The sequence below is a fragment of the Stutzerimonas sp. FeSN7 genome (assembly GCF_030263795.1).
GTDB classification, from domain to species: Bacteria; Pseudomonadota; Gammaproteobacteria; order Pseudomonadales; family Pseudomonadaceae; genus Stutzerimonas; species Stutzerimonas stutzeri.
The window spans coordinates 3,766,561-3,818,820 of the sequence record NZ_JARPMN010000001.1 but is presented as its reverse complement, the minus strand read 5'-3'; the positions used below and the strand labels follow the sequence as shown (position 1 = coordinate 3,818,820).

Here is a 52,260-nt window from a genome sequence, read left to right as displayed (position 1 = left end):
GCCCAGAAGCGTGCGGCACTGAAAGCGATCATCGCTAGCCCGGAGTCCACTCCGGAGGCGCGTTGGGAAGCTCAGGTGGCCCTGCAGAAGCAGCCGCGTGATGCAAGCGCTTCGCGCCTGCGTAACCGCTGCCGTCTGACTGGCCGTCCGCACGGCGTCTATCGCAAGTTCGGCCTCGCGCGCAACATGCTGCGCCAGGCCGCCATGCGCGGTGACGTACCGGGCCTGGTCAAAGCCAGCTGGTAAGAATCAAACAGGGCCTTCGGGCCCTGTTTGTTTTCGGTCGAGCCCCTTTCGGGGCTTGATTCGTTTCTGGTGAGCGCCTAGAATGCCCGGCTCGCCTGAGCCTCGCATTTTTGTAGGGTTCGCCCGTTGGCGACACGAGCCGTCCAAGGCTTATTTTTTTGTTTTAGGAGCTAAGAGCCCATGAGTATGCAGGACCCGTTAGCGGACATGCTAACTCGTATCCGTAATGCCCAGATGGCCGAAAAGTCCGTCGTAAGCATGCCGTCTTCCACGCTGAAGGTGGCTGTAGCCAACGTTCTTCAAGGTGAAGGCTATATCGCGGGATACCAGGTCAGTGGCGACGTCAAGCCGCAGCTGTCCATCGAGCTTAAGTATTTCGAAGGCCGTCCGGTCATCGAGGAACTGAAGCGCGTAAGTCGTCCTGGCCTGCGCCAGTACAAATCCGTTGACCAGTTGCCGAAAGTTCGCGGTGGCCTGGGTGTCTCGATCGTCTCCACCAACAAGGGTGTGATGACTGATCGTGCTGCTCGCGCTGCTGGTGTCGGCGGCGAAGTGCTTTGCACTGTGTTCTAAGGGGGGATAAGCATGTCTCGCGTTGCTAAGAACCCCGTCAAGCTGCCCGCTGGCGTTGAAATCAAAATGTCCGGCCAGCAGCTTTCGGTGAAGGGTGCAAAAGGCGCTCTGGAGCTGAACGTTCATCCTTCCGTTGAGGTTATCCAGGAAGGTGGTGAGCTGCGTTTCGCCGGTCGTAACGGTGATCAGCAGACTCGCGCCATGGCCGGTACTACCCGCGCTCTGGTCAACAACATGGTGATCGGTGTCAGTCAGGGCTTCGAGCGCAAGCTCCAGTTGGTCGGCGTCGGTTACAAGGCGCAAGCCAAAGGTCAAGTGCTGTCCCTGGCTCTCGGTTTCTCGCATCCGGTGGATTATGAGCTGCCGCAAGGCGTCACCGCCGAGACCCCCAGCCAGACCGATATCCTGATCAAGGGTGTCGACAAGCAACTGGTCGGTCAGGTGGCTGCTGAAATTCGTGATTTCCGTCGTCCGGAGCCTTACAAGGGCAAAGGCGTGCGGTACTCGGATGAAGTAGTCCGTCGCAAAGAAGCTAAGAAGAAGTAGGGCATAGCAAATGAGCGTAAAGAAAGAAACTCGTCTGCGTCGCGCTCGCAAAGCGCGCCTGAAGATGCGCGAGCTGGAAGCCGTACGCCTCTGCGTGCACCGCTCTTCCCAGCACATCTACGCCCAGGTCCTTTCGGCCGACGGCGGCAAGGTCCTGGCAAGCGCCTCGACTCTGGACAAAGAACTGCGTGACGGTGCCACCGGCAACGTTGACGCTGCCAAGAAAGTCGGTCAACTGGTCGCTGAGCGCGCGAAAGCCGCAGGCGTCACTCAGGTGGCGTTCGACCGTTCTGGCTTCAAGTACCACGGTCGTGTGAAGGCACTGGCTGATGCTGCTCGTGAAGGCGGGCTGGAGTTCTAAGTTATGGCAAATAACGAGCAAAAGCGCGACGAAGGCTACATCGAGAAGCTGGTTCAAGTTAACCGCGTCGCAAAAACCGTGAAGGGTGGTCGTATCTTCACCTTCACCGCGCTGACTGTAGTTGGTGATGGTAAGGGTCGTGTTGGTTTCGGTCGCGGCAAGTCCCGCGAAGTGCCGGCTGCCATTCAGAAGGCCATGGAAGCGGCGCGCCGCAACATGATCCAGGTCGACTTGAACGGCACTACGCTTCAGTACGCCACCAAGGCGGCTCACGGCGCATCCAAGATCTACATGCAGCCTGCCTCCGAAGGTACCGGTGTTATCGCTGGTGGTGCCATGCGCGCCATTCTTGAAGTGGCCGGTGTGCACAACGTCCTGGCCAAGTGCTACGGCTCTACCAACCCGGTCAACGTGGTGCATGCCACCTTCAAGGGTCTGAAGGCGATGCAGTCGCCTGAGTCGATTGCTGCCAAGCGCGGCAAGAGCGTCGAGGAGATTTCCTGATCATGGCTAACACCGTCAAGGTTACGCTGATCAAGAGCGTCAGCGGTCGTATCCCCAATCACAAGCTGTGCGTCAAGGGCCTGGGCCTGCGTCGCATTGGTCACACCGTAGAAGTTCAGGATACTCCTGAGAACCGCGGCATGATCAACAAGGCTTACTACATGCTCCGTGTGGAGGGCTAAGCCATGCAACTGAACGATCTGCGTTCTGCGCCGGGTGCCCGTCGCGAAAAGCTGCGTCCGGGTCGTGGTATCGGCAGCGGTCTGGGTAAGACCGGTGGCCGTGGCCACAAAGGTCAGACTTCCCGCTCCGGCGGCAAGATCGCTCCGGGCTTCGAGGGTGGTCAGCAGCCGCTGCACCGCCGTCTGCCGAAGTTCGGCTTCGTTTCGCTGAAGGCCATGGATCGCGCAGAAGTGCGCACTTCCGAACTGGCTAAGGTGGAAGGCGACGTTGTTACCGTACAGAGCCTGAAAGACGCCAACGTCATCAACCAGAACGTGCAGCGTGTGAAAGTCATGCTGTCCGGTGAGGTTGGGCGTGCGGTCACTCTAAAGGGCATCGCAGCCACCAAGGGTGCGCGTGCGGCTATCGAAGCAGCTGGCGGCAAGTTCGAGGAATAAATGGCTAAGCAAGGTGCTCTCTCCGCGCTGAGTAATGGTGGTCTGTCCGAACTCTGGGCTCGTCTGCGCTTTCTGTTCATGGCGATCATCGTCTACCGGATTGGCGCACACATTCCAGTACCCGGGATCAATCCCGATCGGCTGGCCGAGCTGTTCCGTCAGAACGAGGGGACCATCCTTAGCTTGTTCAACATGTTTTCCGGCGGTGCGCTGGAGCGCATGAGCATCTTTGCGCTGGGGATCATGCCGTACATCTCGGCATCGATCATCATGCAGCTCATGACCGCTGTCAGTCCGCAGCTGGAGCAGTTGAAGAAAGAAGGCGAAGCCGGTCGTCGCAAGATCAGCCAGTACACGCGTTACGGAACGCTGGTTCTGGCAATCGTGCAGGCCGTCGGCATGTCGGTCGGACTGGCGGGGCAGGGTGTCGCGTTCAGTAACGACTTCGGCTTCTACTTCGTGGCCATCACGACCTTCGTGTCTGGTGCGATGTTCATGATGTGGCTGGGCGAGCAGATCACCGAGCGTGGGGTTGGCAACGGAATCTCGATGCTGATCTTCGCTGGGATCGTCGCCGGATTGCCGGGCGCGCTCGGGCAGTCGTTCGAGTCCGCTCGCCAAGGCGATATCAACATCATCGCTTTGCTGGCCGTGGGGCTGCTGGCGGTTGCGATCATCGGTTTCGTGGTGTTCATCGAGCGTGGGCAGCGTCGCATTGCGGTGCACTACGCCAAGCGTCAGCAAGGTCGTAAGGTCTTCGCTGCGCAGACCAGCCACCTGCCGTTGAAAGTCAACATGGCGGGCGTTATCCCGGCCATCTTCGCCAGCAGCATCCTGCTGTTCCCGGCTTCGCTGGGGCAGTGGTTCGGCCAGTCCGAAAACATGGGTTGGTTGGCTGATATCTCTCAGGCGATCGCGCCCGGGCAGCCGTTGAACATCCTGCTGTTCAGTGCTGGGATCATTTTCTTCTGCTTCTTCTATACGGCATTGATGTTCAATCCGAAGGACGTGGCAGAGAACCTGAAGAAGTCCGGTGCGTTTATTCCCGGGATTCGTCCTGGTGAGCAGTCGGCTCGCTATATCGATGGCGTGTTGACCCGCTTGACCATGTTCGGCGCCCTGTACATGACGGCTGTCTGCCTGCTGCCGCAGTTCCTTGTGGTTGCAGCCAACGTGCCGTTCTACCTTGGTGGGACCTCGTTGCTGATCGTGGTTGTGGTTGTCATGGACTTCATGTCCCAAGTGCAATCGCACCTCATGTCGCACCAGTACGATTCCCTGATGAAGAAAGCCAACCTGAAGGGCTACGGCAGCGGAATGCTCCGCTGAAGTGGTTCGTAAGGTTCTAGGAGTTGGTGATGAAAGTTCGTGCATCGGTTAAAAAGCTGTGCCGTAACTGCAAGATCATCCGTCGCGACGGTGTCGTGCGCGTGATCTGCAGCGCAGAACCGCGTCACAAGCAGCGCCAAGGCTGATTGTGTAAGGCGTTATAACCCGGCAGCTAGTGCGCTGCCGGGTTGAATATTTGTTATTACAGCGTTAATATCTCGCGCCCTTTTCTTGGCTTCCGGGGCGTAGGTAGCTGTCAATTGGAGTTTCACTGAATGGCCCGTATTGCAGGCGTCAACATTCCGGATAACAAGCACACTGTTATCTCGCTGACCTACATCTACGGTGTTGGTCGCACCCGTGCGCAGGAAATCTGTGCCGCTACCGGTGTGAATCCGGCAGCAAAGATCAAGGATCTTTCCGACGAGCAGGTCGAACTGCTGCGTGGCGAAGTCGGCAAGTTCATCGTTGAGGGCGACCTGCGTCGCGACGTCAACATGAAAATCAAGCGCTTGATGGACCTGGGTTGCTATCGCGGCCTGCGCCATCGTCGTGGTCTTCCGGTTCGCGGTCAGCGCACCAAGACCAACGCACGTACCCGTAAGGGCCCGCGCAAGCCGATCCGCAAGTAATCGCGTTAGCGAATCGACAGGAATCTAGTCATGGCAAAACCTGCTGCTCGTCCTCGTAAAAAAGTCAAAAAGACAGTGGTTGATGGCATCGCCCACATCCACGCTTCTTTCAACAACACCATCGTGACCATCACCGATCGTCAGGGCAATGCGCTGTCCTGGGCTACCTCGGGTGGTTCCGGTTTCCGCGGCTCGCGTAAGAGCACTCCGTTCGCTGCCCAGATCGCTGCAGAGCGCGCTGGCCAGGCTGCTCTGGAGTACGGCCTGAAGAACCTCGACGTCAACGTCAAGGGCCCGGGCCCGGGTCGTGAGTCCGCCGTGCGTGCTTTGAACGCATGTGGTTATAAAATCGCCAGCATCACCGACGTGACGCCGATCCCGCACAACGGGTGCCGTCCGCCGAAGAAGCGCCGCGTGTAATCAGGAGACAGTAAAGAATGGCTCGTTATATTGGTCCCAAGTGCAAACTGTCTCGTCGTGAAGGCACTGATCTCTTCCTGAAGAGTGGTGCGCGCGCGCTCGAATCCAAGTGCAACATTGAAACTCCGCCAGGTGTGCACGGCCAGCGTCGTGGCCGCCTGTCCGACTACGGCACCCAGCTGCGCGAGAAGCAGAAAGTGCGCCGTATCTACGGTGTGCTGGAGCGTCAGTTCAGCGGTTACTACAAGGAAGCTGCCAGCCGCAAGGGCGCTACCGGCGAGAACCTGCTGCAGCTGCTCGAGTGCCGTCTGGACAACGTCGTGTATCGCATGGGCTTCGGCTCCACTCGTGCCGAATCGCGCCAGCTGGTCTCGCACAAGTCGATCACCGTCAACGGTCAGACCGTGAACATCCCGTCGTACCAGGTCAAGGCCGGTGACGTGGTTGCTGTTCGCGAGAAGTGCCGTAACCAGCTGCGTATCGCCCAGGCCCTCGAACTGTGCGCTCAGCGCGGTCGCGTTGAATGGGTCGAAGTAGACGCCGACAAGAAATCCGGTGTTTTCAAGAATGTTCCGGCTCGCAGCGATCTGTCCGCCGACATCAACGAAAACCTGATTGTCGAGCTCTACTCCAAGTAAGGGCTAGAAAATAGGTGTATCCATGCAGAGTTCGGTAAATGAGTTCCTGACCCCCCGCCATATCGATGTGCAGGTGGTCAGTCCGACCCGTGCCAAGATCACTCTCGAGCCCCTCGAGCGTGGTTTTGGCCACACCCTGGGCAACGCGCTGCGTCGTATTCTGTTGTCCTCCATGCCCGGCTGCGCTGTGGTCGAGGCTGAGATCGACGGTGTGCTCCACGAGTACAGCGCCATCGAGGGCGTGCAGGAAGATGTAATCGAAATCCTGCTCAACCTCAAAGGTATCGCCATCAAGCTGCACGGCCGTGATGAAGTGACCTTGAGCCTGGTGAAGAAGGGCGCGGGCGCTGTTACCGCTGCCGATATCCAGCTGGATCACGATGTTGAAATCGTCAATGGCGATCACCTGATCGCCAATCTGGCGGCCAACGGCTCGCTCAACATGAAGCTCAAGGTCGCTCGCGGCCGTGGTTACGAGCCTGCTGATGCGCGTCAGAGCGACGAAGATGAAAGCCGTAGCATCGGTCGTCTTCAGCTCGACGCCACCTTCAGCCCGGTTCGTCGCGTGGCTTATGTGGTCGAGAATGCTCGTGTCGAGCAGCGCACCAACCTGGACAAGCTGGTCATTGACCTGGAAACCAACGGCACCCTGGATCCCGAAGAGGCGATCCGTCGTGCAGCGACCATCCTGCAACAGCAGCTGGCTGCGTTCGTCGACCTGAAGGGCGACAGCGAGCCGGTGGTTGTCGAGCAGGAAGACGAGATCGATCCGATCCTGTTGCGTCCGGTGGATGACCTGGAACTGACCGTACGTTCGGCCAACTGCCTCAAGGCAGAGAACATCTACTACATTGGTGATCTGATTCAGCGCACCGAAGTAGAGCTGTTGAAAACGCCGAACCTGGGCAAGAAGTCCCTGACCGAGATCAAGGACGTTCTGGCTTCGCGTGGTTTGTCCCTCGGTATGCGCCTGGATAACTGGCCGCCGGCAAGTCTCAAGAAGGACGATAAGGCCACTGCCTGATCGCCCCCAGTAACCGAACTGAACGTTTGGTAAGGAATTTCAATCATGCGTCATCGTAAAAGTGGCCGTCATCTGAGCCGCACCAGCGCCCACCGCAAGGCCATGTTCCAGAACATGGCGGTGTCGCTGTTCGAGCACGAACTGATCAAGACCACCCTGCCCAAGGCCAAAGAACTGCGTCGCGTTGCCGAGCCGCTGATCACCCTGGCCAAGGAAGACAGCGTTGCCAACCGCCGCCTGGCTTTCGACCGTACCCGTTCGAAAGCTGCTGTAGGCAAGCTGTTCAACGATCTGGGCAAGCGCTACGCCACCCGTCAGGGCGGCTATCTGCGCATCCTCAAGTGCGGTTTCCGCGCAGGGGACAACGCACCTATGGCTTACGTCGAGCTGGTTGACCGTCCGGTCGCTGGTGAGGTTGAAGCCGCAGCCGAGTAATCGGCCGCTGTATGAAGAACCGGGCCTAGGCCCGGTTTTTTATTGTCTGAACGATGGTGCTGCTCTATCAGCTTGGTTCGTTTAATAAATTAGTTCTTTATTGGCGTCTCGTTAGAATTCTCCTCAAGCCGACTTAACCGGTATGTACAAGGAGATACAGCATGAGCCAAGGCAAGACCCTCACCACCGCTGGTGGCGCCCCCGTTGCCGACAATCAGAATTCTCGTTCAGCCGGGCCTCGTGGCCCTTTGTTGCTGGATGACTTCCACTTGGTCGAAAAGCTCGCCCATTTCAACCGCGAAGTCATTCCGGAGCGTCGTGTGCACGCCAAGGGCTCCGGGGCCTATGGCACGTTTACCGTGACCGCAGACATAACTCACCTCACCCGTGCCAAGCTGTTCGAGTCCGTTGGCAAGCAAACGCCCCTGTTCCTGCGCTTTTCCACGGTAGGGGGTGAGCGCGGCTCGGCGGATACCGAGCGTGATCCTCGCGGCTTCGCGGTGAAGTTCTATACCGAGGAAGGCAATTGGGACGTCGTGGGTAACAACACGCCGGTCTTCTTCATCCGCGATCCGCTGAAATTTCCGGATTTCATCCATACGCAAAAGCGTGACCCATGGAGCAATCTGAAGAGCCCGCAGATGATGTGGGATTTCTGGTCGCACTCGCCCGAGGCGTTGCATCAGGTCACCATCCTGTTTTCCGATCGTGGCATCCCCGATGGTTATCGGTTCATGCACGGCTTCGGCAGCCACACCTTCAGCCTGGTTAATAGTGAAGGCGAGCGGCACTGGGTGAAGTTCCACTTCAAGAGCATGCAAGGGATCAGAAACCTGCATCCGAGCGAGGCAGCACGCCTTGCCGGCAGCGATCCCGATTATGCGCAGCGGGATCTTTTCCACGCGATCGAGCGGAGCGAGTTTCCCAGGTGGAAGCTCTGCATCCAGGCGATGAGCGAGGCGGAGGCGGCCAACCGTGCCGAAAATCCTTTCGACGTCACCAAGGTCTGGTCGCAGAAGGAGTTTCCGCTGATCGAAGTGGGGGTAGTCGAGCTGAATCGCAATCCGCAGAACTATTTCGCCGAGGTCGAACAGGCTGCCTTTGCCCCGAGCAACGTCGTCCCGGGTATCGGCCTGTCGCCGGATCGCATGCTTCAGGGGCGGGTATTCGCTTACGCCGATGCCCATCGCTACCGCGTCGGCACCAACCATCAGCAGCTTCCGGTCAATGCGCCGCGTTGCCCGGTCCACAACTATCAGCGTGATGGCGCGATGCGTTTTGATGGCAACGGTGGTTCGGCGCCCAACTACGAGCCGAACAGCTACAGCGACGCCCCTAAGCAGGCAGCGCAGTACGCCGAACCGGCGCTTGCGCTCTCCGGTACGGCTGACCGATATGACCACAGGGCCGATGAAGACTATTTCAGTCAGGCGGGAGCTCTGTTCCGTCTGATGACAGCTGAGCAGCAGAATCTGCTGATCGGCAATATCGTCGGTGCGATGGCAGGCGTTTCGCGAGACGTGCAGTTGCGTCAGCTGGGGCACTTCTTCAAGGCCGACCCGGCATACGGGGCGGGTATCGCCCGGGGACTGGGTATCGATCCGAACGAAGTCGCCTAAGCCTAAGCTGTACCGAGCCGTAGAGCGCAGAAGCCGGGCCCCGGAAGAGCCCGGCTTTTTTGCGGCTGGTCGTCAGTGACGGTCGCGCTCCAGCAGCGGTTTGAGGAAATGCCCGGTGTGCGACTGTGACATTTCCGCGACCTCCTCCGGTGTGCCGCTGGCGATGATCTGGCCGCCCTTGGAGCCGCCTTCCGGGCCGAGGTCCACCAGCCAGTCAGCGGTTTTGATCACGTCCAGATTGTGCTCGATGACCACCACCGTGTTGCCGTGGTCACGCAGGCGATGCAGCACGTCGAGTAGCTGCTGGATGTCGGCGAAGTGCAGGCCGGTGGTGGGCTCGTCGAGGATGTACAGGGTCTTGCCGGTGTCGCGTTTGGACAGCTCGCGGGACAGCTTCACCCGTTGCGCTTCGCCCCCCGACAGCGTGGTCGCGCTCTGCCCCAGCTTGATGTACGACAGCCCGACGTCCATCAGGGTTTGCAGCTTGCGTGCAACTGCCGGCACCGGATCGAAGAATTCGCGAGCTTCCTCGATCGTCATGTCCAGTACCTCGGTGATGCTCTTGCCCTTGTACTTCACCTCCAGTGTCTCGCGGTTGTAGCGCTTGCCCTTGCACACGTCGCAGGGGACGTAGATGTCCGGTAGAAAATGCATTTCCACCTTGATCACACCGTCGCCCTGGCAGGCTTCGCAGCGGCCGCCCTTTACATTGAAGGAGAAGCGTCCCGGCCCGTAACCGCGCGAGCGGGCCTCCGGTACCCCGGCAAAGAGTTCGCGGATGGGCGTGAACAGGCCGGTGTAGGTCGCCGGGTTGGAACGTGGGGTGCGGCCGATGGGGCTCTGGTCGATGTCGACGACCTTGTCGAGGTGCTGCAGGCCGTCGAAGCTGTCGTAGGGCGCCACCTCCAGGGTGGACGCGCCATTGAGCGCCGTGGCAGTGATCGGAAACAGCGTGTTGTTGATCAGCGTCGACTTGCCCGAGCCGGATACGCCGGTGATGCAGGTCAGCAGCCCCACCGGGATCTCCAGATCGACGTTACGCAGGTTGTTGCCGCGGGCGCCCTTGAGCTTGAGCAGCTTTTTCGGGTCGCGACGGGTGCGTTCCGGTGGGTAATTGATCGTCACCCGGCCGGAGAGGTACTTGCCGGTCAGGGAGTCCGGGTGCGCCATCACCTCGTCGGGGGTACCCTCGGCGACGATGCGGCCACCGTGCACCCCGGCCCCCGGGCCGATGTCCACCACGTAGTCGGCAAGGCGGATGGCGTCCTCGTCATGCTCGACCACGATCACCGTGTTGCCGATGTCGCGCAGGTGACGAAGGGTGCCCAGCAGGCGCTCGTTGTCGCGCTGGTGCAGGCCGATCGAGGGCTCATCGAGGATGTACATCACACCGACCAGGCCGGCGCCGATCTGGCTCGCCAGTCGGATGCGCTGGGCCTCGCCGCCGGACAGCGTGTCCGCACTGCGGTCGAGGGTCAGGTAATCGAGGCCGACATTGACCAGGAACTGCAGACGCTCGCGGATCTCCTTGAGGATCTTGTCGGCGATTTCGCCGCGACGACCGCTGAGCGAGAGTCCGCCGAAATAATCGGTGGCGTCGCCGATGGGCAGTGCCGTGACCGCCGGCAGTGTCTTGTCCCCAACCCACACGTGGCGAGCCTCGCGGCGCAGGCGGGTGCCGCGGCATTCCGGGCAGGGCTGAGTGCTGAGGTACTTCGCCAGCTCTTCGCGCACCGAAGTGGACTCGGTCTCGCGGTAGCGGCGTTCGAGGTTGGGGATGATGCCTTCGAACGGATGCGAGCGCCTGACGATGTCCCCACGGTCATTGAGGTAACGGAACTCGACGTTCTCCCGGCCGCTTCCGCGCAGGATGAACTTCTGGTGCTCGGCGGCCAGTGAGTCGAAGGGCTCGTCCAGACTGAACCCGTAATGCGAGGACAGCGAGCCGAGCATCTGGAAGTAATAGACGTTGCGCCGGTCCCAGCCGCGGATCGCGCCTTCGGCCAGGGTGAGTTCGCCGTTGACCAGGCGCTTGGCATCGAAGAACTGCTTCACGCCCAGGCCATCGCAGGTCGGGCAGGCACCTGCCGGGTTGTTGAAGGAGAACAGCTTGGGTTCCAGCTCGCTGATGGAGTGACCGCAGATCGGGCAGGCGAAGCGTGCCGAGAAGATCATCTCCTCGCTTTCTTCGTCCTCGTCCATGGGTGCGACCAGCGCGATGCCGTCCGCCAGTTTCAGCGCCGTCTCGAAGGATTCGGCCAGACGCTGCTGCAGGTCGCCGCGAACCTTGAAGCGATCCACCACGACATCGATGGAGTGCTTCTTCTGTTTGTCCAGCTTGGGCAGTTCGTCCAGTTCGTAGAGGCGGCCGTTGACGCGGGAGCGAACGAAGCCCTGGGCCCGCAACTCGTCGAACACGGCCAGGTGCTCGCCCTTGCGCTCGCGAATGACGGGTGCCAGCAGCATCAGCTTGCGCCCTTCTGGCAGCGCCAGGACCTGGTCGACCATCTGACTGACGGTTTGCGCTTCCAGCGGCGCGTCATGGTCCGGGCAGCGTGGTGTGCCGACCCGCGCGTAGAGCAGGCGCAGGTAATCGTAGATCTCGGTGATGGTGCCGACGGTGGAGCGCGGGTTGTGTGATGTCGACTTTTGTTCGATCGAAATGGCCGGGGAAAGCCCTTCGATGGTGTCCACGTCGGGCTTTTCCATCATCGAAAGGAACTGCCGGGCATAGGCCGAGAGCGATTCGACATAGCGGCGCTGGCCTTCGGCATAAAGCGTGTCGAACGCCAGCGAAGACTTGCCGGAGCCGGAGAGGCCGGTGATGACGATCAGCTTGTCGCGTGGCAGGGTGAGGTCGATGTTCTTCAGGTTGTGGGTGCGAGCCCCACGAATCAGAATCTTGTCCAAAACAGCCTCGCGTGGCGGGCGGAAACCCGAAAGTATACGGCCGGGGTGATAGTCGCGGCAAAACCGCGCGCCTGTGCCGAGCGGGGGAGGGCTGCTAGAATCGCCGCCGGTTCATACAAGCGAGACCCTCCATGCAGGACCCCTACAGCGAGCGCATGAGCGCCAGCGAAAAACGCGCAGCTTCCGGGCTGGCGCTGGTGTTCGCTTTTCGCATGCTCGGCATGTTCATGGTTTTGCCCGTGCTGGCAACCTACGGCATGGACCTGGAAGGCGCTACGCCGACCCTGATCGGCCTTGCCATCGGTGCCTATGGTTTGACCCAGGCGCTGCTGCAAATTCCCTTCGGCATTCTCTCTGACCGCATCGGGCGCCTGCCGATCATCTATTTCGGTCTGGCGATCTTCGCCGCCGGCGCGGTTCTGGCGGCGATGTCCGACAGCATCTGGGGTGTGGTCGCGGGGCGGGTGCTGCAGGGCGCCGGCGCGATCTCCGCCGCGGTGATGGCGTTGCTGTCCGACCTGACCCGCGAGCAACACCGGACCAAGGCGATGGCGCTGATCGGGGTGAGCATCGGCTTCTCCTTTGCCGTGGCCATGATCATCGGCCCCCTGTTGACGCGTGCCTTCGGTCTTTCCGGGTTGTTCTGGGTGACGGCGGCGATGGCAGTGGTTGGCGGGCTCATCGTTGCGCTGCTGCCCAAGGCCCAGGCCCATGTCCGTCATCGGGAATCCGGGGTCGCCCGGCAGGCGCTGGGTCTGACGTTGCGTCATCCAGACCTGCTGCGGCTGGATTTCAGCATCCTGGCGTTACACGCGATTCTCATGGCGAGCTTCGTCGCGCTGCCGCTGGCGCTGGTGGAGCAGGGCGCATTGCCCAAGGACGAGCATTGGTGGGTCTACCTGACCGCGCTGCTGATCGGCTTCTTCGGCATGATTCCGTTCATCATCTATGGCGAGAAGAAGCGCCAGATGCGCCGCGTGCTGCTCGGTGCCGTCTGTGCGCTGCTGCTGTGCGAGCTGTTCTTCTGGTGGTTCGGCAACGGCCTGTGGATGCTGGTGGTGGGCATGGTTGCCTTCTTCGTCGCCTTCAATCTGCTTGAGGCGTCGTTGCCGTCGCTGATCAGCAAGGTGGCGCCGGCAGGTGGCAAGGGCACCGCCATGGGGGTCTACTCCACCAGTCAGTTCCTCGGTGCCGGGCTGGGCGGCGTCCTGGGCGGCATGCTCTATCAGCAGGGCGGGCTGGCCCTGGTGTTCGCTGGCTGCGCGGCACTCTGCGCACTGTGGTTCGTGATCGCCTTCAGCATGCGCGAGCCTCCCTATGTCACCAGCCTGCGCCTGCCGCTTTCGGCCGGCGCGCTGAGCAACACCCGGCTCGAGACCGACCTGCTGCACGTGCCCGGCGTGAGCGATGTGCTGATCGTGCTCGACGAGGCGGCGGCCTATGTGAAGGTCGATACCCTGGTGCTGGATCGCGACGCGCTGGATCGTTTGGTTGCCTGACCAACACGACGCTCGTCGCGGCCGTGGTGCTGCGCACGGCGACGCAACTTGCTGGCGCGTTGGTTGGTTGTCAGGGGTGGCTGAGGTAAGATTCGCGGTCATCGGGTCTCCTGGTAGCAGGATCGCCATCGGTGAGCCCACTTAAATTCAATGTTCCAAGAGGAGTTACCCATGGCCAGAGGGGTGAACAAAGTCATCTTGATCGGCAATGTCGGCGGCGACCCGGAAACCCGCTACATGCCCAATGGCAATGCGGTGACCAACATCACGCTGGCAACCACCGACAGCTGGAAGGACAAGCAGACCGGTCAGCTTCAGGAGCGCACCGAGTGGCACCGTGTGGTGCTGTTCGGCAAGGTCGCCGAGATCGCCGGCGAGTACCTGCGCAAGGGTTCGCAGTGCTACATCGAAGGCCGCCTGCAGACTCGCGAGTGGGAGAAGGATGGCGTCAAGCGCTACACCACCGAAATCGTCGTCGACATGAATGGCACCATGCAGCTGCTCGGCGGCCGTGGCGGCAGTTCCGATGACGCGCCACGTCAGCCGCGCCCGCAGCGCGAGCCGCAACAGGCTCCGCGTCAGCAGGCTCAGCCGCAGCAGCCGGCCGCACGGCAGCAGCCGGCGCCGGACTATGACAGCTTCGATGACGACATCCCCTTCTAGAGTTTCCTGAATGCGAATGCGCCTGATGCTGTTGGGCGGCGGCAATGCCCTGGGCCAGGCGCTCATCCGCCTCGGCGCCGAGGAAGACATCGGTTTTCTCGCGCCGCGCCCGCCCGCCCAGGGCTGGGATGCCGCCAGTCTTACCCAGTTGCTCGACGACAACCGTCCGGATGTCGTCATCAACCTCGCCTACTACTACGACTGGTTCCAGAGCGGGCAGCCCAACGAACCGGCGCTCGCGGCTCAGGAGCGCGCTGTGGAGCGGCTTGCCGAGCTGTGCCAGCACCACGATTTCGTTCTCCTGCAGCCTTCGAGCTACCGCGTGTTCGATGGCGCGCGCACCACTGCCTACAGCGAAAAGGATGAGGTCGCGCCGCTGGATGCCCGGGGGCAGGCGCTCTGGCGCATCGAGCAGAGCGTGCGGGCGCTGTGCCCGCGTCATGTGCTGTTGCGTTTCGGCTGGCTGCTCGACGACAGTCGTGACGGTGTGCTGGGGCGTGTTCTGCAACGGCTGGAGCAGAGCGAGGCGATCCTGCTGGCGGACGATCGCCGTGGCAATCCGACGCCGGTGGATGACGCCGCGAGAGTCATTCTTGCAGTGCTCAAGCAGCTCGATTGCCAGGCCCCGTTGTGGGGCACCTACCATTACGGCTGCCACGAAGCTTCGACGCCGCTGCTGGTCGCGCAGGCGCTGCTTGGCGAGGCCGCCAAGTATCGCGATGTGACGACCGCCAAGCTGACGCCGGTCGCGCACGCCGACTGTTCGGATGCCGCGGCTGAGCCGCAGCACGGCGTGCTGGCCTGCAAGAAGATATTCACCACCTTCGGTATCAAGCCGCGTGCCTGGCGCACCGGCCTGCCGAGCCTGCTGGAGCGTTATTACCGCCATGGCTGATGCCCCGATCCTGATCACTGGTGGCGCCGGCTTCATCGGCTCCAACCTGGTCGATGCACTGCTGGCACGAGGTTACGCCGTTCGGGTGCTGGACAATCTGTCCACTGGCAAGCGTGAGAACCTGCCACAGGATGAGCGCGTCGAGCTGATCGTTGGTGATGTCGCCGATGCCGAATGCGTGCGTCGCTCGGTGCAGGGTTGTCGCGCCGTGGTGCATCTGGCCGCGGTGGCCTCGGTGCAAGCGTCGGTGGACGATCCGCTCGGTACGCATCAGAGCAACCTGATAGGCACGCTCAATCTGTGCGAAGCCATGCGTGAGGCAGGCGTGAAGCGAGTTTTGTTTGCCTCGAGCGCGGCGGTCTATGGCAACAACGGGGAAGGCCAGGCCATCGATGAAGCCACCGCGAAGGCGCCGCTTACCCCCTACGCCGCGGACAAGCTGGCCAGTGAGCACTATCTGGATTTCTATCGGCGCCAGCATGGTCTGGAGCCGGTGGTGTTCCGCTTCTTCAATGTTTACGGCCCTCGGCAGGATCCGTCGTCGCCCTATTCCGGGGTGATCAGCATCTTCACCGAGCGGGCGCAGAAGGGGCTGCCGATTGCGGTGTTCGGCGATGGCGAGCAGACGCGGGATTTCATCTATGTAGGGGATCTGGTCGAGGTGCTGGTGCAGGCACTCGAAGCTCCGGATGCGCCGGAAGGGGCGGTGAACGTTGGGCTCAACAAGGCGACATCGTTGAACCAGCTGCTCGACGCGATTGGCGATGTGCTGGGGGATCTGCCCGAGGTGAGCTATCAGGCGGCGCGTTCGGGAGACATCCGTCATTCGCGGGCGAACAATGCGCGACTGGTTCAGCGCTACCGCGTGCCAGAACCGCCGACCAGCATGCGCGAAGGGCTGGCCCGTTTATTGGGCAAGTAAGCGAAACCGGAAAAGACAAAAGGCGCCACTGGCGCCTTTTGTCTGTCTGAGACTCGGTCGGGCCGATTCGTCAGAACTTGTAGCCGAGGCCGACCATGTAGACGAAGGGGTCGACGTCTACGTCGACTTTGATCTTAGTGTCGCCAGAATAGGTCGTGCCAGTGGTGTCGATGTCGATATAGCGAACCTGGGCGTTGAGCATGATGTTGTCGGTCAGCATGTAGTCCATGCCAACTTGAGCAGCCAGGCCCCAAGAATCTTTCATATCGAGACCGCGGAGCTGCAGGGCTGAATTCTCGGCCTCACTGGTCAGCTTGTCATCGAAGAACCAAGTGTAGTTGATGCCGGCCCCAACGTAAGGCTGGAACGCAGAGGTTTTCTCGAGCGGGTAGTAAACGACGCTCAGGGTCGGGGGCAGGTGTTTTACTTCACCCAGCTTAAGGCCTCCCAGGCCCTTAGTACCCACATCGTGGCTGAATGGGGTGGCAGCCAGTAGTTCGATACCGACCTTGTCCGTCACCATGTAAGCGAAGTTCAGCCCCAGCTGGGTATCGCTATTCAGGGTTGCGCCAGTACCAGGCAGTGCTGCGCCGCCAGCTTTGATGTTACCGCTATCCTCACGCGGATCAACGGTAACCGCACCGGCGCGAACGATGATGTCCCCGGCTTCGAAAGCCTGGGCGAAGGGGGCGGCCAGCGCCAGGGCCAGCGCGGAAGCGGTGAACAGGGTCTTGCGCATGATGATGCTCCGTTTGTTGGAATGCGATTGGGGGCCATGGTAGGGAGTGGGCGCTTGGGCTTTTTGATCCAGCTCAATGAAAGCCGCGTCGTCAGCTGCGACGTAATGCCCGGGTTGCTTTGCGTCAATTCACAGATGATAATGTTTCTCTTTTGAGTTAACGACCGTCTGCAAGGACCCCTCCATGCCTTCCTTCATCCCCCGCCTGTTGGCGGTTGCCGTGCTGCCGTGCTGCCTGCACCTGTATGCCGGGTCGCTCTCCGCGGCCCCGCTGGACGCTGCGCTCGATGAGAGCGAGCGCCTGTCTGCCGAAGCCAAGGCTTCGCAGGCGCGGATCGATCAGCTCGACGACGCCACGCGCGAGATGCTCACCGAGTACCGCAACGCGCTGCAGCAGACCGAAGCCCTGAAGGCCTACAACAAGCAGCTGCAGGAATTGACCGCTGCGCAGCGCAAGGAACTGCTGGGCTTCCAGCGCCAGCTGGACAGCATCGAGCGCACCCAGGAAGCGGTAACGCCGCAGATGAGTCGCATGGTCGAGGTGCTCGGCGAGTTCATCGCAGCCGACTTGCCGTTCCTGCCCGAGGAGCGCGCTGATCGCCTGGCCGGCCTGCAGGACCTGCTGCCGCGTGCCGACGTCAGCCTGGCGGAGAAGTATCGGCGCATCCTCGAGGCCTATCAGATCGAAAGCGACTACGGCCGCACGCTGGAAGCGTGGCGCGGCGAACTGCCCGGCGATGGTGATTCGCGTAGCGTCGAGTTCCTCCGCCTGGGCCGGGTGATGCTCTATTACCAGACCCTCGATGCCCACGAGAGCGGCTGGTGGAACCCGCAGACGCGCAGCTGGGAAGTGCTCGATGGCAGCGCCCGGCGGCCGCTGACCCAGGCCATCGCCATTGCCCGCCAGCAGCAGGCGCCCGCATATCTGCAACTGCCCGTGAAGACCCTGGCCGAGGAGGCCGCGCAATGAGCCGTCTGTTTTCCCTGTTCCTTGTCGCGCTGCTGCCGCTCACCTCTCATGCGGCGGAGCCGCTCAGTCCCGACCAGCTGCTCGAGCGCATTCGCAGCGACCGCGCGGCCGAGGTCAGCGCCATGCAGACCCGCGAGCAGGCCTTCGTGCGTGACCGTGGCGAGCAGCAGCAACTGCTGTCACGCGCACGGGCTGCCCTCGCAGAGCAGAAGGCCGAGGCCGAGCGGCTGAAGGCTGAATTCGACCGCCAGGAAGCGGAGCTGGCCGAGCAGGAAAAGCTGCTGGCACAGCGTGTCGGTCATCTCGGCGAGCTGTTCGGCGTGGTGCGGCAGAGTGCCGGTGATATCGCCGGCCAGTGGCAGGATAGCCTGCTCAATGCCCAGTATCCCGAGCGGCTCAAGCAGCTGCGCAGCCTGGCCGAAAGTCGTGCCTTGCCATCAGCCGATGACCTCGATGCCTTCTGGATGACCCTCCTCGAAGACCTGGCGGCCAGCGGCCGCGTCGAGCGCGTGCAACTGCCGGTGGTGGGCACCGACGGTGCGCGCAGCGAGCAGCCGGTACTGCGTGTCGGCAGCTTCTCCGCCTTTACCAACGACGCCTTCCTGCGCTACGACGCTGATGCCGGGGAGCTGCTGGTGCCGCCGCGTCAGCCTTCCGGCACGGGCCTGATCGAGGATTACCTGAAAAGCTCCGATGCCCTGGCCACGCTGCCTGTCGACCCGAGCCGGGGTACCCTGCTGGCGCAGTTGCAGCGCCAGCCGGACCTGTGGGATCGCGTCAAGCAGGGCGGTCTGGTCGGTGGCGTGATCCTGGTGCTCGGCGCCATCGGTCTGCTGCTGGCGATCTGGCGCATGGTCTATCTCGGTGGCATTGGCCGCAAGGTTGGAAGTCAGATGCGCGAGCTCAATCATCCGCGCGACGACAACCCGCTCGGCCGCATCATCGGCGTGCTGGGGCCCAAGCCGCAGCTGTCGGACCTGGAGACGCTGGAGCTCAAGCTGGACGAAGCCATCCTGCAGGAAACCCCGCCGCTGGAGCGTGGCCAACCGCTGCTCAAGCTGCTCGCCGCCGTGGCGCCGCTGCTCGGCCTGCTGGGTACCGTGACCGGCATGATCATCACCTTCCAGGCCATCACCCAGAGTGGGGGCGGCGATTCGCGGCTGATGGCCGACGGCATTTCCCAGGCGCTGGTGACCACGGTGCTGGGCCTGGTGGTGGCGATTCCGCTGCTGTTCCTGCACAGCCTGTTGGCCAGCCGCAGCAAGGCGCTGATCCAACTGCTGGAACAGCAGAGCGCCGGGCTGATCGCGCTGCATCTGTCCGGAGCACCACGCCGTGACTGATCTGCGCGCTCACTGGCTGAGTGTCGTCGACAGCGGTCACGCGCTGCTCGACTTCATGACCGCGGGTGGGGTGGTGATGTGGGCATTGGCCGGCCTGTGCGTGCTGTATTGGACGCTGGTGTTCGAGCGCCTGTGGTTCATGCGTCGGGTCTTCCCGCATTGGGTCGAGTCGCGCCGGCAGGCCTGGGCACAGCTGGCCGATGAGCCCGGTAGCTGGCAGCGCGCCGTGCGCCTGGCCTGGCTGGCGCAGGCGCAGCAGCAGCTGTCCGGCCCGCTGCGGTTGAGCAAGACGCTGGTTGCGATGTATCCGCTGCTCGGCCTGCTGGGCACGGTCAGCGGCATGATCGCGGTTTTCGATGTGCTGGCGCTCAGCGGCACCGGCAACCCTCGCGGCATGGCTGCGGGCGTCTGGCAGGCGACCCTGCCGACCATGGCTGGCATGGTGCTGGCCATCACGGGATTGTTCAGTCTGGCGCGCCTCGAGCGAATCGCGCGCCAGTCTCTCGACCGGCTGGCCGACCAGCTGCGTCACGATTGAGGATTAGCGGGATGCGTATGCGTCGTCACCATTACCAGCAGGAAGAAGACACCGGCATCGATCTCACGCCGATGCTCGACGTGGTCTTCATCATGCTGATCTTCTTCATCGTCACCAGCTCCTTCATCAAGGAGTCGGGTGTCGAGGTCCAGCGCCCGCAGGCCGATACCGCGAGCACGCAGGACAAGGGCAACATCCTTATCGCCGTCACCGCCGATGGGCAGGTCTGGATCGACAAGCAGGCGGTGGACGTGCGCAGCGTCCGCGCCCATGTCGAGCGGATGCGGGTGGATCAGCCCGAGGGCGCGGTGGTTGTCCAGGCAGACCAGGATGCCCGCACCGGCCTTGTGGTGCAGGTGATGGACCAGGCGCGCCAGGCCGGCGTGCAGGACGTGGCGCTGGCTGCCAGCACGGGGTCGCGCTGATGCAACCGCGGCTGGTCCGTTTCAGTCTGGCTTTCGTCGCCGCCTGCGTGGTGGCGCTGCTGCTGTTCGCCCTGATGCTGAGCATGGTCAATCCACCGCGTAGCAAGATTCAGGAAGACCCGCTGGCCATCGCCAATTTCGTGCGTATGGATGGGCGCAACGAAGACAGCGCCACGCGCACTCGCCAGCAGGCGCCGCAACCGCCACAGCCGAAGACGCCGCAACCGCCGACGCCTCCGACGCCGAACATGGCCGCGCCGGATGCCAACCTGCCGAAGCTCGACCTCGATCTGCCGAGCATCGATGCGGGCATTTCGGTCGCGACCGCGCCGGCGCCCAGCCTGTCCGGCCTGACCGCTGCGCAGAGCACGCCTGCGGCCGCTCCGGCACCGGCTAGCGCGGCGGTCGAGGCGGCTGGCAAGCCGGGTGGCCCCGAGCAGGAAGTCATGCCGCTCAACGACGTGCGCCCGGAATATCCCTATCGCGCCCGGCAGCAGGGCATCGAGGGCCATATCAAGCTTGCCTTCACCATCAATCCCCAGGGGCGGGTGGAGAACATCCGCGTACTGGAGGCGTCACCACGCAACGTGTTCGATCGCGAGGCCCGGCGTGCCGCGGCCCGCTGGCGTTTCGCCCCGCGCACCGAGAACGGTGCGCCGGTATCCCGAGAAGCCGTTAAAACCCTGCACTTCCGCCTGCAAGGAGAACGCTGAAATGCTTCGTCTGCTGCTTGTGCTGACCCTTTCCCTCGCTGCTTCGGTCCAGGCTGCCCAGGCCATCGACCCGGCCGTGTTCATGGCGCTCGAGCGAGCGCAGACCGCGCAGAGCAAGGGCGACTATGCGGCTGCACGCAAGGCGCTGGACGGCGCGAGCGCCAAGCCGGGGAGCAACGAAGAGGCTTTGCTCTGGCGCAGCCGAGGCTATCTGGCCTGGGCCGAAGGCAACAACCGGCAGGCGCTGGAGTGGCTGGACAAGGCCGTGGCCAGCGGCAAGCTGGACGAGCAACTGCTGGCCGGCGAGCGCCTCAATCTGGCACGCCTGAACCTGGTCGAGGGGCTCTATGCCAAGGTCGTCAGCCTGCTGGGCTCGGCCAATCAGGCCGACGAGGAGATCCTGCAGATGCTGGTGCAGGCCTATCAGGGGCTCGGTCAGCATGCCAAGGCCCTGCCGCTGGCCGAGCGTTACGTGCAGGCCAATCCGAAAGCCGGCGACAACTGGCTGCAGTTCCTGGTCGCCGGCAATGCCGAACTCAAACGCTATCAGGCCGCCGAACGCTGGCAACAGAAACTCTTGCTGCGCCATCCCGATCAGGTCAAGGCCTGGCGGCAGCTCGCCGGTCTTCAGCAGCTGGCCGGTGCCGAGGATCGCGCGCTGGCTACCCTACGGGCGGCGCACACCAAGGGGCTGCGCTTCACTGAGGCCGAGCTGGACAACTTGGTCGCGCTGGCCAGTGCCGCCGGCCAGCCCTGGCAGGGCGCCAAGCTGTTGGAAGGCATGCTTGCCTCGCGCTTGCTGCCGAGCAATGCGCAACGTCAGGAACGCATGGGCATGCTCTGGTGGCAGGCACGTGAGCGTACCGAAGCCGCCAAGATCTATCGGCAGTTGGCGACCCAGACCGGCAGCGCCAAGTTCTGGATGAATGTCGCACAGCTCGAACTGGAACAGGCCCGCTGGCAGGCCGGGCTCGAAGCGCTGAAACAGGCGGAGCGAGCCGGAGCGGAGCGTCGCCGGGTGCGCGAATGGCGGGAGTGGGCTGAAGGTGAGCTCAGCTTCGAGCGCGAACGGCAGGTCGCCAGCGTCCGCTGATTGGCGTGGCGACCACGGCGATCGCTATCGCCGTCGTCCTGCGCCTGCTGGTCACTGCAACTCGTAGGGATAGATCTTCTGCGCCTGCATGCGGTAGCCGGCCTCTGCCAGCTCGCTGCTGGCATGCTCGACGCGCATGGGCCCTTCGATCCAGAACGGCTCGTACAGCGCTTCTACCCGCACGCCCAGTTCACTGGTGGCATGCACGATCTGGTTGGACGGCGGTGGTGGCACATGGATGCAGGCGCCGAAATAGGGCACCAGCAGGAACTCAATGAAGCGCCCTTCGTCGGTCATGTCCAGCGGCACGATATAGCCTGGCAACTTCACCATCTGCCCATCGAGCGCCTCGACCACCGGCGCGGCCGGCGACTGCTGTGCCGCGGCCGGGCCGGCCTCGGCGGCGAGCGCATCGGCCAGCTGCGACATGTCATGTATCGCCAGCGGCGGTGGCGGCGGAGGGGCTCCTTCCGGAATCAGCTCCGACCATTGCAGCAGACGGACTTCAGCCGCGTGCAGGGGCAGCGCGCAGGCCAGGAGCAGGGCGAACAGCAGGCGTGGCATGGGCTTCCTCATAGTCGGATCGACAGGCCATCGGCAAGCGATTGGCGATACGCCCGCCAGGCCGGCACGCTGCCCATCAGCAGCGCGGCCAGCAGAATAGCGCCAAGCAGGCTCCACTCATAGGCGTTCGGCCAGGCCAGCGGCAGATACAGGCCGTACAGGCTCTGCAGCGGCGCCTGTGCGATGGCGATTCCTGCATACAACAGGGCCAGCCCCAGCAGCGTGCCCGCCAGCGCCAGACCGAAGGCCTCGATGATCAACAGCGCGGCGATATGCCAGGGGCGAGCACCCACCGAGCGCAGGATCGCCATCTCCCGGCGACGTTCGTTGAGGCTGGTGAGGATCGCCGTCAGCATGCCGATCAGCCCGGTCAGCACGACGAATAGCGAGACCACGAACAGCGCCTTCTCGGCTGTGCCCATCAGGCTCCAGAGTTCCTGCAGGGCAACGCCGGGCAGGATCGCCAGCAGCGGTTCGCCGCGGTACTGGTTGATTTCCCGTTGCAGGGTGAACGTGGCGACCTTGCTGTTCAAGCCGAGCAGGAACGCCGTGATCTGCTGTGGCTGAAGATCTAGGCCACGCGCTTGCTCGGCGTCGATGCGTGCGGCGCCGCGCGCCGGCATGCCGTTCTGCCAGTCGATGTGCAGCGCTTCCATGCCGGCCAGGCTGATGTGCAGGGTGCGGTCGACAGGAGTGCCGGTGCGCTGCAGCACGCCAACCACGCGGAACGGCTTGTCGTCGTGCTGCACCAGGCTGACCCGGGCGATGCCATGGGCCAGCACGATACTGTCGTCGAGCCGGTAGCCCAGCGCGCTGGCCACTTCGGCGCCCAGCACCACCTCGAACGGGTCGCTTTCGAAGGCGCGGCCTTCGGCCAGCTGCAGCGGCTGCTTGCGGCCGTAGCGGTAATGCTCGAAATAAGCGCTGCTGGTGCCCATCACTCGATAACCGCGATGGGAATCGCCGAGGGAAATCGGGATTGCCCAGTCGACACGCGGGTGTTCGGCGAAGTGCTGGTAGCTTTCCCAGCGGATGTTGTTCGTCGCGTTACCGATGCGAAACACCGAATAGAGCAGCAGATTCACCGAGCCGGAGCGGGCGCCGACCACCAGATCGGTGCCGCTGATGGTGCTGGCGAAGCTGGCGCGGGTTTCGCTGCGTACCCGTTCGACGGCGAGCAGCAGGCACACTGACAGCGCGATGGCGAATACAGTCAGCAGGGCGGTAAAGCGGCGATTGTTCAGGCTCGCCAGGGCCAGGCGCAGTAGATACATCGCTCAGCACTCCGGCGCGCGTGCGGCGCGATTGAGATCGGCCAGCGACAGGCTGCGGTCGAACAGCGGTGCGAGGCTTTGATCATGGCTGACGAACAGCAGGCTGGCACCCGCCGCCCGGCACTCGGAAAACAGCAGTTGCAGGAAGGCTTCGCGGCTGTCCGCATCCAGTGCCGAGGTCGGCTCGTCGGCGATGACCAGCTCGGGCTGGCCGATCAGCGCTCGGGCGGCAGCCACGCGCTGCTGCTGGCCGATGGAGAGCGCATCGGCCCGCCGCTCGAACAGCTCCGGTGCCAGCCCCAGGTGCTCCAGCAGGCTGGCCGCGGCGGCGTCCGTGCTGCCGTGCCGCTTGCGCGCACGTTCGGCACGTAGCCGCGAAAAATGGCAGGGCAGACCGACGTTTTCACGCACCGAGAGAAAGGGCAGCAGGTTGAACTGCTGAAAGATGTAGCCGGTGTGATCGACCCGGAAGCGATCACGGGCGCCCGCCGACAGGCTGCCGAGGTCACGGTCGAGCAGGCGCACGCTGCCGCGCGCGGCCTTCTGCACGCCGCCGATCAGACCGAGCAGGGTGGTCTTGCCGCTGCCCGAGGGGCCTTTGAGAAACAGGCTCTCGCCGCGCTGGAGGCGAAAGCAGGGGATGTCCAGCAGCTCGGCCTGGCGTGGCCAGGCGAAGCCGAGGTTGTCGATTGCGAGAAGTGGAGCGGTCATCGATGTCCAGTGCCGGTTCAGAAAGGCAGCTGCGTGCGCGCCGGGGTCAGTTCCGCGCCCTGTTGGCCGTTGGGGCCGATCAGTTGTACCTGAATCTTCTCCGTGCCGGGGAATCGTTCGAACAGGCCCTTGAGATCCAGCGCCTGGAGCGACCCCGGATTGCTGCAATCGAACTGGTAGCTTGCCTCGATATCACTGTGGCCGCCGTGTTCGTCTGCGGCGGCATGGCTGTGTTCGTGCTGGTGGTCATCGTCCTGGTCGCGGCGCTGGTAACCGGCGTGGGCCGAACCGAGCAGTTCGCCATGCAGGTGCTGCTCGCTGACCGAGCAGCCGGCGGCCGTCGGCAGGCCGAACAACGCTGCCGGTTGCTCCAGCTGGCTCCGCGCCTCGGCGATCTTCGCTTCGTCCGCTGGCGTGGCAGGTGCGTGTTCGAAGCCGACCAGGTTCATGGCCGGGCTGATGAACTCAAGTTCTAGACGCTTGCCATCCAACGCGGCATTCAGGCGAGCCGCACCATGTTCGTGGGCGCCGAGGCTGGCAGCTTCTTCATGTTCGTGATGATGATCTGCATGTGCTTGGCTGTAGCTCAGGGGCAACAGAAGCACGGGTACGGCGAGCAGTAAGTGGCGCATGGTCAGCTCCATTGGCAAGGGTCCGTTACGTTATAACAACTTTGCCGCTTGGCTGGCCAGCGCGGCCCGTGCATGTGAGCATGAATGCATATTTCAGGAGGGACAGCATGATCCGAATCCGCGGACGCATAGGGGACTGGCCGGTCGATCTGGAAATCGAACTGGGCGAGCAGGACTGGTCGGGCCTGGCGCGTGGGCTGGGCGCCGTCGAGATCAGCTCGGCCGGGCGGCCTGCAACGGCGGCATCGCCGCCGGCCGATGCGCTCTGGCACAGCGCCCGGGAATGCCTGCGCAGTGCCGGGACGCTGGAAGGGCCGCAGTTGTTCGCCGAGCTGGAGGCGATCACCGGGAGCGCGCAGCTGGCCAAGCGGTTGCTGGTGCGGCTGCGTCATTGCGATGAGGTACGGGTCGAGCATGGTGCCGATTCGGCCTGCTATCACTGGATCGGCGAGCCCGCTGACGGACTCGCCACCAGCGGCGGCCGGGATCAGTAGATCGCCTGATAGAGCTTGCGGCGATACAGCGTCACCAGCGGATGGTCGTTGCCGAGCAGGTCGAAGACCTGCAGCAGGGTCTTGTGCGGCAGCCCGTCGGCATAGCTTCGGTTGCGCACGAACAGTCTGAGCAGCCCGTCCAGCGCCGCTTCATACTGCTGCCGCGCCAGCTGCTGGACGGCCAGCTGGTATGCCGCCTCGTCATCCTCGCCGTTCTGCGCCAGGCGGCTCTTCAGCGTGGCGGCATCGGGCAGGTCATTGGCCTGACGCAGGAACGTCAGTTGCGCGCGCGCGCCGGCCAGCGCCTGCTTGTGCTCATCGCCCTTCACGGCATTGAGCACGGTTTCCGCCTCGCCCAGCTCGCCCCGTTCGGCCAGGCAGCGCGCGTACAGAATCAGGCCGGCGGCGTTCTCGTTGTCCTCGCTGAGCAGCTGCTGCAGCTGCGCCTCTGCCTCGGCAAAACGGCCTTCGGCGAAGGCCGCCTCAGCGCTTTCCAGCAGATTGCCCTGCGGCGATGCCGGGGCCTGTACATGGGGCTCGAGCATGGCGCGAATCGCGGATTCCGGCTGCGCACCGGCGAAACCGTCCACCGGCTGGCCGTCCTTGAACAGCACCACGGTCGGCAGGCTGCGGATACCGAAGCGGGCAACGACCTCCTGCTCGATGTCGCAGTTGACCTTGGCCAGCAGCAACTCGCCCTGGTACTCCTCGGTGATCTTCGCCAGCAAGGGCATCAGCGCCTTGCATGGCGCGCACCATTCGGCCCAGAAATCCACCAGCACCGGCTTGTGGAACGAGTTCTCGAGCACCAGCTGTTCGAAACTGGCGGTGGTGACATCGAAGATATAGGGCGTCTGGCTCATCGGAATTCTCGTCGGCGACGGGTGACTGGGAAGCTGTGCATGGTAAGTGGGGGCGCGGCATGCAGGAAGCAAGGGCTCGCGCGACGGATGTCATTGGACTAAGGTTGCGCCGCCTTCGGCGTTACGGCAGCGATCCTGCCGCCGAGGCGAAACCCTTTTCCTAGACCGGTGCGGCGTTTGCAGTCGCGCGTCATAAGGAGCTTCACATGTCCGTTCTCTCCGATTTCCGGGAGCGCTATCTCGTGCGCTTCTGGTCGCCCCTGCCGGCGCTCGTCGCGCTGGGCGTCGCCTCCGCCTACTACTTCGCCATCACCGGAACCTTCTGGGCCGTCACCGGCGAATTCACCCGCTGGGGTGGGCACATCATTTCCTGGTTCGGCTACACCCCGCAGGAGTGGAGCTATTTCAAGCTGATCGGCCTGGCCGGTACGCCGCTCGATCGCATCGACGGCGTGATGATCATCGGCATGCTGCTTGGCGCGCTCTGTGCGGCGCTGTGGGCAAACAACGTCAGCCTGCGCTGGCCGACCAGCAGACGTCGCCTGCTGCAGGGCCTGATCGGCGGCATCATCGCCGGCTTCGGTGCGCGCCTGGCCATGGGCTGCAACCTGGCGGCCTTCTTCACCGGCATTCCAATGTTCTCGCTGCATGCGTGGGCCTTCATGCTGGCCACCGTGGGCGGCGCCTGGATCGGCGTGAAGATCTGCCTGCTGCCCTGGCTGCGCACGCCGCTGAAGGTCGGTAGCCAAGCCAGTTCGCTGTTCGGTGACGTGGAAGGCACGCGGCGGCGGGCCTCGTTGCAGGCGCGCCTCGGCACCGGGGTGGCGGTGCTGGCCATCGCATTCGCCGCCTGGCGCTTCGATACCTCGCTGGTGCTGGGCATGGCGGTGCTGTTCGGCTTGTTGTTCGGCGGGCTGATCGAGCGGGCGCAGATCTGCTTCACCAGTGCCGCCCGCGACCTCTGGACCACCGGCCGAACCCGCGCTGCCTACGGCATTCTGCTCGGCATGGCGGTGGCCTGCGTCGGTACGTTCGGCGCCATCGCGCTGGGGGCAAGCCCGAAGATTTTCTGGATGGGGCCGAACGCGATTCTCGGCGGCGTGCTGTTCGGCATTGGCATTGTCGTCGCCGGTGGCTGCGAAACCGGCTGGATGTATCGCGCCATGGAAGGGCAGGTGCACTTCTGGGTGGTGGGCGTCGGCAACGTCATCGGCGGCACGCTGGTGGCGGTGTACTGGGACCAGCTGGGCACGTCGCTGGCGCTGCCCTATCCGAAGATCAATCTGCTGGAGAGCTTCGGCCCGGCCAGCGGATTGCTGCTGACCTTTGCCGGCCTGGCCGTCGCCATGTTGCTGGTGCACCTCAACGCACGTCGTTTCCAACCGAAAAGGAGTCCTGCCCGTGAGCCAGGCCAAACCGAATCTCTCGCTTGATCTGCGGGGCGAGCACTGCCCGTATAACGCCATCGCCACGCTGGAAACCCTGGCGACCATGCAACCAGGGCAGTTGCTGGAAGTGGTGACGGACTGTTCGCAGTCGGTGCACGGCATTCCCGAGGACGCCACGGCCAAGGGTTACAACTGCCTGGCGGTGGAGCAGCACGGTCCGCTGTTCCGCTTTCTCATCGAAGTGCCGCGCTGAGCAGGCCATGTGACGGTCGCTATGGCGCTGCCAGCGGCCAGCGTCCCAGCGCGTCGTAGCGCACGCCACCCGGCGTTGCCGTCGACAGATAGAGGCCGAAGTGGTCGGCGTGCCAGGCGAAGCCCGGCGCGGCGCCGCTCGGTCGGCTGCGGGCCTGGCGAGCCAGCGTCAGGTGCGGGAGGAAGGGCCGGCTGTCGAGCACCACGCCTAGCGCGGCCAGATGCTCGGCAAGGGTAGCGACCAGCCTCGACAGGGCCTGCGGCGTAGTGCTCGGTTGCAGGCAGATGAAGCCCTTGCCGATGGTGGTGAGCCGGTCCAGCCGGAGGTCGAATGCCGTCCCCTCGATGCCTGATGCCATGGTCAGCAGCGCATCCAGCCGCTCCTTCGGCTGGGCACCGAGAAAGGCCAGGGTCATGTGCAGATTGGCCTCGGCCACCGGGCGCCCGTCGAATGCCTGGCCGTCACGCCAGGCGCAGATGGCCGTCGCCTGCTCGGGCGGGCAGGGCAGGGCGAAGAACAGGCGCAGACTTTCCTCGCTCATGGTGTCTCCGTATGGCTAGCGCGTCGCGTGGTAGAGGCTTACTTGGCGAAACTCCGCTGGCTCTGCCAGATCCGGCCAGGTGCATGCATCGAGTACGTCCAGGCGCCGGTACAGCGGATGGGCGAAGTCCCGCACGCGGGAGTCGGCCACCAGCGCTTCCCGGCCGCGGCTGAGAAACTGGTCCAGCAGCGGCAGGTTGGCGCGGTCGTAGAGCACATCGGCGACGAGGATCAGATCGAAGCGATCCGCTTCGCCGAAGAAGTCCTGCGAATAGCGTAGCTCGACACCGTTGAGCGCGGCGTTTGCCCGGCAGGCGGCGAGTGCCAGCGGGTCCAGGTCGCAGGCCACCACCTCGGCGGCTCCTGCCTTGGCCGCGGCGATGGCGGCTACGCCGGAACCCGCGCCGAAATCCAGCACGCGCTTGCCGCGCACCCAGTCCGGGCGCTCGGCCAGCCAGCGGGCCAGGACCAGTCCGCTGGCCCAGCAGAAGCACCAATAGGGTGGCTCGTCGAGAATGCGCCGGGTTTCTTCGGGGCTGAAGGCGCGATCCATGTTGGCCGCATCGATCAGCCAGAGGCGCAGCTCGGTGTCCGGCAGCGTCTCGGCGACCAGGCGGGCATCGCCCAGCAATTCGTGCAGCGCGGCCTGCAGCTGCGCCGGTGCGCTCACGGTGCCGGAACCAGCTGCAGCGGTCCGAGCGCCTGGCTGGCCGCACTCGATATGGTGCGCGGCGGCAGGCGCATGATCAGCTGGCCGGCGCGCGTGACGCGGCCGCGTAGCTCGACGCGCTGGCCGGCCGGGAAGGCGTCGGGGTTGAACTGGAGGATGAACGGCAGCTCACCGTCGCGGCCCTTGAGCTGCACGTTGCTGAGCAGGCGGTCGGGCTGGTCGCGACGATCGACCTCCAAGAGGGCCAGCTCCACGTCGCTGCCGGCCGGTGCGCCGATCAGGCTACCGCTCAGTTCGTTGAGCAGTTTGGAATGGGGTGCGGTGCTCAGCTCGACGGGAGCCGTCGGTGGTTCGCTGGGTTGGCTGCCGCAGCCGGCGAGCAGCGTCAGCAGGGCGGGCAGAACGAGAAAACGTGATGGCACGGACGGCCTCCTGAACGGCGATTGCGGGCTTGTATAGCAGCAAAGCCGTCGCCTTGTCTTGCCGGTCGGATGCGCTACCATGGCCGTCCCGACGTACGACCGATTCCAGCCCCATGCATTGTCCCTTCTGCGGTGCCCATGACACCAAGGTCATCGATTCCCGCCTGGTCGCCGAGGGCGATCAGGTGCGCCGCCGCCGCGAGTGCCTGGCCTGTGGCGAGCGCTTCACCACCTTCGAAACCGCCGAGCTGGTGATGCCGCGACTGATCAAATCCGACGGCAGTCGCCAGCCGTTCGACGAGCAGAAACTGCGCGCCGGCATGCAGCGTGCGCTGGAAAAACGCCCGGTCAGCGTCGAGCGCCTGGAAGCTGCGATCGCCCATATCAAGCATCAGCTGCGCGCCACCGGCGAGCGCGAGATCAAGTCGCGCGTGCTCGGCGAGCTGGTGATGGCCGAGCTGCAGAAGCTCGACGAGGTCGCCTATATCCGCTTTGCCTCGGTCTACCGCCGCTTCCAGGACCTCAACGAGTTCCGCGAGGAAATCGAGCGGCTGTCCCGCGAGCCGGCCAAGCCCGAATGACGGCCGATCACGCCTGGATGGCCCGGGCGCTACAGTTGGCGCGCAAGGGGCTTTATTCGACCCATCCGAACCCACGGGTCGGTTGCGTCATCGTCGCCGATGGCGAACTGGTCGGTGAGGGCTGGCACGTACGCGCCGGCGAGCCGCATGCCGAAGTCCATGCGCTGCGCCAGGCGGGCGAGCGCGCCCGCGGTGCCACCGCCTACGTCACCCTCGAACCCTGCAGCCATTACGGGCGCACGCCGCCCTGTGCCGAAGCGCTGGTCAAGGCGGGGGTCGGGCGCGTGGTGGCGGCCATGCAGGACCCCAATCCGCAGGTCGCCGGGAACGGTCTGGAGCGGCTGCGCAGCGCCGGTATCGAAGTTGCCAGCGGCGTACTGGAAGGCGAGGCGCGGGAACTCAATGCGGGCTTTATCAAGCGCATGGAAAGCGGCCTGCCATACGTGCGCGCCAAGCTGGCCATGAGCCTGGACGGGCGCACCGCGATGGCCAGCGGCGAGAGCCAGTGGATCACCGGCCCGGCGGCGCGTGCCGAGGTGCAGCGCCTGCGCGCCCGCTCCAGCGTGGTGCTGACCGGTGCCGACACCGTGCTGATGGATGCCGCGCGGCTGACCGTGCGCGGCGCCGAACTGGGGCTGGATGCGGAAACCACTGCGCTGGCGCTGCAGCGCCCGCCGCTGCGGGTGCTGGTCGATGGTCGGCTGCGCGTGCCGCTGGATGCGCCGTTCTTTCAGGCCGGTCCGGCGCTGGTCGTCACGGTGGTCGCCGGCTGCGAGGAGACCTATCGTCGCGCCGGTCACGAGGCGCTGGTGCTGGGGCAGGAGCGGGTCGACCTGGCCGCGCTGCTGCGCGAGCTGGCTGCCCGTGGTGCCAACGAGGTGCTGGTCGAGGCCGGACCGCGGCTGGTCGGTGCGTTCGCCAGCCTCGGCCTGATCGACGAGTACCAGCTGTTCATGGCGGCCAAGTTTCTCGGCTCCTCGGCGCGGCCGCTGCTGGAGCTTCCGCTCGAGCGCATGAGCGAGGCGCGCGAGTTGAAGATCGTCGACATCCGTGCGGTGGGCGACGACTGGAAGATCGTGGCGCGCCCGGCCAACTGATCGGCAACCCGTGTCGGCGGTGTCCGCCGATAGCCTGCGTCTTGCATTCAGATAGCTGCTACCGGGCGATAACGGGCTGCCCCGCGTCGCTATTTGTGTTAAAAACGCTGCCGGGCCGCAAACGGCCCAACGTTCTCAGGGCGGGGTGCGATTCCCCACCGGCGGTAATGGCGCAGTTACAAGGATGAAAGCGTAGCGAGCGCTGAGCAGGCAAGGCGTGATTCGACGAGAAGGCGGGCTTTACTGGGGGCAGCGAGGCCTTGGTAAATGAGCACTTCGAGGAGGAGCACAACGCAGCATGCTCTGCGCGCAGTAGCTTTCAATCGCGTCTAGCCCGCGAGCGCTTGCTTCGGCAAGGTCAGCAGACCCGGTGTGATTCCGGGGCCGACGGTATAGTCCGGATGAGAGAGAGCGGGATATTCCGATGGGCGCCGTCCGTGCACCCGTCATGCATCCCTATCGATCCGTAGCGCCCTGTTTTTCAAAAACAGGAGTTCGTCGTATGCAGCGTTTTATCCGCCTTCCACGGGAGGCCACATGTTCACCGGAATAATCGAAGCCATCGGCACCATCCGTGCGCTCACACCCAAGGGCGGCGACGTCCGCGTGCTGGTCGAAACCGGCAAGCTCGATCTGGGCGACGTCAAGCTGGGCGACAGCATCGCCGTCAACGGCGTCTGCCTGACGGCGGTGGAGCTGCCGGGTAACGGCTTCTGGGCCGACGTCAGCCGCGAAACTCTGGCGCGCACCGCCTTCATCGATCTCAAGGCCGGCAGCCGGGTCAACCTGGAAAAGGCCCTGACCCCCACCAGCCGCCTCGGCGGTCATCTGGTCAGCGGCCATGTCGATGGTGTCGGCGAGGTCGTGGCGCGGGAAGATAATGCCCGCGCCGTGCAGTTCCGCATCCGCGCGCCGCGCGAGCTGGCCAAGTACATTGCGCTGAAGGGGTCGATCACCGTGGACGGCACCAGCCTCACGGTCAATGCGGTCAATGGCGCCGAATTCGAGCTGACCATCGTGCCGCACACCCTCGGCGAAACCATCATGGCCGACTACCGCCCCGGGCGGCAGGTGAACCTGGAGGTCGACCTGCTGGCGCGTTACCTGGAGCGCCTGATGATGGGCGACAAGGCCGCCGAACCCAAGGCCTCGGGGCTCACCGAAGGTTTTCTCGCCGAGCACGGCTACCTGAAGAATTGAGGAGACGCCCGATGGCGCTCAATACCGCTGAAGAACTGATCGAAGACATCCGCGCCGGCAAGATGGTCATCCTCATGGATGACGAGGATCGCGAGAACGAGGGCGACATCATTGTCGCCTCCGAGTGCGTGACCGCCGAGCACATCAATTTCATGGCGCGCTTCGCCCGCGGCCTGATCTGCATGCCCATGACCCGCGAACGCTGCGAGCTGCTCAAGCTGCCGCTGATGGCGCCGCGCAACGGCTCGGGCTTCGGCACCAAGTTCACCGTTTCCATCGAGGCCGCCGAAGGGGTGACCACCGGCATTTCCGCGGCTGACCGCGCGCGTACCGTGCAGGCCGCGGTGGCGAAGAACGCCAAGGCCGAGGACATCGTCAGCCCCGGCCACATCTTTCCGCTGATGGCGCAACCGGGCGGCGTGCTGGCGCGTGCCGGCCACACCGAGGCTGCCTGTGACCTGGCGCGCATGGCCGGGTTCGAGGCCAGCGGCGTGATCTGCGAGATCATGAACGACGACGGCACCATGGCGCGCCGTCCTGAGCTGGAAGTCTTCGCCGAGCAGCACGGGCTGAAGATCGGCACCATCGCCGACCTGATCCACTACCGCATGATCCACGAGCGCACCGTGCAGCGGGTTTCCGAGCAGCCGCTGGAAACCGAGCTGGGCCAGTTCAACCTGGTCACCTACCGCGACGGCGTCGAGGACACCGTGCACTTGGCACTGACCCGCGGTGAGATTTCCCCGGAAGAGCCGACCCTGGTGCGCGTGCACAACATGGAGCCGCTGCGTGATCTGCTGCTGGTCACCGTGCCGGGGCGCTGGAGCCTGCGCGCTGCGATGAGCGAGGTGGCCAAGGCCGGCAAGGGCGTGGTGCTGCTGCTCGGCAATCCGCTCACCGGCCCGCAGCTGCTGGCGCAGCTGACCCGTCAGCAGCCGCCGACCCCGGCCACCTACAGCACCGTCGGCGCCGGTTCGCAGATCCTGCGTGACCTGGGCGTGCGCAAGATGCGCCTGATGAGCGCGCCGATGAAGTTCAACGCGATATCCGGCTTCGATCTGGAAGTTGTAGAATACCTCCCGGCCGAATAAATCAGAGGCGCCGCGCAGTCCGCGGCGCCTTCGTTCTTTAAAGAGATGAGAAAGCACCCATGCCCCTGAAGACCATCGAAGGAACCTTCATCGCCCCGCAGGGCAAATACGCCCTGGTCGTAGGCCGCTTCAACAGCTTCGTCGTCGAGAGCCTGGTCAGCGGCGCGGTCGACGCGCTGGTTCGCCACGGCGTCAGCGAAAACGACATCACCATCATCCGCGCACCGGGTGCCTTCGAGATTCCGCTGGTCGCGCAGAAGGTCGCGCAGCAGGGTGAATACGACGCCATCATCGCCCTCGGCGCGGTCATCCGCGGTGGCACACCGCACTTCGAATACGTCGCTGGTGAGTGCACCAAGGGCCTGGCCCAGGTCTCCATGGAGTTCGGCGTACCGGTCGCCTTTGGCGTGCTGACCGTCGATTCCATCGAACAGGCCATCGAGCGTTCCGGCACCAAGGCCGGTAACAAAGGCGCCGAAGCCGCACTCTCCGCACTGGAAATGGTGAGCCTGCTGTCGCAGCTGGAGGCGAAGTGAGCCTGAATCACGACGATAGCCAGGACGCTCCGCAGCCCAAGGCCAAGGGCAAGATCGCCACGCGCCGGGTCGCTCGCAGCCTGGCGATGCAGGCGTTGTATCAGTGGCACATGGCCGGTCAGAGCCTCAACGAGATCGAGGCGCAGTTCCGCGTCGACAACGATTTCAGCGGTGTCGACGGTGCCTACTTCCACGAACTGCTCAACGGCGTGGCGCGCAAGAAGACTGAGGTCGACCAGGCCATTGCGCCGAATCTCGACCGTCCGCTGGACGAGCTCGATCCGGTGGAGCTGGCCATCCTGCGCCTGTCGACCTACGAGCTGATGCAGCGCATCGACGTGCCGTACCGCGTGGTCATCAACGAAGGCATCGAGCTGGCCAAGGTCTACGGCGCCACCGACGGACACAAGTTCGTCAACGGCGTGCTGGACAAGCTGGCCCCATCGTTGCGCAGCGCCGAAGTGCGCAACCACAAGCGCTGAGGGCCGCTCGCCTTGCTGGGTGAGTTCGAGCTGATCCGTCACTACTTCGCCGCCGCCGCTTGTGCCAGGGCCGGCGGCGAAGTCGTTCTCGGCATCGGCGATGATTGCGCCCTGCTGCAGATCCCCTCCGGTGAACAGCTGGCCGTGTCCACCGACACCCTGGTCGCCGGCGTGCATTTCCCCGATCCCTGCGATCCGTTCCTGCTCGGCCAGCGCGCCCTGGCCGTCGCCGCCAGCGACCTGGCCGGCATGGGCGCCACACCCATCGGCTTCACCCTTGCCCTGAGCCTGCCGAGCGGCGATCCGCTCTGGCTCGCCGAGTTCGCCCGCGGACTGGATGCGATGGCGCTCGACTGCAGCCTGCGTCTGATTGGCGGCGATACCACCCGTGGCCCGCTGAGCCTGACTGTCACCGTGTTCGGCCGCGTGCCGTCCGGGCAGGCACTGGTTCGGTCCGGCGCGCAGGTAGGCGATCTGCTCTGCGTCGGCGGCGTGCTGGGCGAGGCAGCCGGCGCGTTGCCGCTGGTGTTGCGGCAGGCCGAAGCCGATGCGCATGTCGCTGAACACCTGCTGGCGCGTTACTGGTCACCCCAACCGCAGCTGGCCCTGGGCGAGGCGCTACGAGGCAAGGCCACGGCGGCGCTGGATATCTCCGACGGCCTGCTGGCTGACTGCGAGCATATTGCCAAGGCATCAGGCGTCGCGCTGCAGATCGAGCGTGATCGGCTGCCGTTGTCCGAGCCGCTGCGCCGTTTCGCCGGCGACGCCGAAGCGCTGCGTTGCGCGCTGGCTGGCGGCGACGACTACCTGCTGGCCTTCACCCTGCCGCCTGCCGAGCTGGCGCCGCTGCAGGCTGCCGGCTGGCCGGTGCAGGTCATCGGCCGGGTGATGGCAGGGGAGGGTGTTCAGCTGATCGATGCAGCGGGCAACGAAGTGCCCGTCTCCGAGCGGGGCTACAACCATTTCAATGCGTAAGCGCCGCTGCGAGAGCAGCCGCTTGCCTCCGACCCGATAAGGAACGCTGTTTTGACTGATACCTCACCGGTCGCGGCGAAGCCGCAAACCCTGGTCTGGTCCAACCCCTGGCACAACCTGGCGTTCGGCTTTGGCTCCGGGTTGATGCCCAAGGCGCCGGGCACCTGGGGTTCGCTGGTAGCGCTGCCGTTTGTGCCGCTGTGGCAGTTGCTGCCAGGCTGGGGCTATCTGCTGATGCTCGGCCTGACCATGCTGTTCGGCGTCTGGCTGTGCGGCAAGGTGGCGCGCGAGCTCGGCGTGCACGACCACGAAGGCATCGTCTGGGACGAATTCGTGGGTATCTGGATCACCTTCTGGCTGGTGCCGGAGGGCTGGTACTGGCTGCTGCTCGGCTTCGTGGTGTTTCGCGTGATGGATATCGCCAAGCCGTGGCCGATCAGCTGGGTGGATCGGCATATCCATGGCGGGGTGGGCATCATGCTCGACGATATCCTTGCCGGGGTCGCCGCCTGGGCGGTCATGCAGGGGCTGGTGGCGCTGTTGGTTTGATTGTGCGTCCGGTCGCTGCAGGCCGCTGACGGTTGGTGGATGATCGGCGGCTCCGGTCCGGGCGGCCAGGTTTCGAGGAAGGAATAGCCATGCGTAGCATCCCCGTTCTGTTCGCCGGCCTGTTGCTGCTGCCCGCGCTGACACAGGCCGCCTCAATGGTGCAGGTGGTCGGGCTGTTTCCCGGTGCGGCGGTGGTCAACGTCGACGGCCAGCGCAAGCTGGTCAAGGTCGGGCAGACCGGGCCGGGCGGCGTTCAGGTGGTCAGTGCCGATGCCAGCGGCGCGGTGCTGAGGGTCGACGGCGTCGAGCGGCACTACAACCTGAGCCGCGAATACAGCGGCGCCTACGCGGCGCCGAGCAAGACCCAGCTGAGCGTGGCCAAGGGTACCGGCGGCCATTACTGGATCGCCGGTGCGATCAATGGCCAGCCGATCCAGTTTCTCGTCGACACCGGCGCCACCTCGGTGGCGATCAACGAGCACCAGGCCCGCCGGCTGGGCATCGACTACCGCGTCAACGGTCGGGCGATGGTAGTGAGCACTGCCAGCGGCACGGCCAAGGCCTGGCGCGTGCACTTGAACAGCGTCAAGGTCGGGGCGATCGAAGTGCTCGGCGTCGAGGCTGTCGTCGTCGAGGGCGGTTCGCCCACCGACGCGCTGCTCGGCATGAGCTTTCTCGGGCGCGTCAGCTGGCGCGAGGAGCAGGGCGTGCTGGTGCTGGAGTCGAAGACGACCTGAGCGCCGACCGGGTTGCCGGTCTGGACGGCAGTATCGGCGCGCTCGTCGGCGAAACTCTCGCGCCTGATTCGCCCGCAGTTAGTGTTACAATGTCCGCTTTTCTGCCGCCTGGGATTTCCGCCCGTGTCTGTCGTGTTCGTCGCCGCTTCCCAACTGCCGACGCCGTTCGGCGTGTTCACCATGCATGGTTTTCTCGACCAGGACACTGGCAAGGAACATGTCGCGCTGACCCTCGGCGATGTGGCCGATGGCAAGCCGGTGCTGGGGCGTCTGCATTCCGAATGCCTGACCGGCGATGCGCTGTTCAGCCTGCGCTGTGACTGCGGCTTTCAGCTGGAAGCGGCGCTGCGCGCGATAGCCGACGAAGGACGCGGCGTACTGCTTTATCTGCGCCAGGAAGGCCGTGGTATCGGCCTGCTGAACAAGATCCGCGCCTACGAGCTGCAGGATGCCGGCGCCGATACCGTCGAGGCCAACGAGCGCCTGGGCTTCGCCCCGGACATGCGCGACTACGGTATCTGCCTGCCGATGCTCGAGCATCTGGGCATCGGCGAAATCAAGCTGATGACCAACAACCCGCGCAAGGTCAAGGCGCTGCAGGGCTTCGGCATCCGCGTGGCCGAGCGCAAACCGCTGCAGATCGCGCACAACCCGCACAACCGCAAGTATCTCGCGACCAAGGCCGGCAAGCTCGGTCATATGCTCGGCGAGATCCACCAGGGCGAAGCCGAGCAGTCGTGAGCCGCGTCGCCGCCCGCCGCCAGCTTGCGCGTGACGGCTGGCTGCATACGCTGCTGATGGTGCTGCCTGTGTTGGTGCTCGGGCGCGCATCGGTGGTGTTTGCCGATTGGGGGCTACCGCTCTTCGCTGCTGGCATGGTTTCGCTGTTCTTCAGCCTGCGGGCCTTCACCGCCTTCAAACACGCACTGATCGCCACCGAGCAGGCGCTGGACAGTCCTGCCGAGGCGGAAGCCTGGGCGCGTTTGCGCCGCGTTCGCCGACGCGGCCTGTTGATCGCGTCGCTGCCGGCCTGGTTCGCGGCCGCCGGGGCTCTGCTGGGCATGGAGTCGGTCGCCCGCCTGTTGCTGGTATTCGGCAGCCTGGTGCTGCTGGTGCTCTACCGTATTCCGCGGCAGCTGCACTGATGCGTCTCCTGCTGCTGGCCGCCCTGGCACTGCTGGCTACGTTGCCTGCGGTTGCCGCGCAGCGGGTCGTAAGCCTGGCGCCCTCGCTCAGCGAAATCATGCTGGAACTCGATGCCGTAGACCGCCTGGCCGGTGTGCTGGACGGCGGCGAACGTCCCGCTGCCCTGGCTCAGGTACCGTCGGTGGGGCGTTATGGACAGGTGGAGATGGAGACCTTGCTCAGCCTGCGCCCCGATCTGGTCCTGCTCTGGCCGGACAGCGTGCCGCGCAGCCAGCGCGAGCAGCTGCAGCAGTTCGGTATTCCCGTGCTGGTTGTCGAGCAAACCCGTCTCGAAGGGCTGGCCGAGCAGTTCGTCGTGGTAGGTAATGCCGTGGGCCGCGCCGAACAAGGCGAACGACTGGCCGAGCGCTTTCGTACAGGACTCGCCGAGTTACGCAGCAACTACACGCGCGCCGAGCCGCTGCGGGTGTTCTATCAGATCTGGAATCGCCCGCTGTATACCCTCGGCGGGCAGCAGATCATCAGCGAAGCGATCGAGGTGTGTGGTGGGCAGAATGTTTTCGCCGACCTGACCTTGGCGGCGCCGCAGGTCAGCATCGAAGCCGTGCTTGCCCGTGATCCTGAAATCATTCTGGCCGGTAGCGGTGCGCAGCTGGATGAGTGGAAGGCCTGGCCGCAGCTCAGTGCAGTGCGCAGCGGTCGCCTGCTTGAAGTGCCCGACAAGGGGCTGGAGCGGCCAAGCTTCCAGATGCTGGGTGCGATCCGGAAGCTCTGCCAGGTGATGGCGGCAGCGCCCTGAGCGGGCGCGTCGGTAGCGATTACAGCGAGGGAGTCCAGGTGACGGAGACTAGGGCGGTGCGGCCTTCACCCATGTACTCGGCGCCAGTCCAGTGGATGGCTCGGGTGTACTCCTTGTCCAGAACGTTGTCGACTTTGAGTCCCAGGGTGATTTCCGGGGTTGCCTGCCAGCTGCTGCGCAGGCTCAGCAGGCCATAACCAGGCAGTTCCTCAGTGTTGGCGAGTGTGTCGTAGCTGCGGCTGAATGCCTGCCAGGTGGCGCCGATACCGATGTCACCGAGTTGGCGATCGAGATCCAGGCTGAGGGTGCGCTTGGCGCGACGGGGCAGGGTGTGGCCGCTGTCGCGATCGCGCGGATCGATGATGCTCAGGGCGGCGCTGCCCTGCCAGCCAAACAGCTCTTGCTGCAACGAGGCCTCGAAGCCATTTATGCGTGCTTTCTGTACGTTGCGCGGAATGTCGACGAAGACGATGGCGTCTTCAATGTCGGTGCGGTACAGCGAGGCTTGCAGAAGTGTCTTCTCTGCCAGTTGGCTACGCCATTGCAGTTCGTAGGTTTTAGAGCTTTCAGGCTTTAGGTTCGGGTTGGACGAACTGGAGCAGCCGAAGGAAGGATCACAGAAGTCTGGCCAGTACAGATTGTTGAACGTCGGTGCACGGAAACCTTCCGCATAGGACAGGATCAAGTCGTTATCGGCATCGAGGTGATAAGTCAGTGCACCATTGAAGGTGTTCTCGCTGCCGAACTGTTCGTTCTTGTCATGACGCAGGCCGAGCTCGGTCGAAAAAACTTCACCCTGCCAGCTGTGTTGGACGAACAGCGCCTGATTCCAGCGCTCGTCTTCATCGTATTGAGTGTCGCTATTGAGCGAGTCCATATGCCAGTCGAAGCCGAGCAACAGGCTCTGGCCGCTGCCCAGGGCCAGTGTGTTCAGCCAACTGGCCGAATCGCGATAAGTGCTGAACGGGCCGCTCAGGCTGACGTCATCCGCACGCTCGATATAACGGTTTTCGCTATGACCCAGTTCCACGCGGGACGTCCAGCGTTCGTTGATATTGGCGCTGAGAAAACCCGAATAGCTGCTCAGCTGAAAGTCCGAGTAGGGATAAGCGCCGTAGCTACCGTAATCGAATTCGCTTTCGCCACGTTGGTCCAGCACGCTGAAACCACCTTCCAGGCGCTCGTTGAAGCGATGGTTGAGGTTCAGCGAGAAGGCATTGTTGCGGTAGGCGTCGTGGTCACTGTCGGGACGCACACGGCTGTCCGTATGGTTGATACCACGGGTGTCGTCGGCGCTGGCGCTGAGGCTGAAACGGGTGCTTTCGTTGCCGCCGGAAAGCCCCAGGCTGCGCTCCCAGGTATTGCGGCTGCCGTAACCCAGACGCAGGCGGGGATTGAGTCCTTCGCCACTGGCGCGACGCGTGAAAATCTGAACGACCCCGCCAATGGCGTCGGCGCCATAGACCGCCGAGCGTGGACCGCGCAGCACTTCGATACGCTCGATCTGTTCGACGTTCAGGTACTCCAGTGGCGAGCCACCAGCGGAAGCTGATCCGATCCGTTGGCCATCCACCAGCACCAGGCTTTGGGCGCTGCTCGTGCCACGTATGAAAAGGCTGCTGCTGGTGCCGCGCCCGCCATTCTGAATGACTTGCACACCGGGTACACGGTTGAGCAGTTCGCTCACGCTGGAGGGCTGTAGCCGGTCGATATCCTCGCGGGTGAACACCGTGCTGGCAGCACTGCTTTCGCTGCGCTGCTGCACGTCACGGTTGGCCGTGATCAGAGTATCGGACAGCTTTAGCGCGTCCTCGCGGGACGATGTCTGGGCGAGCGCCAGGCCGGGCGTCAGGGCGATGGCCAGGGCCAAACGGGACAATTTCATCGGTAAGAAATCCTCAAAAGATCGCAGACTTTTGAGGAGGGCAGGAACAAGCGCGAGGATGACGGGCAGCAGCGCTTGACGGTGCTGCCCTCCGCAACACCAGTCGAATCCGTCAGGCCGGTCTCCGGGCTTTCGACACGCATCACGCTCACCTTCCCATGTCGGAACACAGTGGCTGTCGAGCGGACGGCGATTCCTGAGGATCGCGGTCGATTACCGTTGCGGGGGCAGCGCCGGCCTTGCTCTTCGAGCGCACCGGCTTCCCGTTTAATGCGGACCTTGCGGTCGTGCACACCTGGGCGGATAAGAAAACGCGCGAACCTTACGGCCGATGCTGGCGAAACACAAGCGGACCGATGGCCGCAAGCCTGTCAGCGCCGGGTCTGCGACGGCGGCAAGGTCGCGCCTGAAAGCGCGACCGCTAGGACGGCCCGCCGACGATCTTCAGCCCGCTCTGCCCGTTGCCCTGGCGCTGCACCTGAATCTGCACCGGGATGCGTTCGTGCATCTCGGCCACGTGGCTGATCACTGCCACCTTGCGGCCCTGGGCTTGCAGCGAATCCAGCGCGTCCATGGCGATCTGCAGCGACTCGGGATCGAGGCTGCCGAAGCCCTCGTCGATGAACAGCGATTCGATCCTGAGCTTGCTCGACGCCATCGAGGCCAGGCCCAGTGCCAGGGCCAGCGAGACGAGGAAGGTCTCGCCGCCGGACAGCGAATGCACCGAGCGCAGCTCGTCGCCCATCTCGGTATCCATCACCAGCAGGCCCAGCGGACTTCCGCCGCGCTTGAGCCGATAACGGCGGGCCAGCTGACGCAGCTGCACGTTGGCGTGCTGCACCAGAAGATCCAGGTTGTAGGCCTGGGCGATCTTGCGGAAGGCGCCGCCGTCGCTCGAGCCGATCAGCGCGGCGATGCGCCCCCAGCGCTGCATTTCGGCGCGCGCCTCGCCGATCTGTGCCAGCAACGCCTGGCTCTGGCGGCGGCGCTTGTCGTCGTCGAGCAGCTGAGCACGGGTTTCCGCGCAGCGCTGGTCCGCCTGCTCGCATTGCTGCAGTTGCTCGGCATGGCGCTGCTGCAGCCGTTCGATGTTCGGCGTTTCGGCCTGCTGCTGTTTGTGCATGTTCAGACGATTAAGGCAGCCATCCAGCCGTTCGCGGCAGCGGGTCAGGGTTTCGGCGTTCTGCTGCAGGCGCTGGCGCGCCTCGGCCAGCAGCGCGTCGTCCATCTGCAGCAGCTGGGCGAGGGTGGTGTCGTCCAGCGCCGGATGGGCGGTGCGCCAGGCGCCCAGTTCCGCGTTCAGCGCGTCGCGTTCCTGCTGCAATTCGGCGTGGCGCTGGCGGCAGTTCTGTTGCTCGCTGTGCAGGCGCGTCAGGCCAAGCTTGCTCTCGTTGAGCTGCTGATCGATCCCGGCCTGGGTTTGCCGCGCAGTCTGGATGGCCGCGTCCAGCTGATGTTGCCAGGCGCTGGCGCTGCTTTGCTCGCCAAGGCTGGTCCGCAGCGCCTGCTGGCAGGCGAGCAGAAGCTTTTCGCGCTCAGCCAGCCGCACGCTGCAGCCTGCCTGTTTCTCCTGGCGATGGCGCTGTTGCAACTGTTCGTCGCTGCGGCGCTGTTCGCCCTGGCGAAGCTCCTCGCTCAGCTCGGACTGCGCCTGCAGCTGCTGAAGCCGCGTGGCGATGCTGGCGTCCAGCTGCATAAAGGTCTGCGCCGGGTCTTCGCGCCAGCGCTGCAGTTGCTCGACGGGCAGCAGTTCGGCGAAGGCCGCCAGCTCCTCGTCAAGTTGTTGGCTGTCGCGGGCCAAGGCATCGCGCTGGCGCGCGAGCCGTTGAGTCGCCTCGACACAGGCCTCGCGCGCGGCCTGCCAGGCCTGCTGCAGGGTTTCGCTGCGCTGTTGCAGGGCGAGCAGTTGCTGCTGAAGCTGGCTGGCGCTGGCGATCTGGCCTTTGAGAGTCGTCAGCTGCGTTTCCAACCATTGCGAACGCTCGGCTTCAGGCTGCTCAAGCAATCGTGCGTGCGCGGGCAGAGCGAGCAGGCGCGGCGCCAGGGCCTGCAGCTGCGCGTCGACTTCGCTCTGGCGCTGCTGGGTCTGGCGCAACTGTGTGCTGAGCGCGACATGGCGATCGCGCAGCTCCTGCAGGCGCTGGTCCTGTTCCTGTAACGCCTGCTGCGCGCGCGCGGCCTCGCTGTCGTCGTGCCGAGCAAGGCTGGCAACCAGCGCATCGGTCTGCTGCCAGGGATGCTCGTGGCTGCCGCAGACCGGGCAGGGCTCGCCGGGCACCAGTGCCGTGCGCAAAGCCTCGACATTCTCGCTGCGCGCCAGACGCTGGCGCTCGAGCACGGCAAGGGTGACCGTGAGCGCCTGCTCGGCCGCATCTCGATCGATGCGGACCTGTTTGCCCAGTGGTACCAGGCTGTCCAGTTCGGCCTGCTGTTCGGTGGCGGCGTCCAGCAGTTCGCGTCGGCTGGCTTCGAGCGCACGCTGCTGCGACCAGAGCTCGCGCAGTGCCTCGGTTTCGCGCTCGGCCTGGCGCCAGTCGTCGAGCTGTCGATGCAGTCGGGCCAGCTGTTCGGCCAGCCCGACGTCGCTGTCGCGCTCGCGTTGCAGGTCGTCCAGCGCCTCGCGGGCCACATTCTGCTGGGTTTCGGCAGCCTGGGCCTGCGCTTCCAGCGCGGGGAGCTCGCGCTGGCCTTGCTGCAAGCGTGCCGCCAGCTGGACGGCCTGTTGCAGACGCGGACGGTAACCGTCCCATGCCGCACAGAGTGGTTGCAGGGCTGCACTCGTTTCGAGTGGCTGTGCCAGCGCCGCGAGCTGTTCGGCGGTGCGCTGTTGCTGTTGCTCGAGCTGTTTGAGCGTTGCCTCGCCGGCGCTGGCCGCGGCATCGGCCTGGATGCTTTCTTCGCGGATCAAGGCGAGGTCGGCGTTCAAATGCTGCAGGCGTTCTTCTTCACGGCGCGCCTGGACGAGCCGCGGCTCGGCGTCCTGGCGCGCCTGTTCGGCCGAACGCAGTTGCTCGCTGGCGGCGCTGCATTGGCTCTGCAGCTCGGCCAGGCGCTGCTGCACGGCCTGTTCCTCATGCTGCAGGCGCGCCAGGCTGTCGGCGGCCTTGCCCAGCAGCGGGCCGAGATCCTGCAGGCGCAGGAAACGATGGCGTTGCGGCGCCAGTTGCTCGAACAAGTCGAGGATGCGCCGGGCCTCGGCGAGGTTTTCGCGCTCGTCTTCGGCATCCTGCAGTTGCTGGCATGCCGCTTCGCGCTCGTTTTCCAGGCGCTGCAGTTCGCTGAGCCATTGCCGCTGCGCTTCCAGCGCCTTGAGCTGCTGCTGCAGCGCTTTCAGTTCGTCGAGCTGAGCCTGATGTTCGCGCTCCAATTCGTCACGCTGCTCCGGCTCCAGTGGCTGCAGGCCGCCGGCCTGCTGCTCCAGACGGGCGAGGCCTTCCTTCGCCTCCTTGGCGGCCTCGAAGGCGGCCTGGCCGAGGCGGCTGTAGAGGCCGGTATCGGTGAGCTTTTCCAGGAGGGTGCCGCGCTCGTTGTCGTCGGCCTTGAGGAAGGCGGAAAATTCGCTCTGCGCCAGCAGCACGGCGCGGGTGAACTGGGCCAGGGTCAGCCCAAGGCGGGCTTCGAGCAATTCCTTGAATTCGCGCTTCTTGCCGCTGGCCAGGAGCGTGCCGCTGTCGAGATCCGTAAGGCTCTGGCTGCTGGCCTGCAGGCGGCCGTCGATCTTCTCGCGGGCGCGCTTGACCTCCCAGCGTGCGCGGTAGCGGTGACCGTCGACGCCGACGAAATCGACCTCGGCGTAGCCGCTGCCGCAGCCGCGGCGCAGCAGGTTGCGCTCGTCGCCACCGCCGATCTCGGCATCCACCTCGGGCACCTTGTTCAGCGGCGAAACGCTGTCGAGCCGCGGCGTGCTGCCGAACAGCGCCAGGCACAGGGCGTCGAGAATGGTGCTCTTGCCGGCACCGGTGGGCCCGGTGATGGCGAACAGCCCGGCGCTGGCCAGGGGTTCGGCGGTGAAATCGATGACCTGCTCACCGGCCAGCGACGCCAGGTTCTTCAGGCGGATGGCGAGGATTTTCATCGGTCATCCTCCGTATGAGCGAACTCGACCCGTTGCAGCAGCGTGGCGAAATCGTCCAGCGCCTGTTCATCCGCCGGGTTGCCGTACTGTTCTTCCCAGGCGCGGGCGAACAGTTCCTGCGGGGTGATCTGGTCGAGGCCGAGCAGCACGTCCGATTCCGTCTCGCCGCGCCGGCCCGCGTACTCGCTGGCGATGCGCACCAGTCGGCAGGCCTTGCCGGTTATCGCGGTTTCGATGCGCTGGCGCAGGTCCGGCAGCGGTTCGTCGAGCAGCACGCGTACCTCCAGCCAGGGCAGGTGTTCGTCAAACAGGCCGGTGGGCGGCAGCGCCTCCAGCGCGGCGATCACCTCGGCCAGCGGAGCGCGGCCGATGCGGATCATCTCCACCGCACGCGGCACCGGCAGGCTTTCGACCTGCGCCAGCTGCTCGCCGTCGAGTTCGACCAGCAGCACCTGATGCGGGTAATTGACCTCGGCGAAGGACAGCGGCAGTGGCGAGCCGCTGTAGCGGATGCGCGCCTGCCCGGCGACCTGCTGCGGCTTGTGCAGGTGGCCGAGGGCGACGTAGGCGACGGACTCGGGAAACAGGCTGGCCGGCAGGGCCTCGGCATTGCCGATGACGATATTGCGCTCGGACTCCTCCGACACCGCGCCGCCGGCCATGTGCGCATGGCTCATGGCAACCAGCGCCTGGCCGGGCTGGCGCACGGCCTCGGCGGCGGCGATGAGGCGTTCATGCACCTGGCGAATGCCGGCCATGTAGTCGTCGCCCAGCGTCATTCCGGTGACCTCGGCCGGGCGCAGGAAGGGCAGGGTGAGGCACCAGGCGGCGGTGTTGCCAGCGGCGTCGTGCAGCGGCACCAGCAGCCGCTGGTGGTCCAGCTGGCCCTCGGCGACCCAGCTGATGCGGCCGACGGCATGGGCATTGAGGCGCTTCATCAGCGGCGCCGGCAGCTCGATGCGCCCGCCCGAGTCGTGGTTGCCGGCGATCATCACGATGTCCAGCTGCGGGAGCTTTTCGTGGGCGCGGACGATGAAGTCGTAGAGGCGCTCCTGGGCCTTGAGTGGCGGGTTGACCGTGTCGAACACGTCGCCGGCGATCAGCAGGGCGTCGGCGCGGTGGGTGATCAGCTGGTCGAGCAGCCAGGCGAGGAACTGCGCGTGTTCGTGGTCGCGGTCCTGGCCGTGGAGTGTCTGGCCGAGGTGCCAGTCGGAGGTGTGGATCAGGCGCATGGGCTTTGGGCTCTCGTTGAGCGAAGGTGGGCGCGCCGTGACGTTGGGACGGGACGCAATTTGTTTGGAGATTTTGGTGGGGCGGAGCGCAATGCCCGGTGTCTGGGTGTGGCGCTTTCCGTAGGGTGGAAAACCGCGCAGCGTTTTCCACCTTGTTGGGCGCCTATGCCTGCGAACGGCGCAGCGCTTTCCTCGGCCGGAACTACAGGTCGCGCCTTGCACGGCGCGTCACTTTCTCTTGTCTCGCCAAGAGAAAGTAACCAAAGAGAAGGCGACCCCGGCATCCGGGTTTTGCTTCGCAAAACTTCCCTCCCTCCGGCGCTGCTCCGGGGGCCGTCGCGAAGGGACGTCCCTGTCCCTTCGCTCCTCGCTCGGCGTCCATGCCTCGCGTCCCCCTGCGCAGCACCTCCACTCGGCCTTCTGACGGGGGCTGGAGTCCGAGCCGACTGGAAGTTTCTAAACGGGTCCGTAGCGTGGGTAACGCGAAGCCCATCCACTGGTCTGCAAATTAAGCCGCGCTGGCCCGGCAAAAACTTGCTTGAAGCCTGCGGTGGAAAATGCTGCGCAGTTTTCCACCCTACATCACCGGCGAGACATGGGGGCAGAGCTGTCTGTAAGTCTCCGGCGGTAGTCCCAGCATGATGTTTCTTGCACGAACGAGCAGGCGGCACCAGTCGCCCCTTCAGGAGGGTGAGCGGAGCCGTCGTGGAGAGGGGCGAGCGGCATGGATGCCGCGAGAGCCGTAAAGGGCCATGGAGGGCCCTTGTACGGCGGCCCTCGGAGCGGCGGCGTAGCGAGCGAACCCGTAGCGAAGCGACGGGCCGGATGCGGGGGCAAGCGTTTTTGCTTACTTTTTTCGCGACTGAAAAAAGTGAGTCGCCCAGCAGGGCGAAACCTGAGCTAAATGCCAAGGAAAGCGCGGCGCTCACATACCGAAATCCGTGCCGACGCTCTTCGCGGTCAAGACCGCTCCCACATGGAGGCAGCGGCCCTTCACGGTCACGACCAGCCTCACAAGCCCTCACGAGTACAACCACCCCTTCAACGCCTGCAGATTCCCCACCTGCAGCTGCTGCGCCGCCGCATTGGCCTGCACGGTGTTCGGGTCGATGCCGAAGCGCTGCAGCACGTACTGCACCAGTGCGCCACGGGTCTCCACCGGCAGTTGACCGTCGAGCATGCCGTAGTCCACCTCGATGATTGCCTTCTGTGCCGGGCTCAGGCGCGCATCCGGCTCGATCAGCACCGTCACTGGCGTGTTCCAAGCCTCGTCCTGCTCGCGGGTGTGTTCGCTTTCGTCCATCAGGTCCGGCTCGCCACGGAAGCGGCTGAGCACGAAGTCGCGGTACGCGCGGTTCTTCTCGCAGTAGGCCCGCACATGCCAGCGCATGCCGGTGAAGACCAGCGTGTGCGGCGCCATCACGCGAATCTCCATCTCCGGGTTGGCCAGCGAGACGTACTCGCTCTCCAGGCGCAGCCCCTCGCGGCAAGCCTGCAGGATCGGGCGCAGCACCTCGGGGCGGATGCTGCGGTCCGGCACCTGCAGCACTTCCGTATGTGCATAGGCCAGCGCCAGGCCTTCGATGTGCGGAGCGCGCACGCGGTTCTGGTCGAGCAGGTGCAGGTAGGCGCTGGCGCTGCCGTCGATGAACAGTGGCTGGAAGGCCTTGCTCGGCTTGTAGCCTTTCAGGTGACGGTCATATGTCAGGTTTTTGGGCGCATGTTCGTTGAGGTAGGTGTTGATGTCCTTCGAGGCCTGCTGGCGGCTGATGCCGAAGCTCTGCATCAGGTGGCCCGTGGTCAGGCGGCCTTCCCACCAGGCGATGGTCTCGATCAGCCGGTAGCGCAGTGCCAGATCCCAGCGTATCTGACTGATCGATTGCTTCCTTTTCATCGCTGTTGCACCTGTACCAAAGGTTTACATGCCTATGTCGAGCAGGTCGACGTGTCGTGCAACGCTACATATATTCAGGGCATGTTTCAACACGGCGAGGTGACCGACATGAATCTGCTGATCGCTGCACTCACGTGGTCCGGCGTGGCCTTTGTCGCGATGGCGGTACTGGCCTGGCTGGCGTACGCCGACGGCGAGCGAAAAGGGTGAACGGGTTACCGTTTGGTGAAGGCTGAGCGCTTCCCGATGGACGGCTGGAATCTCCGACCCCCTGAACATGGTCTTTGTGTCAGGCTCACTGTAGAGATGCTCCATGAAGACTTTGTCCCGTCATCTGGCCGAAACCTTCACTTCGCAATACCGCACCCGTGTCGAACCAAAGGCGGACGGCCGTCTGGAGGTTCACGTCGGTTACCCGATCAATGGCACCCACGCCACGCGTATCGTCGCTGGGCACCAGGTACAGAACACGCTGTTGGTGGAGACCATTCTCGAAGACATGCGTAACGAACTGGCCCGCCCGCAGTAACCCCCGCTCAGCGCACCGAGGGCAGTGCGATACGCACGCGCAGCCCACCCAGCGGACTTTCCTCCAGGCTCCACGCTCCACGCCACGCCGTCAGGATGTCGCTGACGATTCCCAGCCCCAGGCCGTGCCCTTCCGCGCGTTCGTCCAGCCGCACGCCGCGGTTGATGACCTGCTCGCGCTGTGCCGCGGGAATTCCCGGCCCGTCGTCGTCCACCAGCAGCACGAAGCCGTCGCGCGTCTGCTCGATGGTCAGCTCGACGCGGCTGCGCGCCCATTTGCAGGCGTTGTCCAGCAGGTTGCCCAGCAGCTCGAGCATGTCTTCGCGATCACGCGGCACACGGCAGCCAGCCGGGGCATGCCAGCGCAACTCGAGATCGGCGCGGTGAATCATCGCCAGGGTGTCGAACAGCGCCGGCAGTTCGGCATCGCAATCGAAATGGGCACCGGGCAGCACATCCACCGACAGTCGTGCGCGACCCAGTTCGCGGCTCACGCGCTGCTGGATCTGCTCCAGCTGTTCCAGCAGGCTGGCCCGCAACTCGGGGTGGGCGGCCAGTTCTTCGCGTTGTACCAGGCTGCCGAGTACCGCCAGCGGCGTCTTCAGCGCATGACCGAGGTTGCCCAGTGCATGCCGTGAGCGTTGCAGGGTTTCCTCGGTATGGCTGAGCAGGTGGTTGATCTGCTCCACCAGCGGTTGCAGTTCCACCGGCGCCTGCTGGTCCAGCTGCTGGCGCTGGCCCTGCTGCAACTGGGCGATCTGCTGTCGGGCGCGCTCCAGCGGGCGCAGCGCCAGGCCCATGGCGTAGCGCTGCAACAGCAGCAGGGCGAGCAGGGCGAAGCCCACCAGCCCCAGGCCGCTCAGCCGCACGCGGGCGAAGCTGTCGAGAACCGGTGTGTAGTCCTGCGCCACGCTGATGATGATCGGTTGGCCGTCGCGGCGGTATTCCGCGCGGTAGCCCAGCAGGCGCTGCTCCTGCGGGCCATCCAGCAGCTCCTCGGTCAGGCCCGGGCGCTCCGGCCATTGCGGCGTAGCGTCCCACAGCGAGCGTGAACGCCAGGTGCGGCCGGGGAGCTCGATCTGGAAGTAGTGTCCGGAAAACGGTCGTTGATAGCGCGGGTTCAGGCGCTGCAGGTCCAGCTGGTCGCCGTTCGGCCCTTTGACCAGCGCTACCAACAGGCCCTCGGTCTCTTCGCGCAGATCGGTTTCCAGGCTGCGCCTGAGGCCGGATTCGAACAGCCAGAGGCTGGTCTGCACCAGCACCAGCGCCACCAGCAGCAGGGTGGCGATGAGGGCCAGGCCGAGGCTGCGCTGGATCGACTTCACGCCGCGCCGCCGAAGCGATAGCCCTGGCCGCGGCGCGTTTCGATCAGCTCGCGGCCGAGCTTGCCGCGCAGCCGGTTGACATGCACTTCGATGACGTTGGAATCGCGCTCGGTTTCGCCGTCGTACAGGTGTTCGGTGAGCTGGGTTTTCGACAGCAGCTGGCCCGGATGCAACATGAAGTAGCGCAGCAGGCGGAACTCGCCAGCGGTCAGCTCGATGTCCTGGCCGTCCTTGCGGCAGCACTGGCGCGACTCGTCCAGCTCCAGCCCTCCGGCCTGCAACATCGGCTGGTTGGCCAGACCGTGGGCACGGCGCAGCAGCGCCTGGATGCGCAACAGCAGCTCCTCGGGATGGAAGGGTTTGGTCAGGTAGTCGTCGGCGCCGGCCTTGAGACCATCGATGCGCTCGGCCCAGGAGCCGCGTGCGGTGAGGATCAGTACCGGTGTGGTGACGCCGGCGGCGCGCCAGGCGTGCAGCACCTCCAGCCCCGGCTTGCCGGGCAATCCGAGGTCGAGAATGATCAGGTCATAGGGCTCGGTCGCGCCCTGGTATTCGGCGTCGCGGCCATCGGTGAGCCAGTCGGTGGCGTAGCCCTGGCGGCTGAGACTGGCGACCAGTTCGTCAGCCAGCGGAACGTTGTCTTCGACCAATAGCAGACGCATCAGTCTTCCTCGTCCTTGATCAGGCGGCCATCGCGAGCATCGAACTCCAGCTCGCGGGCAACGCCCTGGGTGGTCAGCAATTCGATTTCATAGACGTAGAGGTCATCTTCCTCTTCCAGCTCCGCTTCTAGCAGACGCGCCCCGGGGTAGCGTTCCATTGCCCGCTGGATCAGCGTCTCCAGCGGCAGGATCAGCCCTTCGCGGCGCAGCCGCAGGGCCTCGTCCTGGTCCAGGTCGCGGCTCACCGCCGGGGTGGCGGCGAGCAGCAGAACCAGTGGCAGCATTACAAGAAGAGGGGCACGCATGGGTGGCCTTTAGTCGTCCTGTTGATCCTTCAGCACTTCGCCGGTCTTGGCGTCGAGCTCCAGATCCCATTGCACACCTTTGTCGTCGCGCAGTTCAAGCTGATAGACGTAGCGGCCGTACTCTTCTTCCAGTTCGGACTCCTCGATGGTGGCGCCGGGGTGCTTGGCCAGGGCCGCTTCGTTGAGTTTCTCGAACGACTGGATGGTGCCGGCGTCACGCAGGCGCAGGGCTTCATCCGGGCCGATGTCCTTGGCCAGCGCCAGGTTGGCACCAAGGGCGAGGGTGGCGGCGGTCAGCAGGGTAGTCAGTGTTTTCATGGTGTTGATTCCTGTGGTTGGTTTCGACGATTCACAGGTTACGAGGGCTGGCTTACACGAAACTGAATGTCGCCCGCCGGCTACGAATGCACCATTCGAGCGAGGGCGCCGAGCGCCCCGGCGACTACGCTTGCAGTGGTTCATCAGATGACGGGTAGCGCCATGAAACCTCTGTCGTTCGCGCTGTTGGCTGCGCTCTGGCTGAGCAGCGGCCACGCCTTGGCAGAAGACCTGCTCAAGCCCTCCACGGCTGCGCCAGCGGTGGACGATGTTCTGCCCGGTGACGGTCTGGAAGCCGCCACCACTCACCAGGCCCAGGGCGTGATCCGCGAGCTGGACCGACACCAGGGCAGCGTCACCATCGCCCACGAGGCGATACCGGAGCTGAAGTGGCCGGCGATGGTGATGCCGTTCAAGGCCAGCGCTGCTCAGCTGCAGGGGCTGGGTGTGGGCGATGCGGTAGAGTTTCGCTTCACCGACGGCGAGATGGACCCGCAGATCGTCAGCATCCGGCGACGTTAGCTCAGCGCCGCGTCTGCTCGTGGCAGCAGCCGGCGGCCGGCTCCGTTCGCCCGTCAGCGGCGACGCGATCATCGCTGTCGTAGCGGTCATGCAGACGGACCCAGTCGGTAAGGTCGTGTCGCGGACCGGTCTCGTTGCGGCCGTTCGGCGTCATGTCCAGCAGCACGTAGGTGCCGAGCAGCTCTTCCGCGCCGCGACCAAAGGCCGAAAAGGTGTGGAAGATCTCGCCCTGTGTGTCCCGGTAGAAGACGCTGAAACCCGACAGCTCCTCGCTGACGAAGGACTGCCAAGCGTAGTTGTAGAAAACCTTGCCCTCGACGATGTCCTCGTCATCGAAGGAGACGTGAAAGTCGCGGTTGAACGAACTGCCGGCCGACGACAGCCAGCGGAACTGCCAGCCCATACGACGGCGGAACGCCTCCAGCCGCTCGAATGGCGCGCGGGAGATGGCGGCGAAGCTGACGTCATGATGCAGCAGGTGCAGCAGCGCGCCGCCGATGTGATCGGCCTCGAAGGAGCAGCCCACGCAACCCTCGCTCCAGTCCGGGCCGAACATGCAGTGCTTGATCACCAGCTGGCTGCGGCCCTCGAACAGCTCGCTCAGGCGAACCGTGCCGCCAGCATCGTGAAAGCGGTAATCCTGGCCGATGCGCCGCCAGGGCAATTGCCGGCGCTTCTCGAAGAGTGCGTCGCGTTGGCGGGTGAGCTGCTTCTCCTCGCGCAGATGAGCGCTGTGGGCGGCGAGCCAGTCCTGGTTGGATACGACCTTGTGCGTTGTCATGGCAAAAACCTCCGTGCATGGATCGGTGGCAGGGCCCGCGTCGCGCAGCGATGCCCCTGTGAAGGAGTCGTC

General features: G+C 64.5%; 61 protein-coding genes and 1 riboswitch (1 of these 62 only partly in view). Of the genes, 42 read left to right on the top strand and 19 right to left on the bottom strand.

The window, feature by feature from the left end:
- The 15 genes from rpsN to P5703_RS18155 form a co-directional block, all read left to right on the top strand.
- On the top strand, nucleotides 1–246 hold the 3' portion of the coding sequence (gene rpsN, locus P5703_RS18225) for a 30S ribosomal protein S14 (RefSeq protein WP_011911992.1). It extends 60 nt beyond the left edge of the window; only the last 246 of its 306 coding nucleotides appear in the window; its start codon lies beyond the left edge, outside the window; its stop codon occupies nucleotides 244–246.
- Between the two features lie 180 nt (nucleotides 247–426).
- Nucleotides 427–819 (top strand): 30S ribosomal protein S8, encoded by a 393-nt coding sequence (gene rpsH, locus P5703_RS18220; RefSeq protein ID WP_011911993.1) that lies wholly within the window; start codon nucleotides 427–429, stop codon nucleotides 817–819.
- A gap of 12 nt (nucleotides 820–831) precedes the next feature.
- Nucleotides 832–1,365: a 50S ribosomal protein L6 gene (gene rplF, locus P5703_RS18215; protein WP_011911994.1), complete on the top strand. Its 534-nt coding sequence runs from the start codon at nucleotides 832–834 to the stop codon at nucleotides 1,363–1,365.
- A 10-nt stretch (nucleotides 1,366–1,375) separates the two neighbouring features.
- Nucleotides 1,376–1,726: a 50S ribosomal protein L18 gene (gene rplR / locus P5703_RS18210; RefSeq protein ID WP_013981715.1), complete on the top strand. Its 351-nt coding sequence runs from the start codon at nucleotides 1,376–1,378 to the stop codon at nucleotides 1,724–1,726.
- A 3-nt stretch (nucleotides 1,727–1,729) separates the two neighbouring features.
- Nucleotides 1,730–2,230, top strand: coding sequence for a 30S ribosomal protein S5 (rpsE, locus tag P5703_RS18205; RefSeq protein ID WP_011911996.1), 501 nt, complete (start codon nucleotides 1,730–1,732; stop codon nucleotides 2,228–2,230).
- A gap of 2 nt (nucleotides 2,231–2,232) precedes the next feature.
- The gene (rpmD, locus tag P5703_RS18200) at nucleotides 2,233–2,412 is read left to right on the top strand and encodes a 50S ribosomal protein L30 (protein ID WP_003281818.1); all 180 of its coding nucleotides are present in this window, start codon (nucleotides 2,233–2,235) and stop codon (nucleotides 2,410–2,412) included.
- 3 nt (nucleotides 2,413–2,415) lie between these two features.
- Complete coding sequence (gene rplO / locus P5703_RS18195; protein ID WP_003281817.1) at nucleotides 2,416–2,850, top strand: 50S ribosomal protein L15; 435 nt, start codon at nucleotides 2,416–2,418, stop codon at nucleotides 2,848–2,850.
- Nucleotides 2,851–4,179 carry a preprotein translocase subunit SecY gene (secY, locus tag P5703_RS18190; RefSeq protein ID WP_011911997.1) on the top strand — a complete coding sequence of 443 codons (1,329 nt, stop codon included), beginning with the start codon at nucleotides 2,851–2,853 and terminating at the stop codon, nucleotides 4,177–4,179.
- Between the two features lie 29 nt (nucleotides 4,180–4,208).
- A complete protein-coding gene (gene rpmJ / locus P5703_RS18185; protein ID WP_003281814.1) occupies nucleotides 4,209–4,325 on the top strand; it encodes a 50S ribosomal protein L36 in 117 nt (38 codons plus the stop codon).
- A 129-nt stretch (nucleotides 4,326–4,454) separates the two neighbouring features.
- Nucleotides 4,455–4,811, top strand: coding sequence for a 30S ribosomal protein S13 (rpsM, locus tag P5703_RS18180; protein ID WP_011911998.1), 357 nt, complete (start codon nucleotides 4,455–4,457; stop codon nucleotides 4,809–4,811).
- A gap of 30 nt (nucleotides 4,812–4,841) precedes the next feature.
- Nucleotides 4,842–5,231: a 30S ribosomal protein S11 gene (rpsK, locus tag P5703_RS18175; protein WP_003281811.1), complete on the top strand. Its 390-nt coding sequence runs from the start codon at nucleotides 4,842–4,844 to the stop codon at nucleotides 5,229–5,231.
- 17 nt (nucleotides 5,232–5,248) lie between these two features.
- Nucleotides 5,249–5,869: a 30S ribosomal protein S4 gene (rpsD, locus tag P5703_RS18170; RefSeq protein ID WP_011911999.1), complete on the top strand. Its 621-nt coding sequence runs from the start codon at nucleotides 5,249–5,251 to the stop codon at nucleotides 5,867–5,869.
- Nucleotides 5,870–5,891: 22 nt separating this feature from the next.
- On the top strand, nucleotides 5,892–6,893 hold the full coding sequence (locus P5703_RS18165; RefSeq protein ID WP_003293045.1) for a DNA-directed RNA polymerase subunit alpha: 1,002 nt from the start codon (nucleotides 5,892–5,894) through the stop codon (nucleotides 6,891–6,893).
- Between the two features lie 45 nt (nucleotides 6,894–6,938).
- Nucleotides 6,939–7,328: a 50S ribosomal protein L17 gene (gene rplQ, locus P5703_RS18160; protein WP_011912000.1), complete on the top strand. Its 390-nt coding sequence runs from the start codon at nucleotides 6,939–6,941 to the stop codon at nucleotides 7,326–7,328.
- A 161-nt stretch (nucleotides 7,329–7,489) separates the two neighbouring features.
- Nucleotides 7,490–8,947, top strand: coding sequence for a catalase (locus P5703_RS18155; protein ID WP_125852883.1), 1,458 nt, complete (start codon nucleotides 7,490–7,492; stop codon nucleotides 8,945–8,947).
- A gap of 72 nt (nucleotides 8,948–9,019) precedes the next feature.
- Here the strand turns inward: P5703_RS18155 and uvrA are convergent, their stop codons facing one another.
- Nucleotides 9,020–11,857 carry an excinuclease ABC subunit UvrA gene (gene uvrA, locus P5703_RS18150; RefSeq protein ID WP_125852884.1) on the bottom strand — a complete coding sequence of 946 codons (2,838 nt, stop codon included), beginning with the start codon at nucleotides 11,855–11,857 and terminating at the stop codon, nucleotides 9,020–9,022.
- Nucleotides 11,858–11,988: 131 nt separating this feature from the next.
- Here uvrA and P5703_RS18145 point away from each other — a divergent pair, with 131 nt between their 5' ends.
- From P5703_RS18145 to P5703_RS18130, 4 genes are all read left to right on the top strand, one after another.
- The gene (locus tag P5703_RS18145; protein ID WP_108241452.1) at nucleotides 11,989–13,356 is read left to right on the top strand and encodes an MFS transporter; all 1,368 of its coding nucleotides are present in this window, start codon (nucleotides 11,989–11,991) and stop codon (nucleotides 13,354–13,356) included.
- Nucleotides 13,357–13,527: 171 nt separating this feature from the next.
- Nucleotides 13,528–14,019, top strand: coding sequence for a single-stranded DNA-binding protein (locus P5703_RS18140; protein ID WP_003281797.1), 492 nt, complete (start codon nucleotides 13,528–13,530; stop codon nucleotides 14,017–14,019).
- A gap of 10 nt (nucleotides 14,020–14,029) precedes the next feature.
- The gene (locus tag P5703_RS18135; RefSeq protein ID WP_049326035.1) at nucleotides 14,030–14,914 is read left to right on the top strand and encodes a sugar nucleotide-binding protein; all 885 of its coding nucleotides are present in this window, start codon (nucleotides 14,030–14,032) and stop codon (nucleotides 14,912–14,914) included.
- Complete coding sequence (locus P5703_RS18130; RefSeq protein ID WP_049326034.1) at nucleotides 14,907–15,836, top strand: NAD-dependent epimerase/dehydratase family protein; 930 nt, start codon at nucleotides 14,907–14,909, stop codon at nucleotides 15,834–15,836. Before P5703_RS18135 ends, P5703_RS18130 begins: the two co-directional genes overlap by 8 nt.
- Before the next feature lie 70 nt (nucleotides 15,837–15,906).
- On the opposite strand, the gene P5703_RS18125 is transcribed toward P5703_RS18130, so the two are convergent.
- Nucleotides 15,907–16,575 (bottom strand): OmpW/AlkL family protein, encoded by a 669-nt coding sequence (locus tag P5703_RS18125; protein WP_020306670.1) that lies wholly within the window; start codon nucleotides 16,573–16,575, stop codon nucleotides 15,907–15,909.
- Between the two features lie 184 nt (nucleotides 16,576–16,759).
- Between P5703_RS18125 and P5703_RS18120 the strand changes: the two genes are divergently transcribed.
- The 6 genes from P5703_RS18120 to P5703_RS18095 are packed head-to-tail and all read left to right on the top strand — an operon-like array spanning nucleotide 16,760 to nucleotide 21,657.
- Nucleotides 16,760–17,545, top strand: a complete 786-nt coding sequence (locus P5703_RS18120; protein ID WP_020306669.1) for a DUF3450 domain-containing protein — start codon at nucleotides 16,760–16,762, stop codon at nucleotides 17,543–17,545.
- The gene (locus tag P5703_RS18115; protein ID WP_020306668.1) at nucleotides 17,542–18,888 is read left to right on the top strand and encodes a MotA/TolQ/ExbB proton channel family protein; all 1,347 of its coding nucleotides are present in this window, start codon (nucleotides 17,542–17,544) and stop codon (nucleotides 18,886–18,888) included. The genes P5703_RS18120 and P5703_RS18115 overlap by 4 nt, the downstream gene beginning before the upstream one ends.
- Nucleotides 18,881–19,426: a MotA/TolQ/ExbB proton channel family protein gene (locus P5703_RS18110; protein ID WP_011912010.1), complete on the top strand. Its 546-nt coding sequence runs from the start codon at nucleotides 18,881–18,883 to the stop codon at nucleotides 19,424–19,426. Before P5703_RS18115 ends, P5703_RS18110 begins: the two co-directional genes overlap by 8 nt.
- An 11-nt stretch (nucleotides 19,427–19,437) precedes the next feature.
- Nucleotides 19,438–19,851 (top strand): ExbD/TolR family protein, encoded by a 414-nt coding sequence (locus tag P5703_RS18105; RefSeq protein WP_013981725.1) that lies wholly within the window; start codon nucleotides 19,438–19,440, stop codon nucleotides 19,849–19,851.
- A complete protein-coding gene (locus tag P5703_RS18100) occupies nucleotides 19,851–20,564 on the top strand; it encodes an energy transducer TonB (protein WP_125873043.1) in 714 nt (237 codons plus the stop codon). The genes P5703_RS18105 and P5703_RS18100 overlap by 1 nt, the downstream gene beginning before the upstream one ends.
- A 1-nt stretch (nucleotide 20,565) precedes the next feature.
- On the top strand, nucleotides 20,566–21,657 hold the full coding sequence (locus tag P5703_RS18095; RefSeq protein ID WP_285588630.1) for a tetratricopeptide repeat protein: 1,092 nt from the start codon (nucleotides 20,566–20,568) through the stop codon (nucleotides 21,655–21,657).
- Between the two features lie 51 nt (nucleotides 21,658–21,708).
- Here P5703_RS18095 and P5703_RS18090 read toward each other — a convergent pair whose 3' ends face one another.
- The 4 genes from P5703_RS18090 to P5703_RS18075 are packed head-to-tail and all read right to left on the bottom strand — an operon-like array spanning nucleotide 21,709 to nucleotide 24,850.
- Complete coding sequence (locus tag P5703_RS18090) at nucleotides 21,709–22,221, bottom strand: DUF3299 domain-containing protein (protein ID WP_218422229.1); 513 nt, start codon at nucleotides 22,219–22,221, stop codon at nucleotides 21,709–21,711.
- Between the two features lie 8 nt (nucleotides 22,222–22,229).
- Nucleotides 22,230–23,495: an ABC transporter permease gene (locus P5703_RS18085; protein WP_053528049.1), complete on the bottom strand. Its 1,266-nt coding sequence runs from the start codon at nucleotides 23,493–23,495 to the stop codon at nucleotides 22,230–22,232.
- Nucleotides 23,496–23,498: 3 nt separating this feature from the next.
- Complete coding sequence (locus P5703_RS18080; RefSeq protein WP_285588623.1) at nucleotides 23,499–24,206, bottom strand: ABC transporter ATP-binding protein; 708 nt, start codon at nucleotides 24,204–24,206, stop codon at nucleotides 23,499–23,501.
- Between the two features lie 17 nt (nucleotides 24,207–24,223).
- Nucleotides 24,224–24,850, bottom strand: a complete 627-nt coding sequence (locus tag P5703_RS18075; RefSeq protein ID WP_285588620.1) for a DUF2796 domain-containing protein — start codon at nucleotides 24,848–24,850, stop codon at nucleotides 24,224–24,226.
- Nucleotides 24,851–24,945: 95 nt separating this feature from the next.
- On the opposite strand from P5703_RS18075, the gene P5703_RS18070 reads away from it, so the two are divergent.
- On the top strand, nucleotides 24,946–25,332 hold the full coding sequence (locus tag P5703_RS18070; protein WP_014595791.1) for a hypothetical protein: 387 nt from the start codon (nucleotides 24,946–24,948) through the stop codon (nucleotides 25,330–25,332).
- Here P5703_RS18070 and trxA read toward each other — a convergent pair.
- On the bottom strand, nucleotides 25,326–26,195 hold the full coding sequence (gene trxA / locus P5703_RS18065) for a thioredoxin (RefSeq protein ID WP_013981733.1): 870 nt from the start codon (nucleotides 26,193–26,195) through the stop codon (nucleotides 25,326–25,328). The genes P5703_RS18070 and trxA overlap by 7 nt on opposite strands.
- Nucleotides 26,196–26,401: 206 nt before the next feature.
- Between trxA and yedE the strand changes: the two genes are divergently transcribed.
- Nucleotides 26,402–27,628, top strand: coding sequence for a selenium metabolism membrane protein YedE/FdhT (yedE, locus tag P5703_RS18060; protein WP_084898956.1), 1,227 nt, complete (start codon nucleotides 26,402–26,404; stop codon nucleotides 27,626–27,628).
- Entirely contained in the window at nucleotides 27,597–27,836 is a 240-nt protein-coding gene (gene yedF, locus P5703_RS18055; RefSeq protein WP_013981735.1) for a sulfurtransferase-like selenium metabolism protein YedF, read from the top strand. The genes yedE and yedF overlap by 32 nt, the downstream gene beginning before the upstream one ends.
- A gap of 19 nt (nucleotides 27,837–27,855) precedes the next feature.
- Here the strand turns inward: yedF and thpR are convergent, their stop codons facing one another.
- The 3 genes from thpR to P5703_RS18040 are packed head-to-tail and all read right to left on the bottom strand — an operon-like array spanning nucleotide 27,856 to nucleotide 29,468.
- Nucleotides 27,856–28,377: an RNA 2',3'-cyclic phosphodiesterase gene (gene thpR, locus P5703_RS18050; RefSeq protein ID WP_125842092.1), complete on the bottom strand. Its 522-nt coding sequence runs from the start codon at nucleotides 28,375–28,377 to the stop codon at nucleotides 27,856–27,858.
- Nucleotides 28,378–28,392: 15 nt separating this feature from the next.
- Complete coding sequence (locus P5703_RS18045; protein WP_014595794.1) at nucleotides 28,393–29,046, bottom strand: class I SAM-dependent methyltransferase; 654 nt, start codon at nucleotides 29,044–29,046, stop codon at nucleotides 28,393–28,395.
- Nucleotides 29,043–29,468: a YbaY family lipoprotein gene (locus P5703_RS18040; protein WP_014595795.1), complete on the bottom strand. Its 426-nt coding sequence runs from the start codon at nucleotides 29,466–29,468 to the stop codon at nucleotides 29,043–29,045. The genes P5703_RS18045 and P5703_RS18040 overlap by 4 nt, the downstream gene beginning before the upstream one ends.
- A gap of 113 nt (nucleotides 29,469–29,581) precedes the next feature.
- On the opposite strand from P5703_RS18040, the gene nrdR reads away from it, so the two are divergent.
- From nrdR to P5703_RS17980, 12 genes are all read left to right on the top strand, one after another.
- Nucleotides 29,582–30,049 (top strand): transcriptional regulator NrdR, encoded by a 468-nt coding sequence (gene nrdR / locus P5703_RS18035; protein ID WP_003304016.1) that lies wholly within the window; start codon nucleotides 29,582–29,584, stop codon nucleotides 30,047–30,049.
- On the top strand, nucleotides 30,046–31,146 hold the full coding sequence (ribD, locus tag P5703_RS18030) for a bifunctional diaminohydroxyphosphoribosylaminopyrimidine deaminase/5-amino-6-(5-phosphoribosylamino)uracil reductase RibD (RefSeq protein ID WP_125842094.1): 1,101 nt from the start codon (nucleotides 30,046–30,048) through the stop codon (nucleotides 31,144–31,146). Before nrdR ends, ribD begins: the two co-directional genes overlap by 4 nt.
- A gap of 537 nt (nucleotides 31,147–31,683) precedes the next feature.
- Entirely contained in the window at nucleotides 31,684–32,346 is a 663-nt protein-coding gene (locus P5703_RS18025; RefSeq protein WP_011912026.1) for a riboflavin synthase, read from the top strand.
- 11 nt (nucleotides 32,347–32,357) lie between these two features.
- On the top strand, nucleotides 32,358–33,437 hold the full coding sequence (gene ribBA, locus P5703_RS18020; RefSeq protein WP_218422232.1) for a bifunctional 3,4-dihydroxy-2-butanone-4-phosphate synthase/GTP cyclohydrolase II: 1,080 nt from the start codon (nucleotides 32,358–32,360) through the stop codon (nucleotides 33,435–33,437).
- 59 nt (nucleotides 33,438–33,496) lie between these two features.
- Nucleotides 33,497–33,973 carry a 6,7-dimethyl-8-ribityllumazine synthase gene (gene ribH / locus P5703_RS18015; protein WP_011912028.1) on the top strand — a complete coding sequence of 159 codons (477 nt, stop codon included), beginning with the start codon at nucleotides 33,497–33,499 and terminating at the stop codon, nucleotides 33,971–33,973.
- On the top strand, nucleotides 33,970–34,455 hold the full coding sequence (gene nusB, locus P5703_RS18010; protein ID WP_011912029.1) for a transcription antitermination factor NusB: 486 nt from the start codon (nucleotides 33,970–33,972) through the stop codon (nucleotides 34,453–34,455). Before ribH ends, nusB begins: the two co-directional genes overlap by 4 nt.
- A 12-nt stretch (nucleotides 34,456–34,467) precedes the next feature.
- Complete coding sequence (gene thiL, locus P5703_RS18005; protein WP_279641329.1) at nucleotides 34,468–35,430, top strand: thiamine-phosphate kinase; 963 nt, start codon at nucleotides 34,468–34,470, stop codon at nucleotides 35,428–35,430.
- A gap of 51 nt (nucleotides 35,431–35,481) precedes the next feature.
- Complete coding sequence (locus P5703_RS18000) at nucleotides 35,482–35,979, top strand: phosphatidylglycerophosphatase A family protein (protein ID WP_011912031.1); 498 nt, start codon at nucleotides 35,482–35,484, stop codon at nucleotides 35,977–35,979.
- Nucleotides 35,980–36,068: 89 nt separating this feature from the next.
- On the top strand, nucleotides 36,069–36,716 hold the full coding sequence (locus P5703_RS17995; RefSeq protein ID WP_014595800.1) for a retropepsin-like aspartic protease family protein: 648 nt from the start codon (nucleotides 36,069–36,071) through the stop codon (nucleotides 36,714–36,716).
- Between the two features lie 123 nt (nucleotides 36,717–36,839).
- Nucleotides 36,840–37,457, top strand: a complete 618-nt coding sequence (ribA, locus tag P5703_RS17990; protein WP_017244894.1) for a GTP cyclohydrolase II — start codon at nucleotides 36,840–36,842, stop codon at nucleotides 37,455–37,457.
- The gene (locus P5703_RS17985; protein WP_019406521.1) at nucleotides 37,454–37,861 is read left to right on the top strand and encodes a hypothetical protein; all 408 of its coding nucleotides are present in this window, start codon (nucleotides 37,454–37,456) and stop codon (nucleotides 37,859–37,861) included. The genes ribA and P5703_RS17985 overlap by 4 nt, the downstream gene beginning before the upstream one ends.
- Entirely contained in the window at nucleotides 37,861–38,661 is an 801-nt protein-coding gene (locus P5703_RS17980) for a cobalamin-binding protein (RefSeq protein ID WP_125882538.1), read from the top strand. Before P5703_RS17985 ends, P5703_RS17980 begins: the two co-directional genes overlap by 1 nt.
- Before the next feature lie 19 nt (nucleotides 38,662–38,680).
- Here P5703_RS17980 and P5703_RS17975 read toward each other — a convergent pair whose 3' ends face one another.
- The 4 genes from P5703_RS17975 to P5703_RS17960 form a co-directional block, all read right to left on the bottom strand.
- Nucleotides 38,681–40,546 (bottom strand): TonB-dependent receptor domain-containing protein, encoded by a 1,866-nt coding sequence (locus P5703_RS17975; protein ID WP_020306653.1) that lies wholly within the window; start codon nucleotides 40,544–40,546, stop codon nucleotides 38,681–38,683.
- A 98-nt stretch (nucleotides 40,547–40,644) separates the two neighbouring features.
- Nucleotides 40,645–40,861: riboswitch (cobalamin riboswitch) on the bottom strand.
- A gap of 106 nt (nucleotides 40,862–40,967) precedes the next feature.
- Nucleotides 40,968–44,621, bottom strand: a complete 3,654-nt coding sequence (locus P5703_RS17970; RefSeq protein WP_279641328.1) for an AAA family ATPase — start codon at nucleotides 44,619–44,621, stop codon at nucleotides 40,968–40,970.
- Entirely contained in the window at nucleotides 44,618–45,853 is a 1,236-nt protein-coding gene (locus tag P5703_RS17965; RefSeq protein ID WP_279641327.1) for an exonuclease SbcCD subunit D C-terminal domain-containing protein, read from the bottom strand. Before P5703_RS17965 ends, P5703_RS17970 begins: the two co-directional genes overlap by 4 nt.
- A 1,021-nt stretch (nucleotides 45,854–46,874) precedes the next feature.
- The gene (locus P5703_RS17960; protein ID WP_125886482.1) at nucleotides 46,875–47,747 is read right to left on the bottom strand and encodes a helix-turn-helix transcriptional regulator; all 873 of its coding nucleotides are present in this window, start codon (nucleotides 47,745–47,747) and stop codon (nucleotides 46,875–46,877) included.
- Nucleotides 47,748–48,060: 313 nt separating this feature from the next.
- Here P5703_RS17960 and P5703_RS17955 point away from each other — a divergent pair, with 313 nt between their 5' ends.
- On the top strand, nucleotides 48,061–48,276 hold the full coding sequence (locus P5703_RS17955; RefSeq protein ID WP_014595808.1) for a hypothetical protein: 216 nt from the start codon (nucleotides 48,061–48,063) through the stop codon (nucleotides 48,274–48,276).
- A 7-nt stretch (nucleotides 48,277–48,283) separates the two neighbouring features.
- On the opposite strand, the gene P5703_RS17950 is transcribed toward P5703_RS17955, so the two are convergent.
- From P5703_RS17950 to P5703_RS17935, 4 genes are read right to left on the bottom strand one after another with little or no spacing between them, the layout of a single operon-like run.
- Complete coding sequence (locus P5703_RS17950) at nucleotides 48,284–49,600, bottom strand: sensor histidine kinase (protein WP_279641326.1); 1,317 nt, start codon at nucleotides 49,598–49,600, stop codon at nucleotides 48,284–48,286.
- Nucleotides 49,597–50,262 (bottom strand): response regulator transcription factor, encoded by a 666-nt coding sequence (locus P5703_RS17945; RefSeq protein ID WP_011912041.1) that lies wholly within the window; start codon nucleotides 50,260–50,262, stop codon nucleotides 49,597–49,599. The genes P5703_RS17950 and P5703_RS17945 overlap by 4 nt, the downstream gene beginning before the upstream one ends.
- Entirely contained in the window at nucleotides 50,262–50,567 is a 306-nt protein-coding gene (locus P5703_RS17940) for a PepSY domain-containing protein (RefSeq protein WP_043942109.1), read from the bottom strand. Before P5703_RS17940 ends, P5703_RS17945 begins: the two co-directional genes overlap by 1 nt.
- Before the next feature lie 9 nt (nucleotides 50,568–50,576).
- Nucleotides 50,577–50,885 (bottom strand): PepSY domain-containing protein, encoded by a 309-nt coding sequence (locus P5703_RS17935; protein WP_014595811.1) that lies wholly within the window; start codon nucleotides 50,883–50,885, stop codon nucleotides 50,577–50,579.
- A 162-nt stretch (nucleotides 50,886–51,047) separates the two neighbouring features.
- Here P5703_RS17935 and P5703_RS17930 point away from each other — a divergent pair, with 162 nt between their 5' ends.
- The gene (locus P5703_RS17930; protein ID WP_014595812.1) at nucleotides 51,048–51,407 is read left to right on the top strand and encodes a copper-binding protein; all 360 of its coding nucleotides are present in this window, start codon (nucleotides 51,048–51,050) and stop codon (nucleotides 51,405–51,407) included.
- Nucleotide 51,408: 1 nt separating this feature from the next.
- Here the strand turns inward: P5703_RS17930 and P5703_RS17925 are convergent, their stop codons facing one another.
- Nucleotides 51,409–52,188, bottom strand: coding sequence for a DUF899 domain-containing protein (locus tag P5703_RS17925; RefSeq protein WP_111481727.1), 780 nt, complete (start codon nucleotides 52,186–52,188; stop codon nucleotides 51,409–51,411).
- Nucleotides 52,189–52,260: the final 72 nt, after the last annotated feature.

What these genes read in the sequence shown, in the direction of transcription:
- rpsH (WP_011911993.1), top strand. Translation starts at nt 427, where the DNA reads ATGAGTATGCAGGACCCGTTAGCGGACATGCTAACTCGTATCCGTAAT.
- rplF (WP_011911994.1), top strand. Translation starts at nt 832, where the DNA reads ATGTCTCGCGTTGCTAAGAACCCCGTCAAGCTGCCCGCTGGCGTTGAA.
- rplR (WP_013981715.1), top strand. Translation starts at nt 1,376, where the DNA reads ATGAGCGTAAAGAAAGAAACTCGTCTGCGTCGCGCTCGCAAAGCGCGC.
- rpsE (WP_011911996.1), top strand. Translation starts at nt 1,730, where the DNA reads ATGGCAAATAACGAGCAAAAGCGCGACGAAGGCTACATCGAGAAGCTG.
- rpmD (WP_003281818.1), top strand. Translation starts at nt 2,233, where the DNA reads ATGGCTAACACCGTCAAGGTTACGCTGATCAAGAGCGTCAGCGGTCGT.
- rplO (WP_003281817.1), top strand. Translation starts at nt 2,416, where the DNA reads ATGCAACTGAACGATCTGCGTTCTGCGCCGGGTGCCCGTCGCGAAAAG.
- secY (WP_011911997.1), top strand. Translation starts at nt 2,851, where the DNA reads ATGGCTAAGCAAGGTGCTCTCTCCGCGCTGAGTAATGGTGGTCTGTCC.
- rpmJ (WP_003281814.1), top strand. Translation starts at nt 4,209, where the DNA reads ATGAAAGTTCGTGCATCGGTTAAAAAGCTGTGCCGTAACTGCAAGATC.
- rpsM (WP_011911998.1), top strand. Translation starts at nt 4,455, where the DNA reads ATGGCCCGTATTGCAGGCGTCAACATTCCGGATAACAAGCACACTGTT.
- rpsK (WP_003281811.1), top strand. Translation starts at nt 4,842, where the DNA reads ATGGCAAAACCTGCTGCTCGTCCTCGTAAAAAAGTCAAAAAGACAGTG.
- rpsD (WP_011911999.1), top strand. Translation starts at nt 5,249, where the DNA reads ATGGCTCGTTATATTGGTCCCAAGTGCAAACTGTCTCGTCGTGAAGGC.
- P5703_RS18165 (WP_003293045.1), top strand. Translation starts at nt 5,892, where the DNA reads ATGCAGAGTTCGGTAAATGAGTTCCTGACCCCCCGCCATATCGATGTG.
- rplQ (WP_011912000.1), top strand. Translation starts at nt 6,939, where the DNA reads ATGCGTCATCGTAAAAGTGGCCGTCATCTGAGCCGCACCAGCGCCCAC.
- P5703_RS18155 (WP_125852883.1), top strand. Translation starts at nt 7,490, where the DNA reads ATGAGCCAAGGCAAGACCCTCACCACCGCTGGTGGCGCCCCCGTTGCC.
- P5703_RS18145 (WP_108241452.1), top strand. Translation starts at nt 11,989, where the DNA reads ATGCAGGACCCCTACAGCGAGCGCATGAGCGCCAGCGAAAAACGCGCA.
- P5703_RS18140 (WP_003281797.1), top strand. Translation starts at nt 13,528, where the DNA reads ATGGCCAGAGGGGTGAACAAAGTCATCTTGATCGGCAATGTCGGCGGC.
- P5703_RS18135 (WP_049326035.1), top strand. Translation starts at nt 14,030, where the DNA reads ATGCGAATGCGCCTGATGCTGTTGGGCGGCGGCAATGCCCTGGGCCAG.
- P5703_RS18130 (WP_049326034.1), top strand. Translation starts at nt 14,907, where the DNA reads ATGGCTGATGCCCCGATCCTGATCACTGGTGGCGCCGGCTTCATCGGC.
- P5703_RS18125 (WP_020306670.1), bottom strand. Translation starts at nt 16,575, where the DNA reads ATGCGCAAGACCCTGTTCACCGCTTCCGCGCTGGCCCTGGCGCTGGCC.
- P5703_RS18120 (WP_020306669.1), top strand. Translation starts at nt 16,760, where the DNA reads ATGCCTTCCTTCATCCCCCGCCTGTTGGCGGTTGCCGTGCTGCCGTGC.
- P5703_RS18115 (WP_020306668.1), top strand. Translation starts at nt 17,542, where the DNA reads ATGAGCCGTCTGTTTTCCCTGTTCCTTGTCGCGCTGCTGCCGCTCACC.
- P5703_RS18105 (WP_013981725.1), top strand. Translation starts at nt 19,438, where the DNA reads ATGCGTATGCGTCGTCACCATTACCAGCAGGAAGAAGACACCGGCATC.
- P5703_RS18100 (WP_125873043.1), top strand. Translation starts at nt 19,851, where the DNA reads ATGCAACCGCGGCTGGTCCGTTTCAGTCTGGCTTTCGTCGCCGCCTGC.
- P5703_RS18095 (WP_285588630.1), top strand. Translation starts at nt 20,566, where the DNA reads ATGCTTCGTCTGCTGCTTGTGCTGACCCTTTCCCTCGCTGCTTCGGTC.
- P5703_RS18090 (WP_218422229.1), bottom strand. Translation starts at nt 22,221, where the DNA reads ATGCCACGCCTGCTGTTCGCCCTGCTCCTGGCCTGCGCGCTGCCCCTG.
- P5703_RS18085 (WP_053528049.1), bottom strand. Translation starts at nt 23,495, where the DNA reads ATGTATCTACTGCGCCTGGCCCTGGCGAGCCTGAACAATCGCCGCTTT.
- P5703_RS18080 (WP_285588623.1), bottom strand. Translation starts at nt 24,206, where the DNA reads ATGACCGCTCCACTTCTCGCAATCGACAACCTCGGCTTCGCCTGGCCA.
- P5703_RS18075 (WP_285588620.1), bottom strand. Translation starts at nt 24,850, where the DNA reads ATGGAGCTGACCATGCGCCACTTACTGCTCGCCGTACCCGTGCTTCTG.
- P5703_RS18070 (WP_014595791.1), top strand. Translation starts at nt 24,946, where the DNA reads ATGATCCGAATCCGCGGACGCATAGGGGACTGGCCGGTCGATCTGGAA.
- trxA (WP_013981733.1), bottom strand. Translation starts at nt 26,195, where the DNA reads ATGAGCCAGACGCCCTATATCTTCGATGTCACCACCGCCAGTTTCGAA.
- yedE (WP_084898956.1), top strand. Translation starts at nt 26,402, where the DNA reads ATGTCCGTTCTCTCCGATTTCCGGGAGCGCTATCTCGTGCGCTTCTGG.
- thpR (WP_125842092.1), bottom strand. Translation starts at nt 28,377, where the DNA reads ATGAGCGAGGAAAGTCTGCGCCTGTTCTTCGCCCTGCCCTGCCCGCCC.
- nrdR (WP_003304016.1), top strand. Translation starts at nt 29,582, where the DNA reads ATGCATTGTCCCTTCTGCGGTGCCCATGACACCAAGGTCATCGATTCC.
- ribD (WP_125842094.1), top strand. Translation starts at nt 30,046, where the DNA reads ATGACGGCCGATCACGCCTGGATGGCCCGGGCGCTACAGTTGGCGCGC.
- P5703_RS18025 (WP_011912026.1), top strand. Translation starts at nt 31,684, where the DNA reads ATGTTCACCGGAATAATCGAAGCCATCGGCACCATCCGTGCGCTCACA.
- ribBA (WP_218422232.1), top strand. Translation starts at nt 32,358, where the DNA reads ATGGCGCTCAATACCGCTGAAGAACTGATCGAAGACATCCGCGCCGGC.
- ribH (WP_011912028.1), top strand. Translation starts at nt 33,497, where the DNA reads ATGCCCCTGAAGACCATCGAAGGAACCTTCATCGCCCCGCAGGGCAAA.
- P5703_RS17995 (WP_014595800.1), top strand. Translation starts at nt 36,069, where the DNA reads ATGCGTAGCATCCCCGTTCTGTTCGCCGGCCTGTTGCTGCTGCCCGCG.
- P5703_RS17980 (WP_125882538.1), top strand. Translation starts at nt 37,861, where the DNA reads ATGCGTCTCCTGCTGCTGGCCGCCCTGGCACTGCTGGCTACGTTGCCT.
- P5703_RS17975 (WP_020306653.1), bottom strand. Translation starts at nt 40,546, where the DNA reads ATGAAATTGTCCCGTTTGGCCCTGGCCATCGCCCTGACGCCCGGCCTG.
- P5703_RS17970 (WP_279641328.1), bottom strand. Translation starts at nt 44,621, where the DNA reads ATGAAAATCCTCGCCATCCGCCTGAAGAACCTGGCGTCGCTGGCCGGT.
- P5703_RS17965 (WP_279641327.1), bottom strand. Translation starts at nt 45,853, where the DNA reads ATGCGCCTGATCCACACCTCCGACTGGCACCTCGGCCAGACACTCCAC.
- P5703_RS17960 (WP_125886482.1), bottom strand. Translation starts at nt 47,747, where the DNA reads ATGAAAAGGAAGCAATCGATCAGTCAGATACGCTGGGATCTGGCACTG.
- P5703_RS17955 (WP_014595808.1), top strand. Translation starts at nt 48,061, where the DNA reads ATGAAGACTTTGTCCCGTCATCTGGCCGAAACCTTCACTTCGCAATAC.
- P5703_RS17945 (WP_011912041.1), bottom strand. Translation starts at nt 50,262, where the DNA reads ATGCGTCTGCTATTGGTCGAAGACAACGTTCCGCTGGCTGACGAACTG.
- P5703_RS17940 (WP_043942109.1), bottom strand. Translation starts at nt 50,567, where the DNA reads ATGCGTGCCCCTCTTCTTGTAATGCTGCCACTGGTTCTGCTGCTCGCC.
- P5703_RS17935 (WP_014595811.1), bottom strand. Translation starts at nt 50,885, where the DNA reads ATGAAAACACTGACTACCCTGCTGACCGCCGCCACCCTCGCCCTTGGT.
- P5703_RS17930 (WP_014595812.1), top strand. Translation starts at nt 51,048, where the DNA reads ATGAAACCTCTGTCGTTCGCGCTGTTGGCTGCGCTCTGGCTGAGCAGC.
- P5703_RS17925 (WP_111481727.1), bottom strand. Translation starts at nt 52,188, where the DNA reads ATGACAACGCACAAGGTCGTATCCAACCAGGACTGGCTCGCCGCCCAC.